This is a genomic window from Mesorhizobium sp. M0808 (assembly GCF_040320025.1).
Taxonomy (GTDB): Bacteria; Pseudomonadota; Alphaproteobacteria; order Rhizobiales; family Rhizobiaceae; genus Mesorhizobium.
The window spans coordinates 1-50,833 of record NZ_JAMYOX010000042.1 but is presented as its reverse complement, the minus strand read 5'-3'; the positions used below and the strand labels follow the sequence as shown (position 1 = coordinate 50,833).

Below are 50,833 nucleotides of genomic sequence, written 5' to 3'. Positions count from 1 at the left end.
AACCGAAATCTCCACCCCGCGGGTTCCTTCCCTGGAGGCTTCCGGACGCCGGCCTCGAGCCACGCCATCTCAGTAGACGGCCGGCATCCGAAACCCATCACAACAGCGGACATGCGCCTTAGTCTTTCGTGAGAGGCAGCCGCCCAGTGTCATGACTAGCTCTAGGGGTGCGACCAGGCGCCTACTTCCGAACGGCTCACGATGACGCTACCCGCCTCAATTTCGCGCTGCATCCGCTGTCCCAAAGTTTCAATATCGACCTCAGCGGCCGTCGCAACGCCCCGGCTCTGGATTTCCGGCAGCATCGTGACAATGAGTTCGGCGGTCTGGTGTGACCAGTCGAAGCCGCCATTGGTTCCCCCAACAACCGCCTCCATACGCATTGAGGGCGCGGTCAATCCAGCCGCGCGGAATGCCGCATCGAGCTTGATACCCATATTGGTCTCGATACCGCTGCGCCGGAACGTCTCGACGATCCATCGACAGCATTGGTCGTAGGTCGGCGCCGGCGGGCTGGATCGACAGCCGTCCCAATCCGGCTCATGGAAGACGATGGTCCCTCCAGGCCGGAGATGACGAGCGACGCCACGCAGCATGGCCACAGGATCGGCTTGAAACATCAAAATGTAGCGGCCGATCACGGCGTCGAACGGTCGGTCGAACGAGAGTGCCGCGGGATCGCCTTCACGGAAGCTGACGTTCTGGATCGGATGCGCCGCCGCACGCCGCTCCGCCGCCGCCAAGGCCGCTGGAGCCCGATCTGCGCCGATGACCTGACCTTCGCTGCCAACCATCTCGGAAACCAGGAATGTAACATCACCCGCGCCACAGCCCACGTCGAGCACGCGCATCCCGGGGCTCATGCCCGCAGAGAGCAAGATTCTTCGCGTGATCGGGTTAATGATGTCCGCCTGATGGCTGAGACGCCTGATCTCGCGATCGGAATGGACGAGAATATACGGGACGTGAACGTCGGCACCAGCGCCACCGGCGACTTCCATGGCCTGCCTCCCCTCATACGACTGTTCCCCAAATGGGGCATCGTGCTGGTCGACGATTATGCGCCGATGCGGCAGCCAGTCAACGAGACTCGCTGTCCACCTCAGCGCGAATGTCGCTTCAGGGTCACGACCCCCGGTTCCGCTAAAGGTCAGCTTTCGGGCCGCCAAATCGCCCCGGGAAGGATCGGTTCGGGTCATCGGCGTGAATTCGCCCTCGACGAACGAACTTCCGCTCGGGGTCGACTCAAGCCGTAGCGCGAAGGTCAGGTTTGGAGAAGCGCCGGGAATGGCAGCTCCTGGCGCTCCTTGCCCGTTCGGGTGGACAAAACAAACAGCCGCTGTCCACCTCTGAGCGGCAGTTTAGTTGGGTGCCAAGCGTTAGAGTTTGGCAGGAAGCGGCCGGCTTTGCGACCGCCACGCCGACCTCGGTCGATCAGCCCGCGCAGTTTCTGGAACAGGTTCGGTAGCCGGTGGACCTCGTCGAGGATAACCAGCTTGTCCTGATGCTCGGCCAAATAAAGCTCCGGCTCGGCAAGCCGTGCGCGGTCGGCGTCCGACTCGAGGTCAAGGTAGATCGAAGGACGCCGTTCGGCTATTTCCGGCGCCAGGGTTGTCTGCCGACCTGAAGCGGCCCGAGCAGCGCAACAGCGGGCATGCTGTCCAGCGTCTCGGTGAGTTCTATGCTGATGCGGAGTCCGATTATCCTTGCAATTATGGAGTATAGTTCCAGTTTTGCAAGGAAAGCGGCAGCCCAGCCGTGCAAGACGCGCAGAGGCAAGGGCGTTAAAAGCGCCGACGCCTTAGTTGTGAGATTGGCCCGGAACCGATCCCGCCGATGCTGACCCGGTTCATCACAATAAACAGAGCATTCGCCAAGGCACGACGGACTCTGAAACCGGGTTGATTGTCCGGCCAGGACGGTCGGATAACTGTCAGGACGAATACCGATCGCGCAGGAACGCGACGAGGATCGGTAAGGCAGGATTGGCGTTGTCGGATCGCCAACGGGCTAAACTGGAGATCTGAATTGGTTCGCCCCCGATCCGCAGCTTACGACAGATCGCATCTTTAAGAACCCTGTCGGTATCTCGGTCGTGGATCAGAGCGACTACAGAGCCCGTTTCCGACGAGGCGCAAAAGATGCCTGCACTGACGTGATGTTCGAGGATTGGAGGACGCTGCACGCTGCGTCCAACAGCGTCGGCGAGCAGAAATGCTTCGCCCCTGCGTACCAGCAGCGTTTCCTGGTGCAACTCGTGCCACTCGATCACGGAACGGCTGGCGAGAGAATGATTTGAAGCAAGAACGACAGCCAGAGTGTCTTTCCACAGCGTCAATTCGAACGCGCCGCCGGTAAACCGGGAGGAGGAGGTCACGACCACGTCGACCTGGGTGGCACCCAGAGCAGCCTCAGGCGAAGGGTAAGGACTCTCTGTCAAGCTGACGGTCACATTGGGATGAGATTGCCCGAACTCGATGATTGCATCCAAGGCCCGCCCGGCGCGGATGATCCCGTTGGAACCGATGGAAAGCTTTTGTTGGTCATCTCTGGTGCCGGACCTGGCCAGAGTGAGCGTGTTGTCGAGCTCGAGCAGCACGGAGCGCAGACGCTCCAGGAAGCGCTCGCCGGCCGGGGTTGGGCCGACGCCGCGGGCATGGCGATGAAATATCCTCGTACCCACCGCGTATTCCAGATCGCGGATGCGCCTGCTGAGCGCGGAGTGATCGATCCCTGTGCGTCGCGAGGCGCGAAGGAAGCTGCCCTCCTCCGCGACCACAAGTGCATAATTGAGGGTCGCAAGTTGGATGGAGCTCCGCATCTCTGCTCAAAGTCAAGTTGGCGACAAAACGCGTTTGAGCGCTTTTGGCCGCTGCGGGCTATCGCCAAATCTCACTATTGACACAGGGTGAGCAGTCCAACCCTCCTTACAAGAACAATAATGAAGACACGTGCATGGCGCGCTCGTTTTGGACGGTTGTCCGCATGGCCAACCGCGCTCGGTGAGTGCTGCTGTGTCTAGTCCATTATTGGGCGCCCCAATTGGTGGGGTCGATCTTGCCCGTATCTTTGCATGATGCGCTTGCCTTGCCACTACCAAGATTTGGCGAGTGACAGCATGGATCAGTCATAAGCATCATCTGTCAATTCCAGGTGAGGAGATGACGTGGTGACAAAGACGGGGATGACGAGATCTGGCCATCGGACAAGCTCGGACAACAACGAGGCTATCAGGCTGCCTCTGGCGGTAGGAGTCGGACGAGCGCACGCCCATCATGGGGAATTCCTCCAAGGCGTCTTTGAAGGGGAAAACGGAAGGCTTTGTCGCGGACTCGTAACCCTGCCGCTCACGTCGCAAGAGTCGCTAGCGACTTTCTGGCCGCATGAACAAACTGGGATTCGACCGCGGCCTGCAAACCGGACCAAAGCGGCTCGCGCGGCGGCCCTCACGCTCGCGCATATCGGAATAGCTGAAGGAGGTGGAGAACTTACGATCGAAAGCCCTATTATGATAGGGCATGGCTACGGTTCCTCGACCGCAGACGTCATTGCTGCGATTCGTGCGGTGGCAGCTGCAGCGGGCCTCACGCTGCGCCAGTCCACGATTGCGCGACTGGCGGTGGCCGCGGAAGGCGCAAGCGATGCCATTGCCTACGGCGACCAACCCCTTCTCTTCGCCCACCGGGAAGGCCGTACGATCGAACACTTCGGTGGCGAATTTCCGCCCCTTCTCTTGGTAGGTTTCAGGGACGGCAGTGCCCGGCCGATCGATACGCTAACCATGCCGCGGGCACGCTACGATGGTGAGGAAATCGGGCTGTTCCGTGTTCTGCGGGGACTGGCGAACCGCTCCATCCGGCAACAAGATCCCCGCCTGCTTGGACGTGTCGCAACCATCAGCGCCAGTATCAGTCAGAGGCATCTGCCGAAGGCATCCTTCAATACCGTTTTGGATATAGCACGGGCGCATGACGCGTGCGGTGTGCAGGTGGCGCATAGCGGAACATTGATCGGCATCCTTCTGGACGCGGCTGCGCCCAGGGCGGCCATGCGCGCTGCTGAGCTGGCAAGGCAGGTGAGCGGCGCAGGCCTCCAAGGCGTCCATACGTTTGCCCTTAATGCCGAAACGGGGCCAATCCAGTGAGCGCGGCGCAAGACTATTTACGCGCCTATGAAACGCCGCGTTTTGCCCAACTCGCACCTAACCTCAACGCCGCCTGCTTTTCCCTCATGAAGCTGATCCCCGCCCGGTTCATGGTCGATCAGGCGGAAGCATCAGGACGCCTCAGGCAGGAAGGTCACATCATCGAAACGACGTCGGGCACATTCGGCCTAGCCATCGCAATGCTAGCTGCGGTTCGTGGCTACGCGCTTACACTTGTCACCGCCTCCAGCCTCATCGACCTGAAACTCAGGCGGCGACTGGAACAACTTGGTGCCAAAGTCATGGCCATCGACGATCCTCAAGGAGACGGCAATCAGCGCGGTCGGCTCCAGTATCTTCAGCAGACCCTGCAAGATAGCCCGGGCACGTATTGGCCTCGACAATACGACAGTCCGGAAAACCGCCTTGCCTACGCGCGCCTGGCCGACCTCGTTGTCCGATCATTCGGCCGTATCGATTGCCTCGTCGGCTGCGTGGGCACTGGGGGATCGCTTTGTGGAACCGGAGGCTTCCTTCGTGAGCTCTTTCCTGATCTCAGGATGATTGCTGTCGATACCCACAGAAGCATGCTCTTTGGCCAGCCTGTCGGACGTCGCATGCTGCGCGGGCTCGGCAACAGTGTTTTGCCGGAAAATGTTCGTCATGAGATGATCGACGATATTCATTGGGTGGGCGCATTGCCGGCTTACGCAATGGCGCATGGACTGTTTCGTGATCACGGGCTGTTCATGGGGCCGACCAGCGGCGCCGCAGCCTTGGTCGGCGCCTGGTTCGCCAGGCAAAATCCGGAAGCCTCCACCGTCGTGATAATGCCAGATGAAGGGCATCGTCATTCCGATACAGTCTACAACTCCGACTGGCTCGCCGGTTTGAAGGATTGGCCAATCTCAATTCCTCTTGAACCAACTGTTCTCACGCAAATTCGTCCGGCCGAAGAGACGGCGTGGACGAGATTCCCTTGGAACCGCAGAACTTTAAACGCCGTCCTCGCAGAGATGGATGGCTGGTTCCCTACGCAGTGACAGTTCCGAATTCAGGCAAGGCGACAAACCACATCGACCAGGGTCAGACAGGGTGCATGACCCGGTGAAGAAAATCCCTAGTGCGTTCGTGTTTGGGATATCGAAGGAGCTCCTTAGCCGGGCCTTGCTCAACGATCCGGCCGCCGTCGAGAAAGAGGACGCTATCGGAAACCTCTCGCGCGAACTGAATTTCGTGCGTAACCACGAGCATGGTCATGTTCTCGTCTGCGAGCGCGCGCATGACCTGCAGGACCTCGCCGACCGTTTCCGGGTCAAGTGCGGAGGTGGGTTCGTCGAAAAGAATGGCCTGTGGGCGCATCGCCAGGGCGCGGGCGATGGCCACGCGCTGCTGTTGGCCGCCCGACAATGAGGCGGGATAGGCATTCGTCTTGTCGGCTAAGCCGACGCGATTGAGCAATGCCATGGCCCGCTCGCGGACCTGGTTCCTATTTTCCTTCAGCACGTAGAGCGGCCCTTCCATGACGTTTTCCAGGGCGGTGCGGTGCGGAAACAGGTTGAAGCGTTGGAAAACCATGGAAACGCGGCTGCAGATGGCGTGAACCTGGGGCGAGGCGGCATCCACCACCGTCCCGTCGATGCTGATGCGACCGCGCTGATAGGTTTCAAGCCCGTTCACACATCGTAGAAGCGTCGATTTGCCGGAACCCGAGGGCCCGATCAGACATACGACCTGTCCCTTGGCGATCTCGGCGTTGATTCCCTTGAGGACTTCATGGGCGCCGAAGGACTTGTGCACGTCGTCGAAAGTGATCATCCCGCCGCCCCAAGATAGCTCTCGACTCTGTGCATAAACAGGTTCAGCGGAACCGTCAGGCACAGGTAAAGCAGTGCCACCAAGGTAAAAACTGTCATGTTGTCGAATGTGGACGACGCAAGCATCTTACCCTGCATGGTCAACTCCTGAACCGAAATCACCGATACAAGCGAGGAATCCTTCAGCAGCATGATCATGTTGTTGGCGTAAGGCGGCAGGATAATCTTGATTGCCTGCGGCAGCACGACGCGGCGCATCATCAACGGACGCTCCATCCCGATCGATTTTGCCGCTTCGACCTGACCCTTGTCGACCGCCTCGATGCCCGCGCGGAAGGTTTCCCCGAGATAGCAGGAGTGAGCCAGGCCCAGCCCGATCGTGCCGGCCTGGAGCGCAGTCAGGTTGATGCCGATCTCGGGCGCGACAAAGTAGATATAAAAGAGAACCACCAGCAGTGGTATGCCGCGCACGAAGTCGACAAGGAGCCGCGTCGGCACGCTGACACAGCGTATCCCCGATGTCCTGAACAGCGCCAAGACAAGGCCGAGCGCCGTCGCAAGACACAGCGCAAGAAAGGTTATCACGACGGTCAGCCAAACGCCTTGAAGAAGAAGCGGTAGATATTCCGTTGCGTGGGCGATGAAATTGGTCATGGCCGGCTTCCTCTTGGCACGTTCCCCGGCTCTCACAGCCGGTCATTGCGATGCGATCCTATGGTCCTGCCAGCCGACGCTTGTTTCGAGCTCAATGCGGGATGGCTTCAGAGGCCATATTTGGCGAATATTCGGCTTAATTCGCCGCTTTCCTTCAGCTTGGTGATTGAGGCATTCACCTTTTCGAGAAGCAGCGGATTTTCCTTGGCGACCGCTAACGCGACTTCGCCTTGCTTCATCGGCCGATAGCCGTCGACGAGGCGAACTCCCAGTTCGGGGTTCTTTGAAAGCTGATATGCGACGATCGGGGCGTCACCAAAGCCGGCCTTGATGCGGCCCAGGACCACATCGCGCATCATGTCAGCGATTGAGTCGTAGAGCTTGACTTGACCGAAGACGCCAAGCGCTTCCAGGGCGTCGGCGTAGGTCGAGCCGATCTGCGCCCCCACGGTCTCACCTCTCAGCTCTTCGATCGTGTAGTTCTTGCTGTCGCTGGCAGCAACAAACATCGCCTCGCCATAGGCGTAAACCGGCGTGCTGAAATCGATCACCTGCTTGCGCTTGTCTGTTATGAACATGCTGGCGGAAATCAGATTGATCTTGTCGGTCGTCAATGCCGGGATCAGGGCTGGAAAAGCGTTTACCTGGAAGTCGGCGGTCGTACCAAGGTTCGCGGCAATCGCACTTGCCAGATCGACCATCGCGCCAGTCGGCTTTCGGGTTGCCGTGTCGATAAACGTGAACGGCACCCCGGTTGGCGTGACGCCGACCCTGAGGGTTTCCTCAGCCATCGCCTGAGTTGCCGTCGCGACGCCGAGGGCTGCGAGCCAGCCGATGAGTGTTTTGCGAAGCATGAAAATTCCCCTTTCATCATGTTTGAATCGAGATTCCGCTCGCTAAGCGAGTTGAATTGGCCTCTCGTGGATAGCTTTTGGAAGTCGCAATTCCGTCCAGTGGTGGACGAGATCATCAGTCGATCAGAAGTCGTATCTGTTCATGATCGTCTCTATCTTCTCTTCAGGACATCTTGGCCGCGCGTTGTTCATCAGAGGGCGTGAAATAGTCGCTGTCCTGGGCAAGGTGTTCCCACGCTTCGGCAACTGACCGAAACGATTGTTGTGCTTGGCCCGCGCCGGTCGAACGATCCAAATCCTTGAGGCCGCTCGCCGTCACGATGGCAACGACGCTGTCCGACCGCGCGATCGTGCCCTCGCATCTCAAGGATTCAATAGCTGCAAATGGCGTCACCGAGGCAAGCTCGGCAAACACTCCCTCCGTGGCCGCAAGCTGCTGCTGCATGGCTATCAGGCCGAAATTGCCGACCGGCATCGCCATGCCGCCGGATTCACGCAGCGCGTTGAGCGCCTGAAACGTGCTGCGTGTGGTGCCGATCGAGATGGCAAGCGTGTCGAAACCCGCGGGAACCTCGGCGACCAGATCGGCCTTGCCGGCAAGCGCCTTTGCCAAGGATCCGTGCACTTCCGCCGCCACGAGTCTCGGCAACCGATCGATCCTGCCTTGGCTGAGAAGATGCTTGAATCCCGCCCAGAGCCCGGCAAGCGCGTCGCCATAGCAAACAGGCACGGCGCACCAGTCCGGCACGGCTCCGTGCATCTGTTCGACGATCTCATAAGCCAAGGTCTTGTAGCCCTCGATCCCGACAGGATGACTGCCCACCACGGGGTTGTGAAACGGGGACGTCGCAAACCATCCGAGGCGCTCGGTACCAGCGGCAAGCAATGGCCAGCGATGGGACTTGTCGGCCAGGGATATGACGCTTGCGCCGTATTTGCGGATCTGCGCCAGCATTGCGCCGGCGGTGCCTGAGAATGTGACAACGACGCATTTCAGGCCCGCCCGTGCAGCATAGGCGGCAAGTGAGGCCCCGGCGTTGCCCGACGAAGCAGTCGCCACCACACGTGCGCCACTCAAACGTGCCATGGACACCGCCACGGTCGAGAAGCGGTCCTTGTGGGACCACGTAGGGTTTGCGCCCTCGTCCTTGATAAGAAGCTTGGGGACGCCGAGCTGCTTTCCCAGCCTCTCGGCGCTCAGCAGCGGCGTCAGGCCCTCGCCAAGGGAGATTGCATCGCCGAGCCCACAAGGAAGCGTGTCGGCATAGCGCCATAGCGAGGGCAGCGCGGCAACCGCTGCGGAAGCGGCCGACCTAGCTCCGGATGGATCGTAGACGACCTTAAGATTGGCTGGCGCTTCGGCGCAGCATATCGGGCAGCCGCGTGAGTCGATTTTGGTATCGATCGGGAACAAGGCGCCGCATCGAATACAGGAAAAACCTGCCCCGCGGCTCATAACGGAACCCGGGTGATTGCATCGTGCGTCTGCGTCAGCCGCTCCACTCCGCGCCGGCGAACAACCACCATGTCCTCCACCTGGAGTCCCCAGCGGCCGATTTCGTAGTAGGGGGTCTCCACGCACAGCACCATTCCTTCTTCAAGGACGTCTGTACTGCGCGCCGAGAGCGTCGGCGCATCGTAACCATCAAGGCCGATGCCATGGCCGACGTGATCGCGCTCGTAGTGGGCAATTCCTTCGCTCTGAACCACACGCACCACCGTCTCGAAGAGCTGTGCTGCCGGCATGCCGGGCCGGATAATATCGCAGGCATGCTGAACGCCGCGCAGCAGCGCCTGCTGTAGCCGATGCGCCTGCGGCGGCGGCTCGCCCAGCGTGGCGATGCGGGCAATGTCGGCGCGGTAGTGCCGAAACCGGCCACCGACGTCGAAGCGGATGATTTCTCCAGCGCCCAACTTGCGGTCGGACGGCTGGACGTTGATGAGCGCGCTGCGCTCGCCAAAGCCGATGCATCCCAGTACGGGCAGGGCGCCTTCCTCGACCGTCCTGACGTGAAAAGCGCGCGCCAGATCGGCTTCGGTGGCGCCTTCCTGAGCAAGGGCGAGGGCGGCTTGAATGGAGCGTTCGGCAATCTGGGCAACCTGGCCGAGCCGTTCGATTTCATCTGCCGTCTTTACGGCACGAACCTCGCGAAGCAGCGCCGTCGCTGGTAGGAACGACGCATTGGAAAAATGGGCTCTGAGGGTTTCCTGGTATCCTGGCGCGAGCCCCGCCTCGTCTATGCCGATCCGCGCGCGGCCGAGCCGGGCTTCTTCCAATGCCGCGATCAAAGCCGCAATTGCATCGCCATGCCTCGGCAGGTCGCGAAGCTGGAGGTGTCGTTCATTGGCGCGGTCCACGGTGGTCGAGGAACCGACATCGGCGTAAAAGTCGCCGTAGCGCCGCACCTTGCTAACCCAGACTTCCTGATCGGCAATGAGGTCGAGCGTGCTGGTGCTGGTGATGATTTCAGGCGTGCCCTTGTCCGGAGCCGGCCACATTACATAAGTCTGCGGACCACGACGAATCCATTGCGGCAGAGCCCAGAAGCCGCTCATATAGGTCACGTTTTCCGGTGTCGTGGCTATAACGGCATCAAGCCCGGCTGCCGACATGCATTGTTGCAGGCGGGCCTCGTTAAGCAGCATGGTGGGAATCCCGAGCCTGTTTTGCTTCCGGAAAGCCGAGGCCGGCAGAGATGCGCGCCGCAGCCGCCATTACTGCCTCTCCAGTCTCGCCGATCTCCACATGCGGCCCCACAGACCGGGGGTAGGCCACACTTATCGCCGCAATGATCATGCCTGATGCATCGCGAAGCGGTGCGCCGACAGCGATCAACCCGGTAAAGTTCTCGTCCAGGGAGGTTGTGTAGCCGATAGACTCGGAGGCTCTGATCTGAGCGATGAGCTTGTGCGGATCCGTGACGGTGCGTACGGCAACCTGCTCCAGCGGACCCCGTCCGAGAATTCCAACAACTGCATCGCCGCTCAGCTCCATCAGGAGTGCCTTACCCAGCGCGGTGGAGTGCAAGGGGAACATTTCGCCGGGTGACGAGCGAATGACGACCGGACTCTTGCTTTGCACGGTCAGGAGATAAATACCGCGATTGCCCCGCCTGATGCCCAGGAATGCATTGAGGCAACCTTCGGCGGCCAACGCCTGCAGTTCGATTTCTGCCAAACCAACCAGGCGATCTCTGTCCAGGACCTTCCGCGCCAGCGCGAGAACAGAGTGACCGAGCCGGTAGCGCCGCGAGTCTGGCGACTGCTCGACATAGCCCTGCTCTGCCAGGGTGTTCAGAATTCGCTGCACGGCGGGAGCACTCTGCTCAAGCCGGCGGGCGAGTTCGCGCACCCCGACCGCTTCGTCCGCTTCCTTGAGGACATTAAGAACCGCAAGGCCACGTTCCAACGAAAGATTTCCTGTCACTGGCGTTCCTTATTTCGGAATGGCGTTCCGCAATATGATGAGAAAAGCAGCAATGGCGGCGTCTGTCAATGACGAATGTTCACTATAGTGTGTCGTCCTAAAGTGTACGCAGCGACGACCATGCCCTCATGGACCTACGGGTGGTTGTCGGCTTGAACGTACAGAGGATTCGGCGCGCACAAGCCCTCTCTCAGGAGGAACTGTCGTTCCGTTCAGGGTTCACGCGCGCCTACCTGAGTGGTCTGGAGGCCGGCCGGCGCAACCCCACACTTCTGTCGCTTGCAAAGCTTGCCACTGCATTAAGCGTCGACATCGCGGAATTGACCAAACGGCCAGGCAAAGACGCCCCAGCTGTGGTGCAACGTGGGCGACGCAGCAGAAAATCCTGATCCTCCCGCGGCCTCTTAGCCGGTGGATTACGGCGAGTTGCGACGGACGAGCTGCTCCACGTCAACCTGCAATGCCAACGCCAGTACCTCCAAGGTATCGAGGGTCGGTGAGTTCTCCTCCCGCTCGAGCTTGCCGACATAGTTTCGATCAAGGCCGGCAAGGTCCGCGAGCTGTTCCTGCGACAAGCCGGTACCTTGGCGAAGCAACCTCAGATTGCGAGCAAAAACCGACCTAAGCCTCATGCTGCGAGGCAGTCAGAACGCGCCCTTTAGTGCCACCTACTATAGTAGTCAAACGTCATGCCGCATGTTGCGGTCGCGGCCAACTCATTTATTCTTTCTTTGTCTCAGTACATTGAAGGGGCGTGAAATGCCGGCAGTTCATGGGAGCGTCTTACAGCACCAGTTAGCGCAAATCTTTGAAGCAACCGCGCTGATTGATCGTGCAAGCAGCGTCGCCGAAATCATTCGGCAACTGCGCAAGAGCATCGAACGTCATGGCTATGCAGCCTGTCTCGTCACCGAATTGCCACGCCAGGACACCGGATCGCTGGATGGACACATCCTCGTCAACGGTTGGCCGGGGGAATGGTACGACCACTACATGGCTGCCGGGCACTATCGTCATGACCCTTGCGTTGCTTTGTGCCGTGGTGCGATCGGGCCGTTCCTTTGGAGGGACGTCCATCACGGCTTGACGAACGGCAATGCCAGGAGGGTGATGGATGAGGCAAAAGAATTTGGGCTTTGGGACGGGATCTGCATCCCAATCCAGGCTTCATTTGGCAATCCGGCCTGCGTAACGGTTGCCGGACGCGAAATTGATTTGGCGCCGACGGTGCGCTGCACCGTTCATGCGCTTGCGCGCCATGCCTACTCGGCTGCCGAACGACTCGTTGGCAGCTCGCTCGGGCGGCCGAGACAAAAGCTTTCCCAACGGGAGCGTGAAATCCTGCAGTGGGTCGCCGGCGGGAAGACCGCATGGGAGGTTTCCCGAATACTTGGCATTTCGGAAAACACCGTGACGACCCATCTGCGCAACATCAAGCAGAAGCTCAGCACCGCCAACGTCGTGCACGCCATTGTCGAGGCTTATCGCAGGCGCGAAATCGAACTTTGATCCATCCTCAGATCTGGGTATTTCATGGGCAATCGTCGCGTGGTCGGATGGGGTTCCATCTCGAGGAACCGCAATGATTCAGGTCCACGTTGTCGATGCGTCAAACACCTTTGCGTATCGAGGGGATCTCGACAGTTACTTCCGCCTGCGACATGAAATCTATGTCGATGAACGTGGCTGGCACGAGTTGAGGCGCCCCAACAGTCGCGAGATCGACCCCTTTGATACACCAGAAGCGATTCATCTGCTCGGCATCCAGCCGGGAAGAGGTGTCGTTGCCGGATCCCGCCTGGTGCCGAGCCTCAGTCCGCATCTGATGAGCGAAATCTTTCCGCAACTTGCCGAAGGTGGCGTTCCACGCCGAGCCGATATCTATGAGTGGACGAGATTTTTCGTGGCCCGGGATTTTCGCGAGCCTGGTCGACCCTGCCAGGCCGCCGGCGTGATCTACTGCGGAATTCTGGAATTCTGCATTCAAAGAGGCATAGGCAATCTGACGATCGTCTGTGAGGACTACTGGTTCGACCGCTTGGCATCGATCGGCTGGTGCCCAAAGCAGCTTGGGTCTTCATTCAAGTGCGACGACATGACCATCATCGGCGTGATGGTCGACGTCGGCCCGTCTGCCTTGGCCGCGACGCGACAATTCTACCGCATAACCGACCCCGTGCTTTGGGCCGAAACGCCAATCAAGCGGCTGGCCTGACCGCGGCCGCCGTTGGGCGTTACGCCTCGAACGAACATGCTGCCTGGCAGACAAGTTGGTGGATGCCGGCGATGGTGCATCTACCTGTCAGCCGAAACGCTAATCGCAAAAACGGCCGCTCCAGTCACCACCGGGCGAAATCGGGCTGTTCGAAACCGGAGAATTTAAGCGATGGACTTGCCAACGTTTGGAAAAATCATGTCTCGACCGGCAGCCGGTTCGACCGCTTGATCTGCGCAAGCGCGAAGCTGGACTCGATCGAGGAGACGCCATCGAGCCGCGTCAGCTTTTCCTTCAGGAAGCGCTCATAGGCGTGCAGGTCGCGCACCACCACACGCAGCAGATAGTCGCGCTGGCCAGTCATCAGATAGCAATCGACCACCTCCGGCCAGCGCGCGATTGCCGCGTTGAACCGCTTCAGCTCGTTCTCGCGCTGGCGCTCAAGCTTGATCGAGGCAAACACCGAGATCGGCAGATCGACCATGTCCTGGTCGATCAGAGCGGCATAGCCGGTGATCACGCCCATATCCTCCATCAGCCGGACCCGGCGGGCGCAGGGGGAGGCCGAAAGGCCGACCCGCTCGGCAAGCTGCTGGGCCGTCATCCTGCCATCGACCTGCAGCGCAGCAATGATCTTTCGGTCGATACCGTCTAGTCGAGTTTTTGGCATGGAACGTTACTCCATTGGTCGATATTGCTGAAACCAGCTAACGCAGCTGCCATTCTCATGCAAGTTTAGCGACAATCGGTTCTTGCTCAGCCCTATGATTGCGACGATCGTAACCGAGAGTCTTGCAGCATGGACAAACAAAAACTGGAGGCACTTTCGGCGCTGGAGAAAAAGGTGCTCTGGCTGTCGACATGGATGATCCATAACGCCAATCACCTGCGCGAAAACACGGACGGCTTGAAGGTTGGCGGACACCAGGCGTCCTCGGCCTCGCTTGTGACGATCATGACCGCGCTTTATTTTTCGGTGCTGAGGCCGGACGACCGCATCGCGGTGAAGCCGCATGCTTCGCCAGTGTTTCACGCCATCCAGTATCTTCTGGGCAATCAGACCAGGGAGAAACTCGAAGGATTTCGCGCCTTCGGTGGCGCGCAAAGCTATCCGTCGCGGACCAAGGATGTCGACGACGTCGATTTCTCCACCGGTTCCGTAGGTCTCGGCGTCGCGCAGACGCTGTTTGCCTCGCTTGTGCAGGATTATCTCGGCGCTCGCGACCAAAATATGCCCGAGGGCCGCATGGTGGCGCTGCTCGGCGATGCCGAGATGGACGAAGGCAACATCTTCGAGGCGCTGCTCGAAGGCTGGAAACACGGCGTTCGCAATTGCTGGTGGATCGTTGACTACAATCGCCAGAGCCTCGATGCCGTTGTGCGCGAAGGCCTTTGGGAACGCTTCGAAAGCATCTTCAGGAATTTCGGCTGGGATGTGGTCATCCTGAAATACGGCAAGCTGCTCGAAGCCGCTTTTGCCGAGCCGGGCGGCGAGGCGCTGAGGGCCTGGATCGACGCCTGCCCGAACCAGCTTTATTCGGCGCTGACCTTTCAAGGCGGCGGCGCCTGGCGCAAGCGGCTGCTTGCCGACATGGGCGAAAAGCCGGGCCTGAAATCGCTTGTCGACCGGCGCTCCGATGTCGAACTCGCCGCGCTGATGACAAATCTCGGCGGCCACGACCTGCAGTGCCTGATCGAAGCTTTCGAGACGGCGCGCGGCAACGACCGGCCGACGTGCTTCATCGCTTATTCCATCAAGGGTTTCTGCCTGCCGCTGGCCGGCCACAAAGATAATCATGCCGGGCTGATGACCAAGGATCAGATGGCAGTCTTTCGCGCCTCGCTGTCGATCGGTGAGGGGCGGGAGTGGGATGCCTTCGAAGGCCTGGATATCGGCAAGGTTGATCTCACACGTTTCCTTGATGCTGTGCCTTTTGCCGCGAAAGGCCGGCGCCGCCGGCACGCCCAACGCATTCTCGTCCCCGATCGCCTCGGCCCGGAAGGCAAGGGCAGCGTCTCCACCCAGGTCGGATTCGGCAGGATCCTGGACGAGATTGCACGGGCCGGCGGGCCGCTTGCCGACGCTATCGTCACAACATCGCCCGATGTCACCGTTTCGACCAATCTCGGCCCCTGGGTCAACCGGCGCGGCCTGTTCGGGCGTCGCTCGCTTGCTGACACCTTCCGCAGCGAACGCATAGCATCGGCACAGAAATGGGAATTCGGCCCCTCCGGCCAGCACATCGAGCTTGGCATTGCCGAGAACAATTTGTTCATTCTGCTGTCGGCGCTCGGGCTGTCGCATTCGATTTTCGGCAAACGGCTGTTGCCGATCGGCACGCTCTACGATCCGTTCATCCAGCGCGGTCTCGATGCGCTCAACTATGCCTGCTACCAGGATGCACGCTTTCTCCTGGCAGCCACCCCGTCGGGCGTCACGCTGGCGCCGGAGGGTGGCGCGCACCAGTCGATCGCCACCCCGTTGATCGGCATGGCGCAGGACGGGCTTGCGGCTTACGAGCCGGCATTCGTCGATGAGTTGAGCGTCATCACGCGTTTTGCACTGGATTACATGCAGCGCGACGGCGAAGCCGTGCAATCGGAGCGCACCTGGCTGCGCGACCAGACCGGCGGCTCGGTCTATCTGCGGCTCTCGACGCGCCCGGTCGAGCAGATCATTCGTGCCATGGAGCCTGAGCTTGAGCAGGACATTGTCGACGGCGGCTATTGGCTGCGGCGTCCGGGTCCGAATCCCGAGGTGATCGTCGCCTATACAGGCGCCGTCGCGCCGGAAGCCATCGAGGCGGTCGGCATGATGGCGGAGGACCGTCGCGACGTCGGTCTTCTGGCCGTGACCTCGGCCGACAGGCTGAACGCAGGCTGGACGGCGGCAAGCCGTGCACGTGAGCGCGGCCTTGTTCATGCCAGGAGCCATGTCGAAAGGCTGTTCGCCGAGCTTCCGGCCCATTGTGCCATCGTCACCGTCGCCGACGGCCACCCGGCCGCGCTGGGCTGGCTGGGCTCAGTCTACGGCCATCGCACGCGCAGTCTCGGCGTCGAGCACTTTGGCCAGTCGGGGACAATCGGTGACCTTTACCGGCACTTCGGAATAGACGCCAATTCCATAGCGACAGCCGCCGACCGGATTGCTGGTGGGCGCCCCATCCGCTATCTGCGCGCGCTGGATTGATGCTGGCGACATTCTCTGGCCGGGGCCTCGTCGTGGATCTGAAGTCATGCCACTCGCTGCTCGGGTAACGCAATGTCTGAACGGCGCCTCTGTCGGACCGGGCTAGTGCTGAAGCCCGGTGATCATGGCGACAATCTCGTTCTTGTCGGTCTCGCTGGTCTTGCGCACGCCGATCTGTTTGCCACGTCTCAGAACACAGATCCGATCTGAGAGCCTGAACACCTGGTCGAGGCTGTGGCTGATGATCAGCACGCCGATATTGCGCTGCTTCAGCGACAGAACAATCGTCTCGACCTTGGCGGTCTCGGCAACGCCGAGCGCGGCGGTTGGCTCGTCGAGCAGGATCAGCTTGCTTGCCCAGTGCGTGGCGCGCGCGATCGCCACGCCCTGGCGCTGGCCGCCCGAAAGATCGCGGATGGTGGCGTGAGCCGATGGGATGCGAACGTCGAGATCCTTCACCAGCTTTTCGGTGTCGTCGATCATCCGGCGTCGGTCGAGCAGGCCGAAGCGGTTCACCGGCTCGCGGCCAAGAAACATGTTCATGTAGACGGTCTGCTGATCGGCGAGCGCCAGGTCCTGATAGACCACCTCAATGCCGTGTGCGCGCGCCATGGTGGCGCTCGACATTGCCACCGCCTGCCCCTCGATGATGATCGTCCCGGATGTCGGAGCATGGACCCCTGTCACGATCTTGACCAGCGTCGACTTGCCGGCACCGTTATCGCCGACCAACGCTACTATCTCGCCGGGATAGAGCTCGAGCGAGAAATTTTCGATGGCGGTGAGGCCGCCGAAATTCTTGCGGATGTCGCGCAGCTGCAAAACAGGGGGCGTGCCGGTCGTGGTCGCGTTCATCACTTGCTCCTAGACAGGCCAGGCAGCGGTTTCGCCAAAACCGTTTTCGATCGTTTCGACTTGGGGCGCCCCCTTTGAGACACCGGAGATGCCGACCACGTAGGCGCGGGTCACGAACGCCTGGCCACGAAAGCCGAACACCGCCGTGTCGCCGGGGCGTGGAGCATTGGCGCCGCTAGCGTCAATCATTGCGTAATAGTCGATTGCCGCAGGCGGCGGCACCTCGACGCTTCTGAGCGCGGCGGCGGCCGTGGTGGGTTCTGCGGACACGATTGCCTTCACCTCGTAGTCCGGAAAGATCGGATCGATATAGAAGCCGCCACCCAGGCAGTAGGCTTTGCCGCCAGACAAATGCGAGACCTCGGTCAAATACAGAACGGCAGGGAGCTCCGGCAGATCCTCCATGACGTGCAGCGCGGTGGTGCCGGCCAAGCCATTGCCCGGTTCACATTGCGTGGCGCCGGCTTCGGCCAGCGCGCCAAGCAGGACACTCGACGTTGTGCCGGGCGCGTTCACCTCTATGTCGCTGCGGCCGGACTTGGCGAGCGCTTCGGCAGCTCTGCCCAGTGTCGCCAGATTGTGTGTCGGCAGGACCGTTCGCGTGGTCTGGTCGAACAACAGCGCCGGGAAGGTGGTGATACCAGCGAACCGTGCGCCGTCGAGACCATCCAGTTTTTCGGCGACCGCGGCGATATCGGCCGCCTCAAAACCACCTTCGTGGCCGCGGTAGAAAACGTCACCATCGGCGCGAATGCGGGCAAGTAGGTTTTGCGTGTACCCGGCGAGCCTTGCGCCGGCAGCGGCTTCTTCAGCCTTGGTGTCGTTGAAGACGGTCCAATAGTCCGGCCTGAATGTTTTGGCCGCCGCATTGGCCTCGTGCCTTGCGATCTGCTGCAGGTGGCCAAGATGACCGAGCCTCAGGCCGGCTCTGTGCGTTGCCCGCGCGCAGGCCATGTCGACGGCAACGGCCTGATCGATGCCGCCACGCTTGAGCGCATGGCAGAACGAACTGGCGCGGCCGACCTGCTTGGTCATCGCGAAAATCTTCAGGCCGAACCGGTCGGCCTCGCGCTTCAGAACCCGGGCGTTGCTTTCGACGGCATCGAGGTCGAGCACATAGGAATTAGCCGGCAGCTTTCCTTCCTGGTGCAGGCGCGTGGCGCTTTCTATAAAGCTCGGATTGCGGCGCCGCAGAACATCGAGGAACATGACAAAACTCCTTCAACGGGACTTTTCGCGCAGCGATACGGCGACGGCGGCAAGAATGATCAAGCCGCGCACGATCATCTGGTCGGAGACGGACAGGCCCATCAGGATGAGGCCGTTGTTCAGCATGCCCATCATAAGCGAGCCGACCAGCGCACCGACAATCGATCCCTTGCCGCCGTTAAGCAGGGTTCCGCCGACAATGACGGCCGCTATCACCGTCATAAGGTCGGTTTCGCCGAGCGTGTATTTCGCAGCCTGCAGCCGGCCGGCATAGAGCAGCCCGGCAAGGCCGGCGAGTCCGCCGCTTATGGTCAGAACGGCCAGCCTTATCTGCGCCACGCTGATGCCGGAAACACTGGCGGCACGGCTGTTGTCGCCGGTGGCCAGCACATGGGCGCCGAAGCGCGTCTCGCGAAAGATGAGATGCGCGATCGCAACGGCAATGACCGTCCACCAGATCAACGACGGAACACCCAGCAAAGAACCTGAGCCGAAGAAGCCGGTGAAGGCGTCGTTGGTGACCGGGATCGACCGCAAATCGGTCATCGAGCGAGATACCCCGGCAAACAACCCGAGCGTCGCCAGTGTTACCAGGAATGAAGGCAACTTAACGTAAGCCACGAGGGCGCCGTTGAGCAGGCCGATCAGCAGGCCGGCGCCGAGGCCGGCCAGCACCCCGGCCAACAAGCCGTAGGCGTTTATCGCCACCGCGGCGGCAAGGGCTGCCACGGCAACGATCGAACCTATCGAAAGATCAATCTCGCCCGCCGACATGACAAAGACGAGGCCGATCGCCATGATCGTCACGGGTGCCGTCTGCAGCACGATGTTCGACAGGTTGCGGACCGTCAGAAAACCGCTGTCCTTCAGTACGATCGCGAAGAACAGGAAGATCGCCAGAAATCCGAGATAGACGACATATTGCTGCAGGTTGAAGCGGCTGACCAAGCTCGCTGCCCGGCCGGGGCTGGTGTTGATACTCGACATTCTCACTTCCTCCGGCGGGGCGCCATTGTCTGCCGCTACTTCATGGCGGCCGCGATGGTCGCGGGCACGTCCTTGTTGAGGGACCGCTTCCACCCGTCCTTGACAGTGTCCTTGGTGACGGCGAGGGAATCGACCACGATGAACGGCGCGGCCTTCTTGCCGATCAACGCGGCGGCCGTGGCGCGTGCCAGCGTCACGCCGATGTCGTAGGCTTCGTCTGCGATGAGTGCCGCAACGTTGCCGCCTTTCACCATGTCCAATGCCGCCGGTTCGTTCAGGTCGAGCGTGACGATCTTGGTGTGGCTGTTGCCGGCCGCCCGCAATGTGGACAGCACGCTAAGCGCCGGCTCAGCCCAGGTGACATAGATACCGTCGAGGTCTGGGTGCTGTGTGATCATCGCCTGCGCGATCTCCTCGCTGCGCGCGGGGTCGGCCATTCCGGCCTCGGCCACGATCTTCATGTCCGGATAGTCCTGCTCGATCGTGTGCTTGAATGCTCCATCGCGCTGGTTGGTGACGTAGAAATCGGCATCGTGAAAGATGTAGCCGACCTTGCCCTGCTTGCCGAGCGCGTCGGCCATTGCGATCCCGGCCTTGTTGCCCATCTGGAAAAGGTCGTCCGAAACGATGGTCACATAGTCCTTGTCCTGAACGTAGCCTGCCGGCGAATTGTCGACGAATCCCAATTTCACGCCGGCCTGGCGCGCAGGATCAAAGACGATGGCCGCACTTGCGGGATCGACCGGTAGGGACAGTATAATAGAGGGCCTTTTGGCGAGTACTGTCTCGACGTCGGATTTCTGCCGGGCCGCATCAAAGCCAGCGTCGGTCTGAGCGACGACCCTGATGCCGAGCCGCTTCAACTCGTCCTGGGCGCCGCTGTTCACCGCGTTGGTGTATTCGCTCATCTCATGCCAGACCAGCGCGGCGGTGTATTTGCCGTCCTTGATCTGCTGCTCCTCAGCTGGTGTGAGCACGACGCTCTTTGCCGGCGTCGGCTTTTCCCCGTTCGGTCCCGTGGTGGTGCCCTCGGCTGCGAAGGCGTTGGCGGCGACGAGCGCTACCAGTGCCGACAACATTCCAATTGCTGTGCGCATGTCAGTTCCCCTTGTTTTTATGATGTCGGCGGCCCTGATTGGCCGCCGGGCATTCGCCTGTCATTTGGCCGCGTCGAGCACCGATTGCGGCGCGTCACGGTTCAACGAATCCTTCCAGCCCTGCGCAACGTTCTGCTTGGTCACGGTAAGCGCCGGGGCAACGACGAAGGCCGGGGTCTCCTGGCCGAGCAGCGCCTTGACGCCGACAGCGGCCATGGCGCGACCGAGCTCATACGCCTTGTCGGCCACCAGTGCGGTCACATTACCGCCCTTGACCATATCGAGCGCCACCGGTTCGGCGAGGTCGAGCGTGACGATCTTGGTCTTGGTGTTTCCGCTTGCCCGCAAGGCCGACAGCACGCCGTCGGCCGGTTCGGCCCAGGTGACGTAGATGCCGTCAAGATCGGGATGCTGCACGAGCATGGCGCTGGCCAACTCTTCTGCCCGCGCCGGATCGGAGATCCCCTGCTCGGCGACGATCTTGATACCGGGATAATCCTTCTCGATCGTTGTCTTGAAAGCCTGGTCGCGCTGGTTCGTCACATAGTAACTGGCGTCGTGGAAGATGTAGCCGACCTTGCCCTTGCCATCGAGCGCCTTGGCCAGTGCATCGGCCGCCTGCTTGCCCATCTGGAACAGGTCGTCAGTGACGATGGCGGCATAGTCGGTTCCGTGCTTGTAGCCTTTCGGCAGATTGGAAAGGAATACCAGCTTGGTGCCGTCGGTGAGCGCCTGACGGAACGCCTCGGCCGAAGTGACCGGATCGAGGGGCAGCGACAGGATGACGTTTGGCTTCGCCGCGAGCGCGGTTTCGATGTCGCTGCGCTGGCGCGCGGCGTCAAAGCCCGCGTCGGTGGTGGCGACGATTTGAATGCCGGCACGGGCAAATTCATCCTTGGCACCGGACGTGACCGCATTCGTGAAGTCGGAGGAGGTGTGCCACAGCAGCGCCGCCTTGTAGCCCTTCTCCTTTACTGCGGCCAGGTCTGCATCCGACAATCTAACCTCGGCGCTGGGTGTCGCCGTCTCGCCGCTTGGTCCTACTGTCTGTGCGCCGGCACCGCCGGCCAACAGCATAAGGCTGCCTGCAAGTGCTGTAGCAACAAGTCTGTTTATCAGCATGGTAGTTCTCCCATTTTCGCTCTCAGTTGTCCTTCATTCCGTAACGCCGCAACACTCCACCATGAACCGGGCGAAGCCTACGACGCCCGCCAGATATTCCTCGACATCGACGTGTTCGTCGAAGGTGTGGCAGTTGCGAATGTCGCCTGGCGCGCAGTACACGGCGGGGATGCCGAGCCGGTTGGTGAAAAATGATGACTCTGACCAGAATGGCGCGCCTTCGATGGCCCCGCGACCAGCCATCGATCGGGCCATGGCGGCAGCAAGAGCGCCGACCTCCGGCCTGTCAGGTGCAATCTCGGCGGCGTTACCCCCAAGCGGATGATCGCGGCCTGCCGGATAGGCGAACGCCAACATAATTTCGGGATCGGTGATGGCGCCGCGCACCACTGCCTCGATTTCGGCGGCGGCCTCGTCCAGCGACTCGCCGGGCAACAGCTTGCGGATCAGCGACAACGTGCAGCGTTCGGGCACCGCGATGTAGCCGCCGCCCGCAAGCCCGGTGATCAGCAGGAAGCCACGCCCAATCAGCGGGTGCTCGGCTCTTGTTGCAACATCTTCCGAATGCTTCCACAGCGCGCTCATGACGGCGTGGCTTGCACGCAAGGCATCCTTGCCGAGTTCGGGTACGCCGAAATAGGCTGATCGTCCGGTGATGGTGATGTCGGTAATGAAGAAGCCAATTTGGGCCGGATAAACCGAAAGGCGGGTAGGCTCCACATAGACGACGAAATCGGGCGCAAAGACTTCGCCTCTCTCAATGCGGCCGACGAAATCCTTGATGCCGGCGGAGACGCCGGTTCCAGGCTGGCCGCTCTCCTCGTCGCCGACGAAGGCAAAGGCAACGTCGCCGGCCAGTTGGATGTCGGCTGTGTCGAGCAGAGAGAGTGCCGACAGCGCGGAGCAGATGCCGGCCTTGAGGTCGCCGGCGCCGCGGCCCCAGATCTGCCCGTCGATCATTGGCGCGGCAAACGGATCCTGCTTGGCGGTGCCAGCCCAGTGCTCGCGCCAGCCCTCGACATGGACCGTATCGGTGTGGCCGATGAAGAGCAGCCGCTTCCCGGCGCCAGCACCTTTGCGCTCACCCCAGACGTTGGGCCGGCCGGGCGCGAATTCCGCACGCCGAATTTCGCTCAAGCCAAGCACGCGCATCCGGTCTTCAAGGAAGTCGACAAAGTTTTCTTCGTGACCGGTTATGCTTTCGCGGCCGATTGCCCCCTGCAGAAGCTCCACCGCTGCGTCGCAATCGAGGGCGGCGCGCAAGCGGGCGGTGATGTCCTTTAAGGCGGTCATAGCGTGGCCTCGCGCAGCACGGCCGAACTGGCTGGGGGAAGCGAAATGCGTCCGTCGGGCGCGTCGACGCCGAACAGTGTGTTGTGCAACTGGCTGAGCCCGATGGCGGCAGCGCCGATGAGCGCTGCCCGCGACCCGAGTTCGCTGGCCTCAACGGCGATAGGGTAGGGGAAGCAGCGCGGCAGCAGGTCCCTAACGCGCAACAGGATTTCCGGCCGCAGCCCGATCGAGCCGCCCAGGACGACCTTTTGCGGATTGGCAATTGCCGCTATGGCCACAATGCCTTGTGCGAGGTAGCGCGCGATTTCGTCGAGCACCGTCGCGGCATGCCTGTCTCCAGCCAATGCACCGCGGAAAATCGTCGGCACGTTGACGATGTTGCCCGTCAGCGTTGCGTAGCGTTCAACCATGGCGTTGGTTGCGACCACGCGCTCGAAAGCGCCGGCGCGCAACGATGTCGGCGCGAAAGGATCGGCGCCAATCGGCAAAAAGCCCATCTCGCCGGCTGCATTGCTGGCGCCCCGCACCAGATTGCCTGCAACCATGAGGCCGCTGCTGATACCGGTACCCAGCGCTATGAAGGCGAGATTGTCGATACCGCGGCCGCACCCCTGCCAGTTCTCGCCGAGCACCGCCAGATTGACATCGTTCTCGATCATCACATGAAACCCGAATGCCTGCTCGAAGGCGCGAACGACATTCATCGTGCCAAAGCCGGCAATATTCGGGGCAAGCAGGACGCGGCCCGTCTTCTTGTCGGGTGCACCGGGAACACCAATCACCGCCAGCCTTATCTTTGTGCGCGAGATTCGGTGCCTATCGGCCGCCTGAAGCGCTAGATCCACGATCTGGTCGACGATGAACTGTCCGCCCCGAGGATCGGTCGGCGCCGTTTCCTCTGCGAATATCTGGCAGGCAAGATCGGTGAGGGCGACCCGGACTTTGGCGCCGCCGAGGTCGACGGCCGCGATGTAGGCCGCGTCAAATACGAGTTCGTAAGTGACAGCCGTGCGTCCGACATGTCCGCTCGTACGCCCTCTCTCCTGCACCCAGCCTTCCTGCTCGAGTGTCCTGACGATCTCGGAGATTGTCTGCTTGGACAAGCCGGTCTGCTTTGCGATTGAAGCGCGCGAGATCGGCCCGCCTTGCACGATCGCCTCCATGACGGAGCGCTGCGAGAACTGACGAGAAATTCGCGGGACTTCGTTCAACAGCAGCTCCGATTAATTCGTTCTATGACCGAACTTAATAATCATTTTGGACGGCCGTCAACTGGCCGCTCAACAAGGGGTTTGTCTACCATGCGACGGAGTGTCGCAAAACCAAAAACGGGGAAGAAATCAATGCTTTAACGAATCAGCCCTTCATCCATTAAAGCCTCGCAAAGTTGTCTAGGTGCAGAATAGGAGCGGCGTCTACAACTGCTCGCGGCGCCAATGGCGTACAAAGAGCATTCGTCGACGAAGCTGATGCACGACGCGCCATTAACCACCACCAGCCTGCGGTGCTGTTATCCCGTGAGTCGGTAGGGGGAAAGCCCGGACTAGCGTCCCGAGCATTTGTGGCGCAACTGCGACGTTCCCGGCTACGCTGACCGCATCGTCGGAGATTTTTCATTCACGTTGATGAGCCATTGGGGCCCTTCATTTCCCGCGTGGCGAAGGGCAGCAATGCGCCTCTCGGCCGTAGAGATCAGCTTCTCCGCATCCTGAAAGCAGACATCGCAAGCGAGGACTCCGGAGGTCGCGGTTGCGCCCTCAAGCCCCGCCCGTCGACCAGATAGAAGATCGCATTGGCCTCGCCGCCCGGCATCGTCTCGCTGAACTGGATGCGGCTGTTAGGCTGGATCAGACCGAGCAGGGTCTCCGCCGCACGATAAGCCTAAATTTCTTCCGCGAGCAATATCCTGGCCTCCTTGGCAGCAGCGATGAACGCCTGGCGCGCTATCCTTGGTGGTTTTTCTCCACGGATTACGGCAAGGCATGCTTCGATTGCGGCGAGCCGCGACTTGCCTTCCGGCGTCGGCCAATCCCTCAGCAGAACTTCGGCCGCGTCGGATACCGACGCAACAACTCTGTCGCGATCGATCCGGCCGGGTTGAACGACGACGGGCTTTCTGAAACGTCTCGTACCCACGACAGCCTCCAAGAAAAAGTTATGTTAGCTTCTGCGGATCCTTTGCGCCACATCAAACGTCCGCAAGTAACTAAAAGGCATCCGCTTGGCCCAGAAGCTGCCGCCGCGATGGACGCTGGTCAGTGCTTCAGCACGTCGGGCTTGGCCCCGAGTTTCGAAGAGCGCATCGCCAAGAGCGGCGTTACCCAATAAATGATGCACAAATACCCAGTGAAGCGGAGTTCTCCGAACACCGCGAAATGGAATCTCGGGCCTGAATTTTACTCCATATCCGGCCACGAACTCAAATCTGGATAGAAACTTGGGGCAACGTCAGTCTCCATAGTCGATCTCGGCCAAGCGGTGTGCGTTGCCGGATTGGAGTTCAGATGACCGCGCATGCTTGGTGGAATTCGAGCCTTGCCGCGCGCGGAAACGGTTCTTGCCCGTGCCGTAACCAAAGATTGCAGATGAAAATCACTTTGACTGCCCGGTGGCACGGCATCGCTGTCGAAACCGGACATCAGGCCCCAATCGATGCTCAGGGCTTCCTTCTTAAGCGCAGTAACTTTGAAACAAATCATGCCGGCAGGCGTTCCAGGATGGCGGGCGGCGTTGCCGGAGGACCCAATGCCCGACGAATACAATGACATCGTCATCCCCCAAGACCACGATGCATCGCCACTTCGGGAGGAGGAGTATTTCGTCCTCTGCCCGGCGTGCGGCCAGGCGTTCGACATCAGGTGTATGGCAGAGGCGCTTCATCACAACGAGCTAGGCCACGAGCCATACGACCTCGACTCGTAGTCGGCAGTGATGGACGACCGTCGACGAGCGTTTGGAGATGTCCCTTCACGGCTTCTATGCGAGCCGGGTCGAGACCAACACCGAGGGTAAGCTCTCGCTCATCTGGCCGGTCGCGTTGCCGACTGATCGGCCTAGAACGAATCCCTGTCGCGAGGGCGGACCTTCGCCGGCACGCTATGTCTTCACAGGAACTTGCGGGCTTTCGATGCGGCCGTCACCGACCGGGTTGTTAACCCAGGGCGACGGCGCCTACTCCACCGCAACCATGTCGCCCAGTTCTGTCGCGGCGCTCCGAAGCAGACCTGTTGCCGGCATCGGGTGCCGGGACCAACATGTGATCTCCATAATGCGTAAGAGCCGAAGGCCCATCGCCGGCAACAAGTCGCTCATTGCAGAGAAAGGTTACGATCGATCGGATGCCCGCGTTGCCTTCACGCGAAATGTTGCTGGGCGCCTCCTTCGACAGCGCGCACATGCGACACGTCCTGGCCGGGCGCGGCGCCTGTTGCCGAGAGCGACGATCGCGAATGTGCGAACGGCTGGACGGCAGGTGAAGCGGGGTCGCGAAGGCCCACATCGGACTTGCTTCACCAGTAGTCCGAAGACGCCAGCGACGCACTAGGCCGTGAACTCATAAATGCGGAATGAGCGAGATAGGGTGGAAAGCAGTCGGCCGCCCTATCCCGTCTTCAGTTCCCCAATGCTCATGATTTGAGGGCTTCCACGCAGAAGCACCTCTCCATACCAAGATACACTCTCATGTGATGGCAGAAGCAGGGGTGATGCCTTTCGGCCTAGCAGGGCGCGCTCCATAGCATCACCAAAAGTGCGCCCCATTAAGCCGATGCCGCTCATCATCGGGGACACCACAAACACTCGGCCCCCACTATCGATATACAGGCTTTGGTGATGGTTGTGAGCTGTGGCAAAGCAAGCCAACTCCGTCTGAAGCAAGTCTCCAATTTCGGCGATTTCTCGGTAGCCTTCATGTGGGGACCAACAGAAGACGACATCGCTCCGGGCGCATTCCATGCCACGGCCGAGCTCGCCGACGTTGAGGCCACCGAACTCGCTGAGAACGGCAGCCACGGGATGACTAGCCGGGACCTCTGGAGACATGGGCACTTTGCGTCCAGGAAACCATCCGGCTGCGGCAAAGATCGGCAAAACAGCGGTCGGCAGAGTTGTCATTCTGAATTTATCGTTGGTAGTTTCAAGCTCCGCAATGGGTTGTTTTCCGACTGGCGGCTTTCATATTGCGGCGCAATCTGATTCAGGCTCCGCATGAGCCGATATGACCTGACCGACTTCGAGTGGCGCGTGATCGAGCCGCTGTTGCCCAACAAGCCGCGAGGCGTTCCGCGCGTCGATGACCGGCGGGTGCTCAACGGCATCTTCTGGGTGCTGCGATCCGGCGCGCCGTGGCGGGATCTGCCCGAGCGCTAAGGGCCGCGGACCACCTGCTATAACCGGTTTGTGCGATGGCGGAGAGCAGGCGTCTGGGACCGGCTGATGGATGCCATCAGCGCCGAGCACGCTGGGGATATCCAAATGATCGACAGCACTTCCATCCGGGCGCACCAACAGGCTGCGACGGCAAAAAAGGGGGACCAGATCGTTGTCTCGGTCGATCGCGCGGTGGGCTCACGACCAAGATCCACGTCGTCGTCGACGCGCAAGGGCTCCCAATACGGCTCGGCCTGACAGCAGGACAGGCACATGACAGTCAGATCGCTGATCGGCTTCTCGATCATCTTGGCCAACGCACCATTGTGCTGGCCGACAAGGCCTACGACGCCGACCGCATCCGGGAATTGATCCAGGAGCAGGGTGCCACGCCCAACATCCCGGCCAAGAGCAACCGGAAATGGAAGCCCTGCTTCAGCAAGCGGCTCTACCGCGAGCGCAACCTGATCGATGCGGGTGACGTCCCCAACAGGAACCACTCGGTCGCCGGCCCGGACTTTGGGTGGCGGATCAATCGTATAAGGATGGTCATACGAAGGAATGCTCACCCTGGCGCGCCCGCTGGGGAGAATCGCGATGGCGGTACCTGCTAGCGCAACCTCATCGCCGACCTCAAATTCGCGAGGCATGTTAACGTGCAGCATGGTCTTCCTCCCGATGCTTTCCCTAATTGACGCTTTGCTAAATTAATGCCCGGCCAACCAGGTTGGTTGCTTGCAATCGGCTTCGTACGGTTCCGCACAATTCCAAGCTGGTATGCACTCCCAGTTGGCCTCGGATCGGCCTTGTGTGCGTCAAATTCTGCAGAAATGGCTTGACAGTCAGCGATGACCTTGGCGCGCCCCGTCCAGCCACGTGTTAGCGGAGCGGCGGACTTCCTCTCGGTCCGGCGATGGCCACAAACGAGGAGCGTGGAGCGGAAATCGATCTTTCGCCTTCAGGTACGTCGTTCCGGTATCGAGCCCTTCGGACCGAAATGTGACGCTTGCCTCCCTGATCAGCGCGTCATGGGCACGACCGCGACGGCGTGGTGCCGCGCAACTCGAACATGTCTCGGAAATCGGCATCGAAGTCGAGCCGGACCGGCAACGCAATCGCGCGCGCGGAGTAGTTGGTGAAGGTAATACGCTCGAACATGCGGTCTTGCCAGATGAACCGGGTCCGATCGATGTGTACGGCGCTCGCTGGAACTTCCCTGCCGTTTGGCCCCACTGCGGCGAGATTGGTTAGATTGGCTGTGAACAAGATGTTGTCTTGCGACAAGGACGCGCCAACCAATGAGGGCATGCGGTCAGCGATCAACAGCCGGAAGCGCGACAGCACACGCGTGTCGTCGCGGAAGAGCCCGTCGCCCGTGCCTCGTATGTCGCCGTAGCTGTCGGCGACGATGAAGCAGTCCTCGTGCTTGAGCGCAAATTGCCGATGCGGTTCGCGCGGTGCGGATTCATCGAGTACCGGGAGAGCCAAGGCGGGATCAAGTTTGCGTTCTTCGACTTCAGTATTCATATCAGCCCTCTTGTCCAGAAGAGACTAGGCCGATGGGACTGTCAGGAATCTTGTGCGTGAGGCCGGTTGTCGTCATTGCTCCTTTGTTGGGTGTGGTCGATGGGACTGATTGTCCCCATGGAAAGGCACTGATCAGGACACACGCGCCTCGCCAAAGCTGATGTCGCCCCGGAAAGGAGCAAACAGGGCAACAGGCAGTCGCAATGCAGGGAGAACCGCGCGGGTCAGCTTGGGAGAGGAGCGTTTCATAGTCTGGTGGGGCCAAATTCGCCTCGTAGTTCTAGTGGTCACCCTATCGGCTCACCGGTCCCCTGAAGCGCCCGATAGACGCTCCGCTCACTGACCCCCAGTTCCTTGGCTATCGCTGTTCTGGTCATGCCCTCGGCATCCAACTTCACGATCTTGTCGCGCTTCCCCATCGCTGTCGGCTTCCGTCCTGGGTACTTGGTCTTGTCGCCTTTTGCGGCATCGATCCCGATCCGTTGGCGCTCCAGCACGACGCTACGCTCAAACTCCGCGAACGCCCCGAACATCGTCAACATGAGCTTGCCGGTCGAGGTCTTGGTGTCGACCGTGTCGCCGTTGAAGTCGAGGATACGCACCGCTACGCCACGCCCCTGCAAGTCCTCCACGATCTCGAGAAGCTGTCTGACGTTCCTCGCTAGGCGGTCCATTTTGGTCACCGTCAGCGTGTCGCCCGCTTCCAGCCTCTCCATGAGCCGCTCAAGCCGCTCCCGCCTCGAAGCGGCCCCAGAGACATGCTCCTTGTACACACGCTTGCATCCGGCCTTCTCCAGCGCCGCCACCTGATCGTCCAATCCGGTTACCTGATCTGTGGTCGAGGTCCGCGCGTATCCGAAGTTCATCGGTCTTCTTTCCTGCCATTAGGGTACCTGCCAAATCCGATACCCTGCCAAAATACAGAAAGCAACCCTCTTGTCATGCTAAATCCGTCGAGCGCCACCCTGCCACAAGAGCCTGCCCTATTGGCATCACAGCGTGAGCAAACATTGGACAGAAGCATTCCAACGTTCACGATGTGCAACGCCGACGCTAGATCGACACGAATCTTCAGTTCAAAGAGCGAGGATTAATGCTGCGGCAAACGAAGGGGGCACGGGGGGTCTTCGCGCGAGCCAGTTATCCGATCTCCCGCTCAGAAATTTCTACCAAATATTCCGACCTCCTGATGGAACCCATTCGTTGCGGGCGAGTTGCGGCTCATTGGGACGGACTTCCCGAACATGACAACGAGCAACAAAGCAGACCATCAGTCTGTCTCCGAAGCGTTTCGGAAACTGATCCGTTCCGAAGGCTATCGTCATCACGTACAAACGTTCTTAAATCTGGAGGTCGAACCAGAACTGCCGCCAACCCTACAGTCATTACTTGCGGCTATTGATCGGGCCAAACAGGGCCCGACGGAAGAAGGTCCCTAGCCGGCTGGCTGAGCGTCAGGTCAAAGAATATAGAGGCTCGCTTCGTGGCTTGTCCCCCTGATTCCCACTCAGAAGTTATCAAACATTCTTCTTGATTTTTCTCGACAGAGGATCATGAATGTTCCCTTGGGTTCTCGCTGAGGTGGGAGGCCTTGTATGAACGTTTGGACGAACTGCCGACCCGACAAAGTGACTGCCAAACACCTTGTTCACGAGCTGATCCTACAAGCCCGTCGCGGCCAAATCATCTCCGTCAAAGCGACTATCACAGCGGTGCGCCGAGACGGGCCACATCTGGCGGAAACTGACTGCGAGCTGGTGGAGCTTATTGTCAATGTTGCCCCAGCCTTTGGCCTGTTCGTCGGGTTCGATCTTCGCGAATAACCGCCTCCTCAACAGGGCGGACCGTGGCGACACGGTCTCGATCAAAGCTGCAACTGCCATGGGCCTCTGCGTGGCTTTCGACGGTCGCGAGTAGCTGTCAGCCAAATTCAGTCACTGTGGCATCGCAACGGAAGCGCGCCGTCCTGCGCTAGTTAGAGGTAATCCGCAATTACCTTCGCAGGATGCTAAATCTGCCTGTAGAACCGGAGCTGCCGGCTGAGCAAAAGTATTTACTGGAGGAACTTGATCGGGCCGACAAAGAGTGACCGCATGGCTCTCCACTGGTTCAACCCTCCGGTCCCCGTCAAGACCGAGCGTCCCGGGATCATCCGCAATGTCAACAACGCCGAGGCAGCCGGCGAGGAGCTTATGAAGTGGACCAAGCGTGGCCCTTGGTGGGACCTCGCGGTGCGGGTTTGCATGGCCGTGATTTTCGACGAGATGGAACCTGAGGAGGCCCGCAAGGCATTCCTGGCTGCTGCAAAAGAGGAGGGGACATTACTCCCCCCAATGACGACTAGCTAAATTGGATGGGGTACAAGGTTCTATGTGTCTCTGACCAACACCGCCCTCGCGAAAGGAGCCCGCCGCCAAGCATGGAGATGAGAGGCGACGAACCCCCGCCCACAGCGGCTGCACATCCACGAAGATCGACCGCTGCAAGCTCTAAACCCGCGAGGGCCTACATCGTTCCTTAGCTGCGGCTAAAGCGGGGTTGGTCAGCGGGCTCTTCCCGCTCTAAGTTCCCTCTTATGGGTCCCCTCTGGTTCGCTCCCCCGGTCTACGTGAAGACGAAACGTCCGGGCATTCGCAATGGGGTCAGCCACGTCGAGGGAGCCGCCGAGGAACTCCTGGCATGGGACACAAAGGGCCCGAGGTGGACGAAGGCGGTCCAATCCTGCGTCGACGCGTTCGAGGGCAGGATGTCCCCCATGAGGTCCGTGAAGCCTTTGAGGTGGCTGCCAAGGAGGCCAACGTGTATCTCTCCCCTGAGTAGGAGGTATCATGGCGCCCATCTGGTTCGTCCCTCCGGTGTTCGTGAAGACTGAAACCGGTGTCAGGCATGGCTGCAACAACGCGAAGGAAGCCCTTGAGCAGCTCAAGATGTGGACCCGGCGAGGGCCTCGCTGGCATAAGGCGGTGACCCTCTGCCTGTCAGCCTTGGAGGGCGATTCGATTGACCCCCACATAATACGAAAGGCCTTTGAGGCTGCCGCTAAGGAGGCCAACGTGTATCTCTCCCCTGAGTAGGAGTTGTCGTGGCAACCCATTGGTTCTCCCCTCCGGTGTACGTCAAGACCGACCGACCTGGGGTCACCTACGGGTGCAACAACGTCGAGGGTGCCGCCGAGGAACTCATGAAGTGGACCAAGATGGGACCTAAGTGGAGGAAGGCTGTGCAACTGTGCGCCGACGCCTTTCAGGACCGTGTGACTCCGGAAGAGGTCCGTCAGGCTTTCGAGGCTGCTGCCAAGGAGGAGGGGGTGCTGCGTGAGTAGCAGGCCGGTGCCCATGGCTATGTTGGGAAGGACCGTTAGGCTGTCTAATGCTGACCAAGTCCGCGCTGCTCGAAATAGACCCGGATACGAGAGCATTCACTCTGGTCGGCGCATTTATGGCCATTTTGCACTTCTTGAAACTGGCATCGGAGCTGCTCTGGGCGAGGTAGTTGGCCTCAATGGGGCACGTCGAGTAATCATCAATCGAAACATGGGGTTCGACGAGAAGATCAAAACCGTACGCACAGGGGACCGGAACCGGAATGTCAGGCTTCTAAAGCCGATGGCAGAAACCGGATACGCTGTGGCGGCATTTGAGGGCCCGTTCCTGCTCTTGATTATTGCCTGTGAGCTGTGTGCGAAAATCGGGAATGGAAGGGCCGGAGGCAGGAAGCACGGCCTCAGGCCGAGGCGCTAACCAAGCGGGTCGGCAATGATCGCGAAAAGCTCAACACGGCCCCAGCGAAACTAAAGAAGTAGTCGCGCGTTGGACGGCGGATAACGCTGTTTCGTCTCTGAGTATGGTTTAGGTCAGGGTGGTCAAGCCAACGTCGCGTAAGGCAATCAATGCGTCGAGCGCTAGTCAAGCGAAGTCGCCCGCTCGTGACGAGGTCACTTTAGCGCCGCCCGCTTTCCGGCCGGTCCAGCTCGCAACGCTCGTGGACACGGTCCCTGCCGGCGATCGTTGGATCCATGAAATGAAATACGACGGCTATCGTATTCTCGTTGCCGTCGGCGGAGGCGAGGCGCGAGCCTACACACGATCTGGTCTGGACTGGTCTAGCCGTTTTCCCTCGGTCCTCTCCGAGGCTCGCAAGCTCAAGGTGCGCTCCGCCCTGATTGACGGCGAGGCCGTGGTTGTCGATGCGGAAGGAAGATCTAACTTCCAAGCGCTTCAAAATGCATTGAAGGGTGCCCCGGCGACTATCGACTTTTATGCGTTCGATCTGCTGCAGCTCGACGGCGAAGATCTGACAAGGCTTCCTCTTGTTGAGCGCAAGGCGAAGCTGGAGGCGATCTTGCCTGCGAAAAATCCGGTCCTTCGTTACTCCGACCATATCCTCGGCCGCGGAGAAGAGCTGCTCGATCGCTTCTGCGCTGCCGGCCTTGAGGGCGTCATCTCAAAGCTCGCGGATTCGAGTTATGTGGCGGCCCGCGGCGCAAGCTGGCTGAAGATCAAATGCATCAGGCGGCAGGAATTTGTGATTGTCGGCTGGACGCCGTCCGACAAGGTCCGCGCGTTTCGGTCCTTGATCCTTGGCGTTCATGACCGCGGCAAGCTGCGTTACGCCGGGAAAGTCGGCACCGGCTTCGATACCGCTGAACTTCTTCGTCTCTTGAAGATCCTGGCGCCGCTTGAGCAGAAGGCCGCCACCGTCGACGCACCACGCGCCGAAGTGCGCGGCGCACACTGGCTCCGTCCGAAACTGGTCGCTGAGATTGCCTTCACCGAAATGACAAATGAAGGGACGTTACGACATCCGAGCTATCTTGGTCTCCGTGAAGACAAGAAGCCGGAGGCGGTCGTGCTCGAGACGGAACGTCATGCAGCCGATCTCGCCGCGTCTGCGACAACCGCCATCGCGATAAGTAACCGTGACCGCGTCATCTATCCGGAGTCCAACATCACCAAGGGACAGCTTGCCGACCATTACGCAGCGGTCGCGGCGATCATGCTTCCTTGGGTTGGCAGCCGGCCGATCAGTCTGGTTCGATGCCCACAGGGCCGCGCGAAGAAGTGCTTCTTCCAAAAACACGACGCCGGCAGCTTTGGCGACAAAGTCCACCACGTCGGCATCACGGAGAAGGACGGGCACGAGGAACCATATCTCTATGTCGACGATGCCGACGGACTCATGACTTGCGTCCAGATGGGAACGATCGAGCTGCATGGATGGGGGGCTCGGATCGAGGATGTCGAAAAGGCCGACCGCCTCGTGTTCGACCTCGACCCCGATGAAGGCCTCGATTTTGAGGCCGTCCGCGCCGCTGCCTTTCAGTTCCGCGCTATCCTTAAATCTCTGGGGCTTACGACTTTCCCGATGCTGACGGGAGGCAAAGGAGTGCACGTCATCGCGCCCCTCACCCCTGGCGCCGAGTGGCCAGAGGTGAAGGACTTCGCGTCTCGCCTGGCGCAGGCGGTCGCCCAGAGCGATCCGGCCCATTTCACGGCTGTGTTGTCAAAGGCGCGCCGCAAGGGTCGCATCTTTGTGGACTATCTACGCAATCAGCGCGGGGCGACCGCGATCATGCCCTACAGCGCAAGATCACGTCCGGGCGCTCCTGTCGCGGCACCGATCACGTGGGCGGAGATGAAGACAATAGATGCGCCCTCTCATTTCCACGTGGGCGATGCTCCTGAATTAAAGAAACGCGCAGCCTCCAAAGCTCTGGCGGGATGGGGTCGCGCTGACCAATCCTTGCCCAATCTGTAGCGTCCGACGCGGGAAGAGGCAGTAAAGCCGGGATTTAAAGGACAACGCGGCGCTCATGGTCTTGCCTGATTGGAACCTGCGGAGATCGGCCTCGTTGGGCTGAAGCCATGGCAAAAAGCGATCCGAGGACCGTCGCCAGTCTTTTGAGGGAATACGCGCAACGGGCGTCTATGCGCGGCGACAATCCCTATCGCACAAAGGCATACTTGCGCGCGGCAGACAGTCTGACGGCGCTGTCGCAGCCGCTTGATCGGATCATCGCTGCCGGCGCCCTCACCAAGATCCCGGGGATCGGTGACGCGATCGCAGACATCGTGACCAAGCTTTACCAAACCGGCACGCACCCAAGCCTTGAGAAGCTGCGCGAGGATGTTCCAGCGGGCGTGATGGAGCTGTTTGCCATACCCGGGCTTCGTCCCGATAAGATACTGAAGCTTCATCAGGCGCTCGGCGTGAACTCGCTGGCGGAGCTCGAGGCCGCAGCAAGAGAAGACCGCATCCGCCCAGTCGAAGGCCTCGGCGCCGCGCTTCAGACAAAGCTGCTGCAGAACCTGGCCATCGTGCGAAGCGGCGAAACGCAACTTCACCTGCACAAGGCCGCCGCTCTTCTCCACCATGCGGTCATATCGGTAAAGCAACAGCATCCAGAGTTTTCGCGCGTGGAAATTGCAGGTGACTTCCGACGCGGTTGCGAGCTCGTTTCCGACTTCGCCCTGGTAGCACAGGCCAGAAAGTCGACTGGAATCGAGGATACGACCCTCAGGCTTGTTGTCACGGACAGGAAGCACTTTGGCGCGAGCCTGCTCGAAGCAACCGGTTCGGCAGACCACCTTGAGCAACTGAAGACGTTCGCGGCCGACAAGGGATTCACCCTAAACGCCGACGGGCTCCATCGCGGGAGAAAGCTGATCGCGTCAGCGACAGAAGAAGAAATCTACCAAGCTCTAGACTTGCAGTTTATCGAACCTGAATTGCGCGAAGGCAGGGACGAGATTGAGCGAGCGGCAAAGCAGAAGCTACCCGCCCTCATTCGGGATGAAGATCTGCATGGCATCCTGCATTCTCACACGACCGCATCCGATGGCACCGAAACGCTTGAGGCAATGGCTGAAGCCACGCGTAGGCGCGGTTTCGAATACTATGGTGTCGCCGATCATTCGCAGTCCGCTCACTACGCAGGCGGCCTTTCGTTGCAGGAGATTGCTGAACAGCACCGCGAAGCTGACCGGCTGAACAAGGCATACAATGGAAAATTTCGCATATTGAAGGGCATCGAGGCGGACATCCTGGCGGATGGCTCGCTCGATTACCCGAATCATATCTTGGAGCAGTTCGATTTCGTCGTCGCGAGCGTGCACAGCCGCTTCAAGTTGCCCAAGAAGGAACAGACGGAGCGTATCATTGAGGCGATCGGAAATCCTCGGACGACAATCATCGGGCACATGACCGGTCGCCAGCTGTTGCGCCGGCCCGGTTATGATCTCGACGTCGACAAAGTCCTCAAAGCGTGTGCGAAACACGGCGTCGCTGTCGAAATCAACGCACATCCGTGGCGACTCGACCTCGACTGGCGCTGGCATCAAAAGGCACTCGATCAGGGCTGCATCTTCAGCATCAATCCGGACGCTCATTCGATCCGCGAGCTCGACCACATGCATTGGGGTGTCGAGATGGCGCGCAAGGGCGGTGTTCCTGCGAAGCGGGTCCTGAACGCGATGCGTTTGACGGCCCTTCTTGCGCATCTCGCACGGCGCAGGCAAACGTCCTAAACTGCTTGTGCGCCCGGCCTATCAGCGCAGGAGTCCGTCATTCTCAAAATCTTCCCAGCCGCGCAAACTGGAGTGCGCGTTCTCGTCGGGGCCGTAGCCAGTTGAAGCTGCAGTTCCGCGACCGCTTCTTTGAGCACGTTTCATAGCGGCCTTCCCCGCGGCTCGCCGCCTGTTCTCTGCAGCTGTCGCTGCGTCCTGTTCGCGCCAGACCGTAACCAGGTCGCGGTCAAGCACATCCTCCACGTGCTCCGGGTCGAACACGTGAAAGGTGATGTTCCTTGCCCGCCCGCGGAGTTTCACGGTTTTCGTCCCGGCGCTCTGCAAGCGACCATCTTTCAGCCAGCGGTGCCGTTCGGCCGTCGAGATCGTCAGAATGTCCTCGATTTCACGGGGGATTACGGGCAGGTCTTCGATATTCTGCAGTGCTTTGGATACGATCCCGAATACCACCTGCACATCATTCTCGGCGCCCTCAGACAGGCGCAGGGTAAGCACGCGGGACTCGATATTGAGCAATTTCCTGAACTCCGTTGGAAGGCGGGCGCGTATTTCGAGAAAAATACCCCTCGCTCTGACGGACGATCCAAACGTTGCAGCCGGGGTTAAAGGCCACTCTCCAATCAGCTTCGCTGTTGCATTGATTTTTCGGCGCGTGGACATGCCCCTTTATATAGGTCACCGATTGTCGGCAGCGACGAGCCGATCGCAAAGCCAACATGAGTTCTAATCCGCCAGCGGTCTGAACCACGATGCACTAAAGGCGCAACCACGATTGTTAGCGGGGCCGCTTGCAACTTCGGCTAACAGGAAGCGGCAGAGTTAATCTCAAAGTGCGATATCAGGCGCGTTGCCGCCTGGCGGCTTTTTGGGGGCCGCAACCTGACCGTCCGTGATTGGGAGCCACATGACTAAAGCAGCTGTTCGGCTATTGAGTCTTGACAGGCGTCCTAGGCACCCGCGGCGTTCGAATTCAATCGCAAATCCCGCGTCGATCGCGCTTCGCGCAATGAGATCCCCAAGTTCCCAATCCGTGAGGTCGCAAAGCGGAAATATTACAGCGTGGCTAACCTCGGATATCGAAATGCACGGCCTGCCGACATTGTCGATCAGGTAACGGACAAACGTCCGACAGGTGGGCATCTGCGCGAGCGCAGGCATATATGGCCTACGAATGGAGCCGTGGTTCTACGACATCGGCTGTTTTTGCATCGAAAGCGACGGGCACACCGTGAATTATGGATGCCGCCGCCAATAGCTCCTCCTGGAGAGGACATAGGCTTCGGCGGCTCTTTCAACCGTGACGGTGTGAAAAGTGTTAGTGATGTGAGTTCCTCCCTGAAACCCAAATCAACACGATTTATGGCACCAATTCGGCCGCCTGCAAGAGTTTGTCCGATTCCGAACAGTTAGGCGGAGGCGAGGCCGAAGTGACTTTGCTCCTCGTCGCCGTAGGCACCATGTGTGAGTTGTATCATTCCAACCGGTCGACAATTGTGATCTCGCCGCGCCTGGCGTGAACCAGCCCCCGATACTCAGCATTTGGAGGGCGGTGGTAACGCCCGGGCGCCGAGTGCCAACCATGGTCGCCAGAAACTCATGCGTCAGGTAAATCTTGTTTCCTTCGACCCGGTCTTGGACCATCAGCAACCAGCGGGCCAGCCGCTCCTCGATTTTTGAGTGGCCGTTGACCAGTGCCGTCCGGGACGACTGGATGAGGAACGCGTGGGCATAGCGAAGCAGTGACTCGCGAAGGGATTGGTCTCTGCAATCGCAAGGGGAAGAGCTTCAACCGGGAGGATCCAGCCATTACCTGCGACTTGGATAGGACTTAATGTCTATTTTAGACAGTCGCCGCGACCTAACTTTTGATAACAGGTCAGGGTCGCGGGATGCCGAGCTGCTTGAAATACCGAGTTACCTCCGGATGCTCGCGATCGTCCCGCCTCAACCGCGCAAGCGCGTCATCATCCCCGACGAGCGCCATAGCCAAACCAGGAGCGTTATTCTCCACGGAGCACCGGGCATTGTCTGGTTGTGAAGACGGTGCTTGATCACCAGCCGCCTGAGTGTGTCTTCGCTTACGTTGTAGTCGTACCTGAACAGATCAATGGCCCTCTGGACCGTGATCGCCTCTGCCGTGGGATGTAGAGCGGCCGAAGCCGTTCGCCTCTTTCCGGCGCTGTTTTGACAGGGCGCGCATTGATTCGGCCCATCGCGCTTTTCTGGCCCGATATCAGGGAACGATATCGCCCCCCATGTATTAGAAACCTATGGACACTACGGAACCCCACGGGATGGCGGCCGATCTTTTGACATCGGAAGTTGCCAATGCCAGGCAGCGCATCCACCGGACTGAGGTCGCGCTTCAACGCACTGAAGAAATGCTGGCCGAAAATCTCGCGCTGTGCAGCAGGATACGAACTGCGGTCGAGGCCGCAGACCGCTTGGTGAAGATCGATCCCCCGAGCTTTGAAGGACGTCGCGCGGGTTGAACTGGGCCGGCGTTTCATTCGTCGCGACCTTCAGGCCACCGGCGCCACGACTCGCGCTCAAGCACGGGGGCAACCAGGTCGACAGACGGCGAGCGCGGCTCATCGTGCGGCCTGGTGCTCGGCGAGGAACCTGTCATACGCAGCTTGTCGATGAGGCCTACTTTGATCAATCGCAGGCCGTTCATGAGTTCCGCCGTTTTACAGGTCTGACACCCACGGAATTTTGGGAGCTGGCGAGACGGTCCGCTCACTTCTACGAGTTGAGATCGCCGACTTTGGCTCGCAGCAGTCAGTTAGTGGGTTGAGCCCGCCGGGCAAATCGGCGGAAGCTCCGTTCCTCCGGAACCACTGCAAAGCCGGCCGCAACGATCAACCCCGAAAACGTTTGTCCGATGTAGGGGGTCGAATCGCTCTAGCGCTATCGGCAATACGGCGCGTCGATCGAAATCACCTGTTAGCCTCTCCTCTGAGCGCGGCTGCAGCTCCCTTCAGGCAAGATGCGCGAGCAGACGGATATCTATCTGACCCAAAGCAAACAGAAGCCGCATGCGCAAAGGTTCCTGGACTGATGCTCGGCTGGCGGCAACTTGCTCGCCAGCCGAGTGAGTTCAGGCGGTGGTCAGGGGAGGCTGGCCAGCCACACGCTGGTGATCCCAACCTGTGCCGATGTGCCAATCAGCAACCTTCGTCGGTCTTTTTCACCTGGCCTGGCGCGGCGGTGTTGGCTGTCGTGTCCTGCTGACCAGGCGCCGCCTGCTGAGCGCTGCCAGTCTGCTGGCCGGGCGCGCAGTCTCTGGCCGAGTTCGGATTTGTGGTGCCGCTGGTGGTGGTCGTGTCGGTGCCTTGATCGCCGGACATGTTGGTCCCGCTGCTCGTCGTGCCGGTGCCCTGATCCGTCGTGCTGGGCATGGTCGTCGTGGTCGAGGTTCCGCTCGTTGAGGTTCCGCTCGAAGTTCCGCTGGTCGTCTGGGCAAAGGAAAGCCCGGCCGACATCGCCAGCACGGCCGAAGCCAAAAGGATGCGTTTCATCTTCTTTCTCCTGTCTGAATGCGCGGGGTGCGCTGGCAAATCCAACAGGCAGACAGAAGGAGTGTTCCCCGATCAAGTTCAACTTTTGTAACTCTGGTCGTAGGTCAGCCTTAGGATGGCTGGCGTATATTAGAAGCCTCTTGAAGAAGACACTGCCCGCACCAGAATCCATGGCATGGCTCGGGGAATAGGCATTGGTGACCAGGTGGCGATTACGGCCAGGGTTCTGACGCGGGTAACAGAGGACCGCGTAAGGGTCTCGATCCCAGGTTACGACTTCCCACATTCCATCATCGATCACACCAAGGTGAACCGAGGCCAGCAAATCGACCTAAAAGGCGAGGTCACGCGCATCGACGAGAACACTGTGACGATCGACCTCGGGCCATTGGTCACGGTCGACCGTGAGAAGGTCCGGTTGGTGGAGAAGTATCGGCCGCCAAAACGACCAAAGGCACTTGCAGATGCCCCGGATTAGAACCGACAACATCGCGACCGGCTATGAGGGCAGGCCGCATGACGGGCCGGTAGAGGACGAGTCGAAGCACATGGTCTACTGCCCAGTCTGCGGCCAAACGTTCGACGCGCGCGATCTTGGACAGGTGTTCCACCACGCTGAGCCGCAGCACGAGCCGCTTCCGGTCGAGCAATAGTCCAGCTAGTTGAGCTCCGGCAGACCGACGTTGAGACCCTTCAGCGCGCCACCGACGTACGTTGGATGAGAAAAGGGTGCTGCGTGCACCGCGCCTTCCCCGCGCGCCGATGTTCCACCTGGACCGCAAAAAAGTCCCGCCGCACTGCCAGAACGGCGGGACCGATCAAACGCTTTGCACCAGGCGGGGGGATGCGGGGGGTTGGGCTTGCCAAGTGAGCGCGGACCGTAACCAACCCTAAGCGCAACAGCGGCAACGCGTCCACCAACCGCCGGTTGGAGCGACAGGACGATTGAGCCGCCGGCAGGTCAGGTCATCCCGGGTCGCTATCGCTCGCAACCACACGGTAGCGGAAATTGTTGCGGATCTGGTCGTTGAAATAGCGGCCCTTGGCGAACGCGGCCCGGAACGCGGCAAAGGTTTCCGGCGGTACCCCCTCAAACTCGTACCGCTTGCCGCTGGCGACGAACCACACCGAGAGGGTCCTTCTATCCAGATCATATTCCATCTTGCGGATCGATGTGGAGGGCATGACGGCGGCTCGATTCGAAAACCAATCAACGAGCGGAGAGGCCGTCGCGTTCCTTGTGACTGCGGTGGTGCGGTGAGGCACAAGGCTCAATGCGGAGCGCCAGCCGCCGCGATAAGCGCCTCGTCGAGAATCCACTTCAGCTTCGCCGAGCGCTGGTAGCTTCATCTGCTTGCCGTTCTTACTTGCCAGGAACGACATGCAGCGGTCGCAGTATGCCATGCGGGGACCTTCAATATGTCGCCGTATGTCGCCGCGTCGGATGGCCAGGAAGCGGCCAGTGCCAGTTGGACTTTGTAATGGAGCGGCGCAGCGGCGAGCGTCCACGGGCCGTTTTCCTTGCGCCGGTCTTCCGCGATCTTGGCGTTTCCCACGCATCGCTGCAGGATTTTCGCGAGGTGAATTGAGACCTGCCACGACTGTCAAGAGCCGTTCGGCGGGCTCTGCTCCGGAACAATGTCCTCTTCTGAAAGTTTTTTCCTTAGGCCGCAAAGGAGATTCGAAATGTCAGAAAGCCGCGAATGGTTTGTCCAATGGCTTAGAGATGCTCATGCCATGGAAGAGCAGGCCGAAACGATGTTGAACGGGCAGTTGAGCCGTATCGAGAATTATCCCGAACTGAGCGACCGGATCCGACAGCACCTCGACGAAACGAAGCAGCAGGCTGCCCGGCTGAAGACCTGTCTCGATCAGATGGACGAGGGTTCATCCACGATGAAGGACGCTGGCGGTAAGCTGACGGCGATGGCGCAATCGCTGAGCGGCGTCTTCGCCGGAGACGAGGTGATGAAAGGATCGCTGGCGAGCTACACGTTCGAGCACATGGAAATCGCCTCCTACACGATCCTGATCGCCGCTGCTCGATCGCTCGGCGAAACCGAGGTCCTTCGGGCTTGCGAAGAGAATCTGCGAGAGGAAGTCGCGATGGCGGATTGGCTGAAAAGCCATCTTCCCTCCACGACCGAGCAGTTCCTTGCGCGGGCCGAAGCGGACAGCGACAGCGCCAAGCGGTGAGCGGGTGGGAACGTAGGATCGTGAACTGGGTGATGGGGATTCGTCCGCTAGCGAGTCCCCTTCGTGAACGCTGGGCGACGAACAAGGCTGACTGTAGCAGGCGGTCGTCGAGCTGCATTTCGAGAAATTGCTACGACGAGCGACTTGCGGCGTAAAGCGTTCGTCTGCGCAAGCCTGGTCAAATACGCATGGCAATAGCCAGATCGGAAGGGCTAGCGCCGCGCTCGGCGAGATCAAGCTCGAATGGGCGTGTTAAAACGTTCGGAACGAGGTCGCGAGCGGAGATGCCCGAGAAAATGACTGAGCAGTTGCGTGGGCGGGCACCGATGAATGCCAAGCCGGATCGGAGAAAGTTCGTCCCGAGCGCGGACAGAGGGCGCCAGCGACGGGCAGAGGTCCCTGTCAGCCCAGCCCAACCAGGGAACTTACATGGAAAACTGGCGTTAATATCGCGCAATGCGGGAGCGTGCAGATGTTTTTGCTCGCAAAAGATACAATTAAGTTCAGCATTCTTGTGGCGCTTTCGGCCATATTCGTCGATGCGTCCATCGCGCACGGCCTGCTTTGGGAGAATGATCCATACTGGACCTATTGGATAACCAAGACTTTCCTGATCGCAACCGTCTTTCTATTTGGTACGGCTTTTCTCGGCATCGGGATCATTCCAGGCTTGGTCCTGACGGCGGTCCACACGCTCATTCTGGAGATTTACTATCAATGGCTTGCGCCCGTGGGGCTGCCGCAGGAACCCGAATGGCTCGACTTCAATCACCTGTGGATTACCGGCGTGCCGGTGCACTTCTTAGCGATCCTAGGTGGTTATCTGATGGCGCTGTGGCTTTGGCGGCGAAACCATGTTGTTGCTGAGACCGAACGTGGGGAGACGTGGCGGTTCGTTGTCTACGGGCTCGTTACTGCTGTGATCATCGTTGCGGCAGACTGTGTTTTGACCCAGACGGTGCTATTGCGCGACTTCCCAGGCATCACCTTCTTCGTCCAGCACCTTTTGATCAGCTTCGTTTTTGTCTGTGTCTGGACTGCTTACGCCGGTGCCGGCCGGCTGGGCTGGACCATCGGCGCGCTCATGCTCGCCTTCGTCTGGACCACTTACAGCATGTATCTGGGCCCACGTGGCCTGCCGCTCGATCAGCCTCATTATTCCGGCTACAGGGATCTTTGGTGGCTGTCGTTTCCAGGCGGTTTCGTTTCGGCACTTATCGGCTGGTGGGTCGGCGGTTGGCTGATGAAGAAGCGACGGGTAATCGGCCTGGCTGGGATCGGCACGCTAGCCGTCCTGCTGGGTGTCCCTGCCGAACCTGCCCACGCTCAATCGAGGGGCACCGACGGTTTGATCGCAACCGCACGGGCTTCAGGCGAGGGCATGCGGGTGACCGGGGCCGATCCGTACGCAATGAACAGCACCGTGCCTATGAACGGCACCATTGCAATCCAAACCGTGGAAATGGGCAACCGCTGGTCGCACGTTCAGAACACGGATGGTTTGCGAGTCTCGGCCGGGTTCACCTCCGGCGACGTCGCCTATACGGTCAGCATTGACAAGCCAATGCCGCGCCACCCGCTCGGAAAATATACGACATGGTCAGGCGTAGCGTATGAACACGAGATGCACGGCAACACTGGCATCGGCACGGGCAAGCTGCCGAAGGTACGGCCGGAAATCGCCCTTTGGGGCTGGGCACAGGTGAGCCGCAACGGGGAAGTGATCGCACGAGAAGCTCCTGCCCATGTCATGGTGATGACGAAGGGCCCCATCAAAGGCGTAATGCTCGAAATCGACACGGAGGACCAAGGCCTAATCGCAGAGCCGGATGGGTATATCAACGTAATGTGGCCGAAGGTCGAGGCGCTTCAAATGCCCGAGGGGCAGGAGCGGATACGACAGATCATCGGCTGGATCGCAATCGTCGGTTTCGTTGTCCTCTTCGGGGGCTTGGCCATTGTTGACCGGAACGACGTCTCGCGCGCACGGGCCAAAGAGCTCTGAAAGGTTGCCAAAGGCATTCGGGTCCACGGCGAAGCGCCAGCATCGCCGGCTTGAGCTGCCAGTCGTCGCTCGACCACCGCCGAGCCAAACTGACTTTGCCTTTCATGGATTTTGCCGGACAAGGCGCGCCCGCCGCCATCCAGTTGTCGATTGACTCGTTGTCTCCTCCGCCGAGCTTGGCGCGGGATCCCGATCCGCTCCGGGGCCCAGCCGCGGGTAACCAATTTGTCGTCGCGCACATGCAGCGCCACATCCTGCAGGCTGCGCCCGCTATTGGGGGCGGGACCCTTGATCTGGGCGCAGATTTCCGGCCAGGACTTTTCATGGGAACTATCGGTATTCGAGTGGGCTGATCCGGCTGGGTTGGCTCGACGGCGGCATCGAGCCACGGCTGGTGCCAGGGAAGTTCGACCTCCACATCGAACTCATTCCCTGGCGATCCTCTCACACAGAGCAGACATGCTGGAAGCGATCCCGCGGTCCAATGCTTCGTAACGGTGCTTCGACGAAATTGGAGGCTCGGGGATTCTCGAGTACATCTGCAGTTGGATGTAGCGACCGCCGAGAGCTACGCGGCTTGGAGCGCGGGCGTATCGTCTGTGAAGCGACCGGGTGCGTCGACTGGATCAACTCGCAGGTTTGGAGAAGCTTATGGCTTGGCAACTGCACGGCACGTCACCGGCAAACCGAGACGCGTTCTCTATCAAATACCCGAGCCCCATTCACGGCGAGGTATTCCAGAAGCGTTCCTGAGGGTGGCGTGTGCCGGAATGAAGGGGTACGGGGGCTTCGCGCGAGCCAGTTATCCAATCCCCGCTCAAAAGTCTCTACCAAACATTTTGACCCATCATTGCACACGAAATCGCATGAGGGCGCGCCTGTCCTGCATGAATACTAGGGAACAATTCCGCTCGAGCGGGAGTTCGATCCTATTTCGCCGGCAGGCCCCAGCCGAGGCCGCTCTTGAAGAAATAGACGGTGTCGATCGGGACCGAGGCCTGCTCCAGGTGCGTCCTCAGTCCCAAGTGACGGGCTTCGAGGTGAGGCTGCAGCAACGCCAGATCCGGCGCGCTCAGGCGCCGCAACAGTTCGTTTCCATCTGCGCTGTCTCCCGATCAGGGCGGAAGCGCGATGGTCGCTCATAGCTGACGACGCCCAAACAAATTGTCGACAGTCAGGGAAAGTATACCTAAAAGGCGGGGAGTCTCAAAAAGCTACTATGCTGACCAGAGAATCTCGTCAGTCTGGCGATCATCAAGATGCTGCTAACAAGCAGTCTCCGCCCTGCCGGTCGAAGGTTGCCTTCCCAATCTGGTGTGCGCCTTTTGTCGAAGCCTGGTTCATCCTCTGGGGAAGCCAAGCGAATATCGACGCTGCCTGAAAACTTACGCGCAAGCGCTCCACACTCTCGGGGCGGCGCTTTCTCGATCGCCCAGAGTAGCCAAGCACCCCTTCTCTATCCCATAGTATTCGTCTTCGCCTATTGCTCCGGAACGGCAGAGGTTTGCGGACGATTTCGTGCTGCTTCGGCAATTTCCGGGATGTATTTCGTCGCCGTGCAGCTTCGGTTCACATTGGCGCGTGCGTCGAATACCTCTTTCTCGCAGACCCGCTTGGCGAGCTCGATAGGCACATGAACTGCCAGAGGCACTTCTACCTCGGATATTCCAAGCTCCCTTGCGACCTGCTGTTTCACTTCGTGCCTGCCAAGCGAAACGTCGACGCCGACATCCTCGGCATCTTCGGTTGTCGATGATGCGCCTTGCCCCGGCAGATCTTGCTGCTCGGTCTGAGCAAATGACTGCACGGCAAAGAGTTGCAACGCGAACACGGCGAGCGGCAAAATTCGTTGGAATACTCTCATGCCCGGCTCCTGCAAGTGCCTTTAACAACGGCAAAGTATTTGAAGCGTTCCAGACGCGGGGATGCGCGCGCTCAGCGGCAGTCGAGGCGGGTTTTTTCTGTTGGCGTGGAACACGGTATGGCGACCGTGGTCGCCGACAGCCGACCGTGCTGGCACATCGGAGTGTAGGAAGTTGGCTACCGAGAAAGAAAAACAAGCCAGAGACGTGTCAAACGCTTTCGGCGGTTTCGCTGAAAGCCGTGACCGACCGGCCGACGATCATCATGCTCGAAGGGGTTGACCGCTTTGTCCGATCTTCTCCGCCGTGCGCAACGTCATTGCGCCGTTCGTGGTTCCAGAATATGCAATCCGATGGCTGAACTCGTCGGGACTCGATAAATGTGAGCGCGGCATCATACTTTGCCTTCAGGACGACTGTTTCTCTGCAATGACCTCTGTCTACGCTCTTCCAGTTCGGTCGGTGTCCATCTGCTCATTCAGACGTCGTTGATAGGCAAAGCCGACAGCCGCGGCGACTGCTAAACCTGCGGCCGCCAGAAGGAGTTTGTCCTCGGTATGCTCATCGCCCGATGCGTCTTGAACAGCTAACGAAGCTTCATCGAAGGGTGCGGATGCTCTTGCGGCAGTCTCGCCCTCGTGCGGCCCAACGCCGCTATGGCGGATACCCGCAGCCAGGCGTTCTGTCTTCTCTTTAACAGTTTCCGTGGCCACGCCGGTCAACTCGGCAGCTTCGCGTTTTATTTTACCAGCCGTTTCAAGAGCGAAATCACTGACGCTTTCCGCCAAATCACTAGATTGCTCCTTCAGGCGCTCCTTGGCGTACGATAGGTGATCCACCTGCTGCTCGCCGGGTGGCCGGGCTGAATTGGTCCGCAATAAGCTGAACAATCCCGCTCCGACAAGTGCGGTTGCGATCGGCGGACGGCGGAGGAAACGCCACCCCAAACCGGCCCCAATCGCCAAAGCAGCGCTCGGATTGGCAGCCGCCTTTGCCTTGAGATCGTCAATAATCGCCTGCGCCACCGATTGCATTGAGGCTCTTGCTTTCTCCACTAGCGCATCCTTTGCCTCAAGCGCTTCGTGTTTCAAATCGTCGGTAAACTCGGAGAGCATGTTTGGCGACCGAAGTGTCGACAAATCCTCGGCGAGCTTAGCCCGGGCAGCCTCAACTTCGTATTCAAGATGCTCAAGTTGCGGATCGGCCATCATAAATCTCTCTTGCCACCGGGGCGGGCAGGTTTGCTCGACCGAGGGTTGTCCGACCGCTGCGATTTGGCCGTTATTCCTTCCGAAGGGGTGGCGCTGCCCGGTTGCAGCTTGGCGGTGGATGGACCGCTCGATCCACTTGGGCTTGGCGAAGACGGCTGCACGGGTTCACTTGATTGCTCTTCTGATAAGGCGCTTCCAAAGGCGCCCGCAACGTCCCTTGCGACCTCCTTGAGGCCGTCCGAATTCAGCCCACGTTCCTCGGCTGCGCTCTTGAGCCGTTCGCCCGCCTTTGCTGTCGAAGACTTCAATCGGTCCCCAGCTTTTTCAGCAGCATCCGTCAATCGCTCTCCTACTGGGCCGAGCGTGCGCCTCTCGACATCGCTGGCCGGTAAAGCAGCAGCTATAGCGGCACCGGCTGCGAAGCCGGCCAGGACAAAAGCCAATGGTTGTTCTTCCACCATGCGGCCAATCGTGTCCTGGAACGTTGATTGGGCTTGCTGCACCACGCGCCCTGACTTCTCGGATACGGTGCGACCGGCCTGTTCTGCGTATGCCGCGGCCGATGATGCGTAGTGACTTGCGGTTTCACTCACCTTCTCCCCAATGCCGGCTAAATTGTCGCGCATGGCCTCTGCTGTCTCGCTAGCCTCTTCCTGCGTTTTTGACGCCCCGCCGCTGGCGGTGCGTACGTGCGGAGCATTTTGGCGCCCGTTGGTTCCACGGGATTGCTCGCGATGCCCGGCACTTGAACCGCGGCTGCGCATTAGCAGCGCGCACCCTGCTGCGACGAGCAGAAGGCCTTCGGGATTGTTCCTAGCGGAGCTGAGAAGCCATTCTTTCGTTCCAAAATCCTGGACCTGTGAATTGCGGCTCATGTTAGTTGCTCCTTGGTTGTCGCAATATCCTGCTTTATCTGGCTTATGGAGTGTGTCGGCAGAAGTTCTTTTTGCGCATCAGCGCGGCCCCTATAGTAGGCGAAAGCAGCGGCAGCCGCCGTTGCGGCCGCGACGATCAGACACGACCAGTGCAGAGCTATCCCTAAGCTCGCGATTCCAAGTACGAGGGCTTGCATTAGAAGCAGAGCGGCGACCACTCCCAGCGCGCCAGCAGCAGACATCCACACACCTGCTTGGAGCTTCGTTGAGACGTTGGCGGACAGCTCCGCATGCGCCAGGCGCAACTCTTTCTGAAAGAGGTCCGCGACGTCCGCCAACACTGCCGACAGTGCTTGAGGGAGAGGCGAATTCTTCAGTTGTTCCTGTGCCATCAGATCAGTTCGCTCCCTGCCGCCTTTCCTTGATGGATTCTGGAGCGGGAGGCGCGCTCTTCAGTGTGCGGAATGTCAAAAAACCCGCTACGGCGGCCAGCCCAAACACCAAACCCGGCTTGCGCCTGGCCAAATCGGACGCTGCAAGAACCAGTTGATCGACGGATCTGTCTCGCAGGTCGTCTGCGTATCCATCAAGCCTATTCGCGAAGGTGCGCACGACCCCAGCGACTATCGGTGCATTTGTGTCGAGGTCCTCGGCCGCACGTTTGGTCGAGCTCGCCAGCTGGCCGATCACCTCGGCGCCGCTGCCGACCTGACGGTCCAACATCTCCTTCACCTGATTGGTCACGGTCGACGCGCCACCAGCGGCCGCCCGTTTGGCGGTTCCCGCTGCCCCTTGTGCTATGTCCGACGCTTTGGATAACGCGCCGCTTACGGTCGCTCCTATGTCTTCCGAGGTACCGTCACCAGCTCTTACCGCAGTCGGGGGACGCCGTTCAGAATTCCGGTTGTTCATGGTTTCCTCCATTCGAGGAGCAAACGGAGGTAAGGCCCGTTGGTTCCCAATGAGCGACTGGCTGGGGTGTCCAAGTTGCATTTTCCAACTCGGTGCGCGCATCGCGTGCCTTTGCATTCGGAATGACGAGTAGCTTGCGGGCGAGCGCAATGCGAATCACCATCTTTTCCTTTCCTGCCTGCTTCAACTCTGATGGAAGGCGCCGGGGTGGGGACCATATCTGGCGACGGTGAGCGCGACGAGGGAGAGGCTGGAGCGCGGACCTTCACGGCCGCCGCGCACCGGTCTTCGACCGCTGCGCCTGCCGCTGTCACTGGCGATCGGCGCCAAGCCTACGAGTTTGGCGATGGCCTTATTGGAAAGGGTGCCAATCTCGGGCAACTCGGCCATCAGGAGTATCGGGCGACACCCTTGACCGAACGGAAGACCTAATCGAGACAGGCCCACAGCGGGTCGTCGTCGATTAGCGAGGCGATCTCGCCCTTCAAGTCGGCGGCTCTGACGCTTGAGCAGAACAATGACCTCGTCGAGGCTGGCGAGGGGTTCGGCATCGGCGACGGCGCTTTTGCGTTGCTTCTGGATGGTGAGATCGCCAGTCACCTGGGCAAGCCGGGCGATCAGCGCCTTGAGCCGTTCTGGCCACGCTCCGCGGCGTTGGTTACAGCCGCTTGACCATGGCGTGCAAAGTGATCTGCGCGCTACGCGTTGCGCTCGTCAAAACGCGACTGCTGGTCGGCGGCATCGGCCGATCCGCCCAGCGTGTCGGCGACCGTGGCACCTCGCGCACCCATCGGCTGCTGCGCACCTGTGGTGGTGTCCATCGCTGTCTGATGCTCCATCTCTGAATTTAGCTCCGCACCTACAACCAGGATAATCACAGAAATCCAAGTCCACATCATCAAGCCGATGACTGCCCCAAGGGCTCCATACGTCGCGTTGTAGTTGGCGAAGTTTTCAAGATAGTAGGAGAATCCTATCGAGACTGCGATCCAGACCACAGCCGCGAGGAAGGCGCCCCATGTCGCCCATTTCCACTTTGCCCTTTCACGGCTGGGCCCGTAGCGGTAAATCAGCGTGGTCCCGACGCCAACCATGATGAGCATCATCGGCCACCGAAGGATCCGCACAAGGGCTTCGATCCAGCCGCCGAGGTTCAGCAGCGCAAGCACGGCCGGCACAATCCCCACCGAGACGATAAAGCCGATGCCAATGAGGATGGCGCCAAGTGTGAAGCCCAAGGCCAGGAGATTCAGGTGGATGAAGCCGCGCTTTTCTCTCTCCTCGTAGGCGATGTTCATGGCTTCGAATAGCGTCTTTATGCCGTTACTGGCGCTCCACAGTGTGACGGCAAGGCCGAAGATGAAGCCGAAGCTGAGCGCGCCAGTCTTCTGAGCGGCTAAGGACGCAAGCTGAGATCTGATGATATCCAGACCTCCCGAGGGCAGTACGCCGCCAAGGAACGCAACGTGCTCAGCGATGGTCTGAGGATCGGCGACGAAACCGTAGATGGACACGAAGGCGGCAAGCGCTGGAAAGAGGGCAAGAAGCAGATAGAATGCGGCCCCGGCCGCGATAAGCATAACACGGTCCTCTGTGAGCTCAGCGAAGACCCGCCACAGCACGTCCTTCCAGCCGCGGCCAGGAATCTCTGACGGCCATTCGGCATTGCGTCCGCGGCCCTCCGGGTCGGGCGGCCGCTCAAGTTGCACTTTACCTTCGTAAGGGTCCTCGGTTGTTTTCTTCGACATGGCCGCCGGTCCGGAGCACCTTCGTCGCGGGGAAACGTATAATAGCGCCAAAGGATGCAGGTGCAGACCTGCGCTTGCAAAATAACATCCCGGCTGCAGAAACACTGGCGTCATCCCACTTGGACCTTCGGCTCCCATGCCCATCTGCCGGGGGGATGCGACGGCTGAGCGTGCATGTTGTCGGGACGACGCAGCCTGATCTAAATCCTCATTGCGCT

At 60.1% G+C, this 50,833-nt stretch carries 51 protein-coding genes and 3 pseudogenes; 20 read left to right on the top strand and 34 right to left on the bottom strand.

The window, feature by feature from the left end; translation table 11 throughout:
• Positions 1 to 161: 161 nt before the first annotated feature.
• The 3 genes from NKI25_RS30445 to NKI25_RS30435 all read right to left on the bottom strand — a co-directional run bounded on the left by NKI25_RS30445 (position 162) and on the right by NKI25_RS30435 (position 2,821).
• The gene (locus NKI25_RS30445; RefSeq protein WP_352843961.1) at positions 162 to 1,001 is read right to left on the bottom strand and encodes a class I SAM-dependent methyltransferase; all 840 of its coding nucleotides are present in this window, start codon (positions 999 to 1,001) and stop codon (positions 162 to 164) included.
• Positions 1,002 to 1,264: 263 nt separating this feature from the next.
• On the bottom strand, positions 1,265 to 1,576 hold the full coding sequence (locus tag NKI25_RS30440) for an AAA family ATPase (RefSeq protein ID WP_352843962.1): 312 nt from the start codon (positions 1,574 to 1,576) through the stop codon (positions 1,265 to 1,267).
• Between the two features lie 357 nt (positions 1,577 to 1,933).
• Positions 1,934 to 2,821: a LysR family transcriptional regulator gene (locus NKI25_RS30435; protein WP_353000204.1), complete on the bottom strand. Its 888-nt coding sequence runs from the start codon at positions 2,819 to 2,821 to the stop codon at positions 1,934 to 1,936.
• A 363-nt stretch (positions 2,822 to 3,184) separates the two neighbouring features.
• On the opposite strand from NKI25_RS30435, the gene NKI25_RS30430 reads away from it, so the two are divergent.
• Together NKI25_RS30430 and NKI25_RS30425 are read left to right on the top strand one after the other, a co-directional pair.
• Positions 3,185 to 4,144, top strand: a complete 960-nt coding sequence (locus tag NKI25_RS30430) for a GHMP family kinase ATP-binding protein (protein ID WP_352708153.1) — start codon at positions 3,185 to 3,187, stop codon at positions 4,142 to 4,144.
• Complete coding sequence (locus tag NKI25_RS30425) at positions 4,141 to 5,187, top strand: cysteine synthase family protein (RefSeq protein WP_352595463.1); 1,047 nt, start codon at positions 4,141 to 4,143, stop codon at positions 5,185 to 5,187. Before NKI25_RS30430 ends, NKI25_RS30425 begins: the two co-directional genes overlap by 4 nt.
• 43 nt (positions 5,188 to 5,230) lie before the next feature.
• On the opposite strand, the gene NKI25_RS30420 is transcribed toward NKI25_RS30425, so the two are convergent.
• The 6 genes from NKI25_RS30420 to NKI25_RS30395 form a co-directional block, all read right to left on the bottom strand.
• A complete protein-coding gene (locus NKI25_RS30420) occupies positions 5,231 to 5,962 on the bottom strand; it encodes an amino acid ABC transporter ATP-binding protein (RefSeq protein ID WP_352595461.1) in 732 nt (243 codons plus the stop codon).
• Positions 5,959 to 6,615 carry an amino acid ABC transporter permease gene (locus NKI25_RS30415; RefSeq protein WP_352595458.1) on the bottom strand — a complete coding sequence of 219 codons (657 nt, stop codon included), beginning with the start codon at positions 6,613 to 6,615 and terminating at the stop codon, positions 5,959 to 5,961. The genes NKI25_RS30420 and NKI25_RS30415 overlap by 4 nt, the downstream gene beginning before the upstream one ends.
• A gap of 107 nt (positions 6,616 to 6,722) precedes the next feature.
• Positions 6,723 to 7,469, bottom strand: a complete 747-nt coding sequence (locus NKI25_RS30410) for an ABC transporter substrate-binding protein (protein WP_352595456.1) — start codon at positions 7,467 to 7,469, stop codon at positions 6,723 to 6,725.
• A 163-nt stretch (positions 7,470 to 7,632) separates the two neighbouring features.
• Entirely contained in the window at positions 7,633 to 8,925 is a 1,293-nt protein-coding gene (locus tag NKI25_RS30405) for a threonine synthase (RefSeq protein ID WP_353000202.1), read from the bottom strand.
• Positions 8,922 to 10,115, bottom strand: coding sequence for a M24 family metallopeptidase (locus NKI25_RS30400; protein WP_352708134.1), 1,194 nt, complete (start codon positions 10,113 to 10,115; stop codon positions 8,922 to 8,924). Before NKI25_RS30400 ends, NKI25_RS30405 begins: the two co-directional genes overlap by 4 nt.
• Complete coding sequence (locus tag NKI25_RS30395) at positions 10,105 to 10,878, bottom strand: IclR family transcriptional regulator (RefSeq protein WP_352595448.1); 774 nt, start codon at positions 10,876 to 10,878, stop codon at positions 10,105 to 10,107. The genes NKI25_RS30400 and NKI25_RS30395 overlap by 11 nt, the downstream gene beginning before the upstream one ends.
• A gap of 146 nt (positions 10,879 to 11,024) precedes the next feature.
• Here NKI25_RS30395 and NKI25_RS30390 point away from each other — a divergent pair, with 146 nt between their 5' ends.
• A complete protein-coding gene (locus NKI25_RS30390; protein WP_352595445.1) occupies positions 11,025 to 11,285 on the top strand; it encodes a helix-turn-helix domain-containing protein in 261 nt (86 codons plus the stop codon).
• Positions 11,286 to 11,312: 27 nt separating this feature from the next.
• On the opposite strand, the gene NKI25_RS30385 is transcribed toward NKI25_RS30390, so the two are convergent.
• Positions 11,313 to 11,528 carry a helix-turn-helix domain-containing protein gene (locus NKI25_RS30385; RefSeq protein ID WP_352595442.1) on the bottom strand — a complete coding sequence of 72 codons (216 nt, stop codon included), beginning with the start codon at positions 11,526 to 11,528 and terminating at the stop codon, positions 11,313 to 11,315.
• A gap of 127 nt (positions 11,529 to 11,655) precedes the next feature.
• Here NKI25_RS30385 and NKI25_RS30380 point away from each other — a divergent pair, with 127 nt between their 5' ends.
• Together NKI25_RS30380 and NKI25_RS30375 are read left to right on the top strand one after the other, a co-directional pair.
• Positions 11,656 to 12,405, top strand: coding sequence for an autoinducer binding domain-containing protein (locus NKI25_RS30380; protein ID WP_352595439.1), 750 nt, complete (start codon positions 11,656 to 11,658; stop codon positions 12,403 to 12,405).
• Positions 12,368 to 13,111 carry an acyl-homoserine-lactone synthase gene (locus NKI25_RS30375; RefSeq protein WP_353000199.1) on the top strand — a complete coding sequence of 248 codons (744 nt, stop codon included), beginning with the start codon at positions 12,368 to 12,370 and terminating at the stop codon, positions 13,109 to 13,111. Before NKI25_RS30380 ends, NKI25_RS30375 begins: the two co-directional genes overlap by 38 nt.
• Before the next feature lie 196 nt (positions 13,112 to 13,307).
• Here NKI25_RS30375 and NKI25_RS30370 read toward each other — a convergent pair whose 3' ends face one another.
• Positions 13,308 to 13,781 carry an Lrp/AsnC family transcriptional regulator gene (locus NKI25_RS30370; RefSeq protein WP_352595435.1) on the bottom strand — a complete coding sequence of 158 codons (474 nt, stop codon included), beginning with the start codon at positions 13,779 to 13,781 and terminating at the stop codon, positions 13,308 to 13,310.
• Between the two features lie 129 nt (positions 13,782 to 13,910).
• Here NKI25_RS30370 and NKI25_RS30365 point away from each other — a divergent pair, with 129 nt between their 5' ends.
• Positions 13,911 to 16,301 carry a thiamine pyrophosphate-binding protein gene (locus NKI25_RS30365; protein ID WP_352708137.1) on the top strand — a complete coding sequence of 797 codons (2,391 nt, stop codon included), beginning with the start codon at positions 13,911 to 13,913 and terminating at the stop codon, positions 16,299 to 16,301.
• Positions 16,302 to 16,403: 102 nt separating this feature from the next.
• Here NKI25_RS30365 and NKI25_RS30360 read toward each other — a convergent pair whose 3' ends face one another.
• Genes NKI25_RS30360 through NKI25_RS30330 form a run of 7 tightly spaced genes read right to left on the bottom strand, consistent with a single transcriptional unit; the run spans position 16,404 to position 24,075 of the window.
• Positions 16,404 to 17,156 (bottom strand): ATP-binding cassette domain-containing protein, encoded by a 753-nt coding sequence (locus NKI25_RS30360; RefSeq protein WP_352458022.1) that lies wholly within the window; start codon positions 17,154 to 17,156, stop codon positions 16,404 to 16,406.
• 9 nt (positions 17,157 to 17,165) lie between these two features.
• Positions 17,166 to 18,365 carry an alanine racemase gene (locus tag NKI25_RS30355; protein ID WP_352708138.1) on the bottom strand — a complete coding sequence of 400 codons (1,200 nt, stop codon included), beginning with the start codon at positions 18,363 to 18,365 and terminating at the stop codon, positions 17,166 to 17,168.
• 12 nt (positions 18,366 to 18,377) lie between these two features.
• Positions 18,378 to 19,352, bottom strand: a complete 975-nt coding sequence (locus tag NKI25_RS30350; protein WP_352621950.1) for an ABC transporter permease — start codon at positions 19,350 to 19,352, stop codon at positions 18,378 to 18,380.
• A gap of 35 nt (positions 19,353 to 19,387) precedes the next feature.
• Positions 19,388 to 20,449, bottom strand: a complete 1,062-nt coding sequence (locus tag NKI25_RS30345; RefSeq protein WP_352708139.1) for a substrate-binding domain-containing protein — start codon at positions 20,447 to 20,449, stop codon at positions 19,388 to 19,390.
• Positions 20,450 to 20,509: 60 nt separating this feature from the next.
• On the bottom strand, positions 20,510 to 21,571 hold the full coding sequence (locus tag NKI25_RS30340) for a substrate-binding domain-containing protein (protein WP_352708141.1): 1,062 nt from the start codon (positions 21,569 to 21,571) through the stop codon (positions 20,510 to 20,512).
• A 33-nt stretch (positions 21,572 to 21,604) separates the two neighbouring features.
• Positions 21,605 to 22,864: a M20 family metallopeptidase gene (locus NKI25_RS30335; RefSeq protein ID WP_352708142.1), complete on the bottom strand. Its 1,260-nt coding sequence runs from the start codon at positions 22,862 to 22,864 to the stop codon at positions 21,605 to 21,607.
• Positions 22,861 to 24,075 (bottom strand): ROK family transcriptional regulator, encoded by a 1,215-nt coding sequence (locus NKI25_RS30330; RefSeq protein WP_352708143.1) that lies wholly within the window; start codon positions 24,073 to 24,075, stop codon positions 22,861 to 22,863. Before NKI25_RS30330 ends, NKI25_RS30335 begins: the two co-directional genes overlap by 4 nt.
• 538 nt (positions 24,076 to 24,613) lie before the next feature.
• Between NKI25_RS30330 and NKI25_RS36575 the strand changes: the two genes are divergently transcribed.
• On the top strand, positions 24,614 to 25,192 hold the full coding sequence (locus NKI25_RS36575) for a hypothetical protein (protein ID WP_502897462.1): 579 nt from the start codon (positions 24,614 to 24,616) through the stop codon (positions 25,190 to 25,192).
• Positions 25,193 to 25,260: 68 nt separating this feature from the next.
• On the opposite strand, the gene NKI25_RS30320 is transcribed toward NKI25_RS36575, so the two are convergent.
• Complete coding sequence (locus tag NKI25_RS30320; protein ID WP_352708145.1) at positions 25,261 to 25,563, bottom strand: hypothetical protein; 303 nt, start codon at positions 25,561 to 25,563, stop codon at positions 25,261 to 25,263.
• A gap of 46 nt (positions 25,564 to 25,609) precedes the next feature.
• Between NKI25_RS30320 and NKI25_RS30315 the strand changes: the two genes are divergently transcribed.
• Positions 25,610 to 25,786: a hypothetical protein gene (locus tag NKI25_RS30315; protein WP_352495879.1), complete on the top strand. Its 177-nt coding sequence runs from the start codon at positions 25,610 to 25,612 to the stop codon at positions 25,784 to 25,786.
• A 678-nt stretch (positions 25,787 to 26,464) separates the two neighbouring features.
• Here the strand turns inward: NKI25_RS30315 and NKI25_RS30310 are convergent.
• Positions 26,465 to 26,977: an SUKH-3 domain-containing protein gene (locus NKI25_RS30310; protein WP_352453847.1), complete on the bottom strand. Its 513-nt coding sequence runs from the start codon at positions 26,975 to 26,977 to the stop codon at positions 26,465 to 26,467.
• A 93-nt stretch (positions 26,978 to 27,070) separates the two neighbouring features.
• Here NKI25_RS30310 and NKI25_RS30305 point away from each other — a divergent pair.
• Positions 27,071 to 27,705, top strand: a pseudogene (locus NKI25_RS30305) (IS5 family transposase); the annotation flags it as partial.
• A gap of 504 nt (positions 27,706 to 28,209) precedes the next feature.
• On the opposite strand, the pseudogene NKI25_RS30300 reads toward NKI25_RS30305, so the two are convergent.
• Positions 28,210 to 28,759 (bottom strand): annotated as a pseudogene (locus tag NKI25_RS30300) (glycogen debranching N-terminal domain-containing protein); the annotation flags it as partial.
• A 287-nt stretch (positions 28,760 to 29,046) separates the two neighbouring features.
• Positions 29,047 to 29,625, bottom strand: a complete 579-nt coding sequence (locus NKI25_RS30295; protein ID WP_352708147.1) for a recombinase family protein — start codon at positions 29,623 to 29,625, stop codon at positions 29,047 to 29,049.
• 729 nt (positions 29,626 to 30,354) lie between these two features.
• Here NKI25_RS30295 and NKI25_RS30290 point away from each other — a divergent pair.
• From NKI25_RS30290 to NKI25_RS30265, 6 genes are all read left to right on the top strand, one after another.
• Positions 30,355 to 30,582 (top strand): hypothetical protein, encoded by a 228-nt coding sequence (locus NKI25_RS30290; RefSeq protein ID WP_353000195.1) that lies wholly within the window; start codon positions 30,355 to 30,357, stop codon positions 30,580 to 30,582.
• Positions 30,583 to 30,852: 270 nt separating this feature from the next.
• Positions 30,853 to 31,107, top strand: coding sequence for a DUF982 domain-containing protein (locus NKI25_RS30285; protein ID WP_352595415.1), 255 nt, complete (start codon positions 30,853 to 30,855; stop codon positions 31,105 to 31,107).
• A gap of 480 nt (positions 31,108 to 31,587) precedes the next feature.
• Positions 31,588 to 31,833 carry a DUF982 domain-containing protein gene (locus NKI25_RS30280; protein WP_352473718.1) on the top strand — a complete coding sequence of 82 codons (246 nt, stop codon included), beginning with the start codon at positions 31,588 to 31,590 and terminating at the stop codon, positions 31,831 to 31,833.
• A gap of 8 nt (positions 31,834 to 31,841) precedes the next feature.
• Entirely contained in the window at positions 31,842 to 32,081 is a 240-nt protein-coding gene (locus NKI25_RS30275) for a DUF982 domain-containing protein (protein WP_352625651.1), read from the top strand.
• 536 nt (positions 32,082 to 32,617) lie between these two features.
• The gene (gene ligD, locus NKI25_RS30270; RefSeq protein WP_353000194.1) at positions 32,618 to 34,516 is read left to right on the top strand and encodes a DNA ligase D; all 1,899 of its coding nucleotides are present in this window, start codon (positions 32,618 to 32,620) and stop codon (positions 34,514 to 34,516) included.
• Between the two features lie 107 nt (positions 34,517 to 34,623).
• Entirely contained in the window at positions 34,624 to 36,285 is a 1,662-nt protein-coding gene (locus tag NKI25_RS30265; protein ID WP_353000192.1) for a DNA polymerase/3'-5' exonuclease PolX, read from the top strand.
• Between the two features lie 21 nt (positions 36,286 to 36,306).
• On the opposite strand, the gene NKI25_RS30260 is transcribed toward NKI25_RS30265, so the two are convergent.
• On the bottom strand, positions 36,307 to 36,945 hold the full coding sequence (locus NKI25_RS30260; RefSeq protein ID WP_352594637.1) for a hypothetical protein: 639 nt from the start codon (positions 36,943 to 36,945) through the stop codon (positions 36,307 to 36,309).
• Positions 36,946 to 37,632: 687 nt separating this feature from the next.
• Positions 37,633 to 37,926, bottom strand: coding sequence for a hypothetical protein (locus tag NKI25_RS30255; RefSeq protein WP_352625738.1), 294 nt, complete (start codon positions 37,924 to 37,926; stop codon positions 37,633 to 37,635).
• Between the two features lie 653 nt (positions 37,927 to 38,579).
• Here NKI25_RS30255 and NKI25_RS30250 point away from each other — a divergent pair.
• Positions 38,580 to 38,777 carry a hypothetical protein gene (locus NKI25_RS30250; protein ID WP_352594633.1) on the top strand — a complete coding sequence of 66 codons (198 nt, stop codon included), beginning with the start codon at positions 38,580 to 38,582 and terminating at the stop codon, positions 38,775 to 38,777.
• A gap of 675 nt (positions 38,778 to 39,452) precedes the next feature.
• Here NKI25_RS30250 and NKI25_RS30245 read toward each other — a convergent pair.
• A complete protein-coding gene (locus NKI25_RS30245; RefSeq protein WP_353000190.1) occupies positions 39,453 to 39,806 on the bottom strand; it encodes a hypothetical protein in 354 nt (117 codons plus the stop codon).
• Between the two features lie 175 nt (positions 39,807 to 39,981).
• Here NKI25_RS30245 and NKI25_RS30240 point away from each other — a divergent pair, with 175 nt between their 5' ends.
• Both NKI25_RS30240 and NKI25_RS30235 read left to right on the top strand, forming a co-directional pair.
• Positions 39,982 to 40,284 carry a hypothetical protein gene (locus tag NKI25_RS30240; protein ID WP_353000189.1) on the top strand — a complete coding sequence of 101 codons (303 nt, stop codon included), beginning with the start codon at positions 39,982 to 39,984 and terminating at the stop codon, positions 40,282 to 40,284.
• Complete coding sequence (locus tag NKI25_RS30235) at positions 40,271 to 40,459, top strand: hypothetical protein (RefSeq protein ID WP_352643653.1); 189 nt, start codon at positions 40,271 to 40,273, stop codon at positions 40,457 to 40,459. The genes NKI25_RS30240 and NKI25_RS30235 overlap by 14 nt, the downstream gene beginning before the upstream one ends.
• A gap of 313 nt (positions 40,460 to 40,772) precedes the next feature.
• On the opposite strand, the gene NKI25_RS30230 is transcribed toward NKI25_RS30235, so the two are convergent.
• Complete coding sequence (locus tag NKI25_RS30230; protein ID WP_352643340.1) at positions 40,773 to 41,210, bottom strand: KTSC domain-containing protein; 438 nt, start codon at positions 41,208 to 41,210, stop codon at positions 40,773 to 40,775.
• Positions 41,211 to 41,492: 282 nt separating this feature from the next.
• On the opposite strand from NKI25_RS30230, the gene NKI25_RS30225 reads away from it, so the two are divergent.
• Together NKI25_RS30225 and NKI25_RS30220 are read left to right on the top strand one after the other, a co-directional pair.
• Positions 41,493 to 42,002: a ferritin-like domain-containing protein gene (locus NKI25_RS30225; RefSeq protein WP_352594625.1), complete on the top strand. Its 510-nt coding sequence runs from the start codon at positions 41,493 to 41,495 to the stop codon at positions 42,000 to 42,002.
• A 472-nt stretch (positions 42,003 to 42,474) separates the two neighbouring features.
• A complete protein-coding gene (locus tag NKI25_RS30220) occupies positions 42,475 to 44,007 on the top strand; it encodes a hypothetical protein (RefSeq protein ID WP_353000188.1) in 1,533 nt (510 codons plus the stop codon).
• A gap of 929 nt (positions 44,008 to 44,936) precedes the next feature.
• Here NKI25_RS30220 and NKI25_RS30215 read toward each other — a convergent pair.
• From NKI25_RS30215 to NKI25_RS30180, 8 genes and pseudogenes are all read right to left on the bottom strand, one after another.
• A complete protein-coding gene (locus NKI25_RS30215) occupies positions 44,937 to 45,092 on the bottom strand; it encodes a hypothetical protein (RefSeq protein WP_352594621.1) in 156 nt (51 codons plus the stop codon).
• Positions 45,093 to 45,487: 395 nt separating this feature from the next.
• On the bottom strand, positions 45,488 to 45,871 hold the full coding sequence (locus NKI25_RS30210) for a hypothetical protein (RefSeq protein ID WP_352594619.1): 384 nt from the start codon (positions 45,869 to 45,871) through the stop codon (positions 45,488 to 45,490).
• A 438-nt stretch (positions 45,872 to 46,309) separates the two neighbouring features.
• Entirely contained in the window at positions 46,310 to 47,080 is a 771-nt protein-coding gene (locus NKI25_RS30205; protein WP_352624911.1) for a hypothetical protein, read from the bottom strand.
• Complete coding sequence (locus tag NKI25_RS30200; protein WP_352643330.1) at positions 47,077 to 47,955, bottom strand: hypothetical protein; 879 nt, start codon at positions 47,953 to 47,955, stop codon at positions 47,077 to 47,079. Before NKI25_RS30200 ends, NKI25_RS30205 begins: the two co-directional genes overlap by 4 nt.
• Positions 47,952 to 48,347, bottom strand: a complete 396-nt coding sequence (locus tag NKI25_RS30195; protein ID WP_352594613.1) for a phage holin family protein — start codon at positions 48,345 to 48,347, stop codon at positions 47,952 to 47,954. Before NKI25_RS30195 ends, NKI25_RS30200 begins: the two co-directional genes overlap by 4 nt.
• Before the next feature lie 4 nt (positions 48,348 to 48,351).
• Positions 48,352 to 48,699 carry a hypothetical protein gene (locus NKI25_RS30190; protein ID WP_352594611.1) on the bottom strand — a complete coding sequence of 116 codons (348 nt, stop codon included), beginning with the start codon at positions 48,697 to 48,699 and terminating at the stop codon, positions 48,352 to 48,354.
• A 241-nt stretch (positions 48,700 to 48,940) separates the two neighbouring features.
• A pseudogene (locus NKI25_RS30185) lies at positions 48,941 to 49,503 on the bottom strand (transposase); the annotation flags it as partial.
• 62 nt (positions 49,504 to 49,565) lie between these two features.
• Complete coding sequence (locus NKI25_RS30180) at positions 49,566 to 50,615, bottom strand: YihY/virulence factor BrkB family protein (RefSeq protein ID WP_352594607.1); 1,050 nt, start codon at positions 50,613 to 50,615, stop codon at positions 49,566 to 49,568.
• Positions 50,616 to 50,833 lie beyond the last annotated feature (218 nt).

Bases quoted from the DNA above. Each gene is read 5' to 3' on its own strand.
- NKI25_RS30260 (WP_352594637.1), bottom strand. From the start codon at position 36,945: ATGTCCACGCGCCGAAAAATCAATGCAACAGCGAAGCTGATTGGAGAG.
- NKI25_RS30370 (WP_352595435.1), bottom strand. From the start codon at position 13,781: ATGCCAAAAACTCGACTAGACGGTATCGACCGAAAGATCATTGCTGCG.
- NKI25_RS30365 (WP_352708137.1), top strand. From the start codon at position 13,911: ATGGACAAACAAAAACTGGAGGCACTTTCGGCGCTGGAGAAAAAGGTG.
- NKI25_RS30380 (WP_352595439.1), top strand. From the start codon at position 11,656: ATGCCGGCAGTTCATGGGAGCGTCTTACAGCACCAGTTAGCGCAAATC.
- NKI25_RS30320 (WP_352708145.1), bottom strand. From the start codon at position 25,563: ATGATTTGTTTCAAAGTTACTGCGCTTAAGAAGGAAGCCCTGAGCATC.
- NKI25_RS30255 (WP_352625738.1), bottom strand. From the start codon at position 37,926: ATGGTCCAAGACCGGGTCGAAGGAAACAAGATTTACCTGACGCATGAG.
- NKI25_RS30310 (WP_352453847.1), bottom strand. From the start codon at position 26,977: ATGACAACTCTGCCGACCGCTGTTTTGCCGATCTTTGCCGCAGCCGGA.
- NKI25_RS30420 (WP_352595461.1), bottom strand. From the start codon at position 5,962: ATGATCACTTTCGACGACGTGCACAAGTCCTTCGGCGCCCATGAAGTC.
- NKI25_RS30360 (WP_352458022.1), bottom strand. From the start codon at position 17,156: ATGAACGCGACCACGACCGGCACGCCCCCTGTTTTGCAGCTGCGCGAC.
- NKI25_RS30295 (WP_352708147.1), bottom strand. From the start codon at position 29,625: ATGAACTTCGGATACGCGCGGACCTCGACCACAGATCAGGTAACCGGA.
- NKI25_RS30265 (WP_353000192.1), top strand. From the start codon at position 34,624: ATGGCAAAAAGCGATCCGAGGACCGTCGCCAGTCTTTTGAGGGAATAC.
- NKI25_RS30400 (WP_352708134.1), bottom strand. From the start codon at position 10,115: ATGCTGCTTAACGAGGCCCGCCTGCAACAATGCATGTCGGCAGCCGGG.
- NKI25_RS30415 (WP_352595458.1), bottom strand. From the start codon at position 6,615: ATGACCAATTTCATCGCCCACGCAACGGAATATCTACCGCTTCTTCTT.
- NKI25_RS30345 (WP_352708139.1), bottom strand. From the start codon at position 20,449: ATGCGCACAGCAATTGGAATGTTGTCGGCACTGGTAGCGCTCGTCGCC.
- NKI25_RS30390 (WP_352595445.1), top strand. From the start codon at position 11,025: ATGGACCTACGGGTGGTTGTCGGCTTGAACGTACAGAGGATTCGGCGC.
- NKI25_RS30410 (WP_352595456.1), bottom strand. From the start codon at position 7,469: ATGCTTCGCAAAACACTCATCGGCTGGCTCGCAGCCCTCGGCGTCGCG.
- NKI25_RS30405 (WP_353000202.1), bottom strand. From the start codon at position 8,925: ATGAGCCGCGGGGCAGGTTTTTCCTGTATTCGATGCGGCGCCTTGTTC.
- NKI25_RS30195 (WP_352594613.1), bottom strand. From the start codon at position 48,347: ATGGCACAGGAACAACTGAAGAATTCGCCTCTCCCTCAAGCACTGTCG.
- NKI25_RS30385 (WP_352595442.1), bottom strand. From the start codon at position 11,528: ATGAGGCTTAGGTCGGTTTTTGCTCGCAATCTGAGGTTGCTTCGCCAA.
- NKI25_RS30430 (WP_352708153.1), top strand. From the start codon at position 3,185: ATGACGAGATCTGGCCATCGGACAAGCTCGGACAACAACGAGGCTATC.
- NKI25_RS30235 (WP_352643653.1), top strand. From the start codon at position 40,271: ATGCCCCGGATTAGAACCGACAACATCGCGACCGGCTATGAGGGCAGG.
- NKI25_RS30335 (WP_352708142.1), bottom strand. From the start codon at position 22,864: ATGACCGCCTTAAAGGACATCACCGCCCGCTTGCGCGCCGCCCTCGAT.
- NKI25_RS30315 (WP_352495879.1), top strand. From the start codon at position 25,610: ATGCCCGACGAATACAATGACATCGTCATCCCCCAAGACCACGATGCA.
- NKI25_RS30180 (WP_352594607.1), bottom strand. From the start codon at position 50,615: ATGTCGAAGAAAACAACCGAGGACCCTTACGAAGGTAAAGTGCAACTT.
- NKI25_RS30220 (WP_353000188.1), top strand. From the start codon at position 42,475: ATGTTTTTGCTCGCAAAAGATACAATTAAGTTCAGCATTCTTGTGGCG.
- NKI25_RS30280 (WP_352473718.1), top strand. From the start codon at position 31,588: ATGGCGCCCATCTGGTTCGTCCCTCCGGTGTTCGTGAAGACTGAAACC.
- NKI25_RS30250 (WP_352594633.1), top strand. From the start codon at position 38,580: ATGGCGGCCGATCTTTTGACATCGGAAGTTGCCAATGCCAGGCAGCGC.
- NKI25_RS30435 (WP_353000204.1), bottom strand. From the start codon at position 2,821: ATGCGGAGCTCCATCCAACTTGCGACCCTCAATTATGCACTTGTGGTC.
- NKI25_RS30285 (WP_352595415.1), top strand. From the start codon at position 30,853: ATGGCTCTCCACTGGTTCAACCCTCCGGTCCCCGTCAAGACCGAGCGT.
- NKI25_RS30240 (WP_353000189.1), top strand. From the start codon at position 39,982: ATGGCTCGGGGAATAGGCATTGGTGACCAGGTGGCGATTACGGCCAGG.
- NKI25_RS30340 (WP_352708141.1), bottom strand. From the start codon at position 21,571: ATGCTGATAAACAGACTTGTTGCTACAGCACTTGCAGGCAGCCTTATG.
- NKI25_RS30230 (WP_352643340.1), bottom strand. From the start codon at position 41,210: ATGGCATACTGCGACCGCTGCATGTCGTTCCTGGCAAGTAAGAACGGC.
- NKI25_RS30290 (WP_353000195.1), top strand. From the start codon at position 30,355: ATGAACGTTTGGACGAACTGCCGACCCGACAAAGTGACTGCCAAACAC.
- NKI25_RS30210 (WP_352594619.1), bottom strand. From the start codon at position 45,871: ATGAGAGTATTCCAACGAATTTTGCCGCTCGCCGTGTTCGCGTTGCAA.
- NKI25_RS30225 (WP_352594625.1), top strand. From the start codon at position 41,493: ATGTCAGAAAGCCGCGAATGGTTTGTCCAATGGCTTAGAGATGCTCAT.
- NKI25_RS30445 (WP_352843961.1), bottom strand. From the start codon at position 1,001: ATGGAAGTCGCCGGTGGCGCTGGTGCCGACGTTCACGTCCCGTATATT.
- NKI25_RS30350 (WP_352621950.1), bottom strand. From the start codon at position 19,352: ATGTCGAGTATCAACACCAGCCCCGGCCGGGCAGCGAGCTTGGTCAGC.
- NKI25_RS30355 (WP_352708138.1), bottom strand. From the start codon at position 18,365: ATGTTCCTCGATGTTCTGCGGCGCCGCAATCCGAGCTTTATAGAAAGC.
- NKI25_RS30200 (WP_352643330.1), bottom strand. From the start codon at position 47,955: ATGAGCCGCAATTCACAGGTCCAGGATTTTGGAACGAAAGAATGGCTT.
- NKI25_RS30205 (WP_352624911.1), bottom strand. From the start codon at position 47,080: ATGATGGCCGATCCGCAACTTGAGCATCTTGAATACGAAGTTGAGGCT.
- NKI25_RS30245 (WP_353000190.1), bottom strand. From the start codon at position 39,806: ATGAAACGCATCCTTTTGGCTTCGGCCGTGCTGGCGATGTCGGCCGGG.